At 37.5% G+C, this 42,508-nt stretch carries 43 protein-coding genes, 2 tRNA genes and 1 pseudogene; 23 read left to right on the top strand and 23 right to left on the bottom strand.

Going from position 1 to position 42,508, the window contains the following annotated elements; all coding sequences use genetic code 11:
• Nucleotides 1-253 precede the first annotated feature (253 nt).
• The 5 genes from IQ237_RS21900 (at nt 254) to IQ237_RS21880 (ending at nt 7,436) form a co-directional block, all read left to right on the top strand.
• On the top strand, nt 254-2,395 hold the full coding sequence (locus tag IQ237_RS21900; RefSeq protein ID WP_194059014.1) for a M48 family metalloprotease: 2,142 nt from the start codon (nt 254-256) through the stop codon (nt 2,393-2,395).
• A gap of 608 nt (nt 2,396-3,003) precedes the next feature.
• The gene (locus tag IQ237_RS21895) at nt 3,004-3,777 is read left to right on the top strand and encodes a hypothetical protein (RefSeq protein WP_228020581.1); all 774 of its coding nucleotides are present in this window, start codon (nt 3,004-3,006) and stop codon (nt 3,775-3,777) included.
• Between the two features lie 287 nt (nt 3,778-4,064).
• Complete coding sequence (locus IQ237_RS21890; RefSeq protein ID WP_194059010.1) at nt 4,065-4,550, top strand: RNA-binding protein; 486 nt, start codon at nt 4,065-4,067, stop codon at nt 4,548-4,550.
• A 1,057-nt stretch (nt 4,551-5,607) separates the two neighbouring features.
• Nucleotides 5,608-6,879, top strand: a complete 1,272-nt coding sequence (locus IQ237_RS21885) for a glycosyltransferase family 1 protein (RefSeq protein WP_194059008.1) — start codon at nt 5,608-5,610, stop codon at nt 6,877-6,879.
• A 296-nt stretch (nt 6,880-7,175) separates the two neighbouring features.
• Entirely contained in the window at nt 7,176-7,436 is a 261-nt protein-coding gene (locus IQ237_RS21880) for a UPF0175 family protein (protein WP_246605615.1), read from the top strand.
• Between the two features lies 1 nt (nt 7,437).
• Here IQ237_RS21880 and IQ237_RS21875 read toward each other — a convergent pair whose 3' ends face one another.
• Nucleotides 7,438-7,620 carry a hypothetical protein gene (locus IQ237_RS21875; protein ID WP_220608606.1) on the bottom strand — a complete coding sequence of 61 codons (183 nt, stop codon included), beginning with the start codon at nt 7,618-7,620 and terminating at the stop codon, nt 7,438-7,440.
• A 223-nt stretch (nt 7,621-7,843) separates the two neighbouring features.
• Here IQ237_RS21875 and IQ237_RS21870 point away from each other — a divergent pair, with 223 nt between their 5' ends.
• Together IQ237_RS21870 and IQ237_RS21865 are read left to right on the top strand one after the other, a co-directional pair.
• Nucleotides 7,844-8,116, top strand: coding sequence for a hypothetical protein (locus IQ237_RS21870; RefSeq protein ID WP_194059006.1), 273 nt, complete (start codon nt 7,844-7,846; stop codon nt 8,114-8,116).
• Between the two features lie 349 nt (nt 8,117-8,465).
• The gene (locus IQ237_RS21865; RefSeq protein WP_194059004.1) at nt 8,466-10,196 is read left to right on the top strand and encodes an NFACT family protein; all 1,731 of its coding nucleotides are present in this window, start codon (nt 8,466-8,468) and stop codon (nt 10,194-10,196) included.
• A gap of 404 nt (nt 10,197-10,600) precedes the next feature.
• On the opposite strand, the gene IQ237_RS21860 is transcribed toward IQ237_RS21865, so the two are convergent.
• Entirely contained in the window at nt 10,601-12,154 is a 1,554-nt protein-coding gene (locus IQ237_RS21860; RefSeq protein WP_194059002.1) for an iron uptake porin, read from the bottom strand.
• Between the two features lie 335 nt (nt 12,155-12,489).
• Between IQ237_RS21860 and IQ237_RS21855 the strand changes: the two genes are divergently transcribed.
• The 4 genes from IQ237_RS21855 (at nt 12,490) to IQ237_RS21840 (ending at nt 15,715) form a co-directional block, all read left to right on the top strand.
• Complete coding sequence (locus IQ237_RS21855) at nt 12,490-13,506, top strand: metal ABC transporter substrate-binding protein (protein WP_194059000.1); 1,017 nt, start codon at nt 12,490-12,492, stop codon at nt 13,504-13,506.
• A gap of 60 nt (nt 13,507-13,566) precedes the next feature.
• Nucleotides 13,567-14,373: a metal ABC transporter ATP-binding protein gene (locus IQ237_RS21850; RefSeq protein ID WP_194058998.1), complete on the top strand. Its 807-nt coding sequence runs from the start codon at nt 13,567-13,569 to the stop codon at nt 14,371-14,373.
• 231 nt (nt 14,374-14,604) lie between these two features.
• Nucleotides 14,605-15,489 carry a metal ABC transporter permease gene (locus IQ237_RS21845; protein ID WP_194058996.1) on the top strand — a complete coding sequence of 295 codons (885 nt, stop codon included), beginning with the start codon at nt 14,605-14,607 and terminating at the stop codon, nt 15,487-15,489.
• A gap of 153 nt (nt 15,490-15,642) precedes the next feature.
• Nucleotides 15,643-15,715: transfer RNA gene (locus tag IQ237_RS21840), tRNA-Phe, on the top strand.
• 175 nt (nt 15,716-15,890) lie between these two features.
• Here IQ237_RS21840 and IQ237_RS21835 read toward each other — a convergent pair.
• Both IQ237_RS21835 and IQ237_RS21830 read right to left on the bottom strand, forming a co-directional pair.
• Nucleotides 15,891-15,963, bottom strand: a tRNA-Arg gene (locus IQ237_RS21835).
• 569 nt (nt 15,964-16,532) lie between these two features.
• Nucleotides 16,533-16,649: pseudogene (locus IQ237_RS21830) on the bottom strand (M23 family metallopeptidase); the annotation flags it as partial.
• A gap of 169 nt (nt 16,650-16,818) precedes the next feature.
• On the opposite strand from IQ237_RS21830, the gene IQ237_RS26935 reads away from it, so the two are divergent.
• On the top strand, nt 16,819-17,283 hold the full coding sequence (locus tag IQ237_RS26935) for a hypothetical protein (protein WP_309225798.1): 465 nt from the start codon (nt 16,819-16,821) through the stop codon (nt 17,281-17,283).
• A 154-nt stretch (nt 17,284-17,437) separates the two neighbouring features.
• Here the strand turns inward: IQ237_RS26935 and trmFO are convergent, their stop codons facing one another.
• The 9 genes from trmFO to IQ237_RS21780 all read right to left on the bottom strand — a co-directional run bounded on the left by trmFO (nt 17,438) and on the right by IQ237_RS21780 (nt 24,660).
• Nucleotides 17,438-18,757 carry an FADH(2)-oxidizing methylenetetrahydrofolate--tRNA-(uracil(54)-C(5))-methyltransferase TrmFO gene (gene trmFO, locus IQ237_RS21820; RefSeq protein WP_194058994.1) on the bottom strand — a complete coding sequence of 440 codons (1,320 nt, stop codon included), beginning with the start codon at nt 18,755-18,757 and terminating at the stop codon, nt 17,438-17,440.
• A gap of 83 nt (nt 18,758-18,840) precedes the next feature.
• The gene (locus IQ237_RS21815) at nt 18,841-19,191 is read right to left on the bottom strand and encodes a DUF5615 family PIN-like protein (protein ID WP_246605387.1); all 351 of its coding nucleotides are present in this window, start codon (nt 19,189-19,191) and stop codon (nt 18,841-18,843) included.
• Complete coding sequence (locus IQ237_RS21810) at nt 19,188-19,517, bottom strand: DUF433 domain-containing protein (RefSeq protein WP_194058992.1); 330 nt, start codon at nt 19,515-19,517, stop codon at nt 19,188-19,190. The genes IQ237_RS21815 and IQ237_RS21810 overlap by 4 nt, the downstream gene beginning before the upstream one ends.
• 84 nt (nt 19,518-19,601) lie before the next feature.
• Nucleotides 19,602-20,195, bottom strand: a complete 594-nt coding sequence (locus IQ237_RS21805) for an element excision factor XisH family protein (protein WP_194058990.1) — start codon at nt 20,193-20,195, stop codon at nt 19,602-19,604.
• Between the two features lie 635 nt (nt 20,196-20,830).
• Complete coding sequence (locus IQ237_RS21800) at nt 20,831-21,043, bottom strand: hypothetical protein (RefSeq protein ID WP_194058988.1); 213 nt, start codon at nt 21,041-21,043, stop codon at nt 20,831-20,833.
• A gap of 43 nt (nt 21,044-21,086) precedes the next feature.
• On the bottom strand, nt 21,087-21,650 hold the full coding sequence (locus IQ237_RS21795) for a Uma2 family endonuclease (RefSeq protein WP_194058986.1): 564 nt from the start codon (nt 21,648-21,650) through the stop codon (nt 21,087-21,089).
• 251 nt (nt 21,651-21,901) lie between these two features.
• Nucleotides 21,902-22,831 carry an alpha/beta fold hydrolase gene (locus tag IQ237_RS21790; protein WP_375539917.1) on the bottom strand — a complete coding sequence of 310 codons (930 nt, stop codon included), beginning with the start codon at nt 22,829-22,831 and terminating at the stop codon, nt 21,902-21,904.
• 21 nt (nt 22,832-22,852) lie between these two features.
• Nucleotides 22,853-23,677: an SDR family oxidoreductase gene (locus IQ237_RS21785; RefSeq protein WP_194058984.1), complete on the bottom strand. Its 825-nt coding sequence runs from the start codon at nt 23,675-23,677 to the stop codon at nt 22,853-22,855.
• A 314-nt stretch (nt 23,678-23,991) separates the two neighbouring features.
• Nucleotides 23,992-24,660, bottom strand: a complete 669-nt coding sequence (locus IQ237_RS21780; protein ID WP_194059021.1) for a pentapeptide repeat-containing protein — start codon at nt 24,658-24,660, stop codon at nt 23,992-23,994.
• A gap of 178 nt (nt 24,661-24,838) precedes the next feature.
• On the opposite strand from IQ237_RS21780, the gene IQ237_RS21775 reads away from it, so the two are divergent.
• Entirely contained in the window at nt 24,839-25,489 is a 651-nt protein-coding gene (locus tag IQ237_RS21775; RefSeq protein WP_194058982.1) for an IS607 family transposase, read from the top strand.
• Between the two features lie 40 nt (nt 25,490-25,529).
• Here IQ237_RS21775 and IQ237_RS21770 read toward each other — a convergent pair whose 3' ends face one another.
• The gene (locus IQ237_RS21770) at nt 25,530-26,027 is read right to left on the bottom strand and encodes a hypothetical protein (protein ID WP_194059019.1); all 498 of its coding nucleotides are present in this window, start codon (nt 26,025-26,027) and stop codon (nt 25,530-25,532) included.
• Nucleotides 26,028-26,378: 351 nt separating this feature from the next.
• On the opposite strand from IQ237_RS21770, the gene IQ237_RS21765 reads away from it, so the two are divergent.
• The 6 genes from IQ237_RS21765 to IQ237_RS21740 all read left to right on the top strand — a co-directional run bounded on the left by IQ237_RS21765 (nt 26,379) and on the right by IQ237_RS21740 (nt 32,006).
• Complete coding sequence (locus tag IQ237_RS21765; protein ID WP_194058980.1) at nt 26,379-27,011, top strand: type I restriction enzyme HsdR N-terminal domain-containing protein; 633 nt, start codon at nt 26,379-26,381, stop codon at nt 27,009-27,011.
• 146 nt (nt 27,012-27,157) lie between these two features.
• Nucleotides 27,158-27,715, top strand: coding sequence for a Uma2 family endonuclease (locus IQ237_RS21760; protein WP_194058978.1), 558 nt, complete (start codon nt 27,158-27,160; stop codon nt 27,713-27,715).
• 195 nt (nt 27,716-27,910) lie between these two features.
• The gene (locus IQ237_RS21755) at nt 27,911-30,484 is read left to right on the top strand and encodes a hypothetical protein (protein WP_228020579.1); all 2,574 of its coding nucleotides are present in this window, start codon (nt 27,911-27,913) and stop codon (nt 30,482-30,484) included.
• Between the two features lie 97 nt (nt 30,485-30,581).
• Nucleotides 30,582-30,722 (top strand): photosystem I reaction center subunit VIII, encoded by a 141-nt coding sequence (gene psaI, locus IQ237_RS21750; RefSeq protein WP_096565957.1) that lies wholly within the window; start codon nt 30,582-30,584, stop codon nt 30,720-30,722.
• Nucleotides 30,723-30,836: 114 nt separating this feature from the next.
• Nucleotides 30,837-31,298 (top strand): DUF6636 domain-containing protein, encoded by a 462-nt coding sequence (locus tag IQ237_RS21745; RefSeq protein ID WP_194058976.1) that lies wholly within the window; start codon nt 30,837-30,839, stop codon nt 31,296-31,298.
• Between the two features lie 75 nt (nt 31,299-31,373).
• The gene (locus tag IQ237_RS21740; protein ID WP_194058974.1) at nt 31,374-32,006 is read left to right on the top strand and encodes a bifunctional 4-hydroxy-2-oxoglutarate aldolase/2-dehydro-3-deoxy-phosphogluconate aldolase; all 633 of its coding nucleotides are present in this window, start codon (nt 31,374-31,376) and stop codon (nt 32,004-32,006) included.
• Nucleotides 32,007-32,213: 207 nt separating this feature from the next.
• Here IQ237_RS21740 and IQ237_RS21735 read toward each other — a convergent pair whose 3' ends face one another.
• The 3 genes from IQ237_RS21735 to IQ237_RS21725 are packed head-to-tail and all read right to left on the bottom strand — an operon-like array spanning nt 32,214 to nt 33,833.
• A complete protein-coding gene (locus IQ237_RS21735; protein ID WP_194059016.1) occupies nt 32,214-33,233 on the bottom strand; it encodes an aldo/keto reductase in 1,020 nt (339 codons plus the stop codon).
• A gap of 37 nt (nt 33,234-33,270) precedes the next feature.
• Nucleotides 33,271-33,606 carry a cytochrome c6 PetJ gene (gene petJ / locus IQ237_RS21730; RefSeq protein WP_194058972.1) on the bottom strand — a complete coding sequence of 112 codons (336 nt, stop codon included), beginning with the start codon at nt 33,604-33,606 and terminating at the stop codon, nt 33,271-33,273.
• Nucleotides 33,607-33,608: 2 nt separating this feature from the next.
• Nucleotides 33,609-33,833 (bottom strand): hypothetical protein, encoded by a 225-nt coding sequence (locus IQ237_RS21725; protein ID WP_096565963.1) that lies wholly within the window; start codon nt 33,831-33,833, stop codon nt 33,609-33,611.
• 166 nt (nt 33,834-33,999) lie between these two features.
• On the opposite strand from IQ237_RS21725, the gene IQ237_RS21720 reads away from it, so the two are divergent.
• On the top strand, nt 34,000-34,794 hold the full coding sequence (locus IQ237_RS21720; RefSeq protein WP_194058970.1) for a histidine kinase: 795 nt from the start codon (nt 34,000-34,002) through the stop codon (nt 34,792-34,794).
• 215 nt (nt 34,795-35,009) lie between these two features.
• Here IQ237_RS21720 and IQ237_RS21715 read toward each other — a convergent pair whose 3' ends face one another.
• Complete coding sequence (locus tag IQ237_RS21715; protein ID WP_194058968.1) at nt 35,010-36,665, bottom strand: glycosyltransferase family 39 protein; 1,656 nt, start codon at nt 36,663-36,665, stop codon at nt 35,010-35,012.
• Between the two features lie 153 nt (nt 36,666-36,818).
• Here IQ237_RS21715 and IQ237_RS21710 point away from each other — a divergent pair, with 153 nt between their 5' ends.
• From IQ237_RS21710 to IQ237_RS21700, 3 genes are all read left to right on the top strand, one after another.
• Nucleotides 36,819-37,469, top strand: coding sequence for a class I SAM-dependent methyltransferase (locus IQ237_RS21710; RefSeq protein ID WP_194058966.1), 651 nt, complete (start codon nt 36,819-36,821; stop codon nt 37,467-37,469).
• Nucleotides 37,470-37,588: 119 nt separating this feature from the next.
• Entirely contained in the window at nt 37,589-38,098 is a 510-nt protein-coding gene (locus IQ237_RS21705; RefSeq protein WP_194058964.1) for a hypothetical protein, read from the top strand.
• 78 nt (nt 38,099-38,176) lie between these two features.
• Nucleotides 38,177-39,064, top strand: a complete 888-nt coding sequence (locus IQ237_RS21700; RefSeq protein WP_194058962.1) for a hypothetical protein — start codon at nt 38,177-38,179, stop codon at nt 39,062-39,064.
• A 225-nt stretch (nt 39,065-39,289) separates the two neighbouring features.
• Here IQ237_RS21700 and rpsU read toward each other — a convergent pair whose 3' ends face one another.
• The 5 genes from rpsU to IQ237_RS21675 form a co-directional block, all read right to left on the bottom strand.
• Entirely contained in the window at nt 39,290-39,484 is a 195-nt protein-coding gene (gene rpsU / locus IQ237_RS21695) for a 30S ribosomal protein S21 (RefSeq protein ID WP_013192888.1), read from the bottom strand.
• Between the two features lie 129 nt (nt 39,485-39,613).
• Nucleotides 39,614-39,940: an RNA-binding protein gene (locus tag IQ237_RS21690; RefSeq protein ID WP_194058960.1), complete on the bottom strand. Its 327-nt coding sequence runs from the start codon at nt 39,938-39,940 to the stop codon at nt 39,614-39,616.
• A gap of 323 nt (nt 39,941-40,263) precedes the next feature.
• Nucleotides 40,264-41,118 carry a 3'(2'),5'-bisphosphate nucleotidase CysQ gene (locus IQ237_RS21685; RefSeq protein ID WP_194058958.1) on the bottom strand — a complete coding sequence of 285 codons (855 nt, stop codon included), beginning with the start codon at nt 41,116-41,118 and terminating at the stop codon, nt 40,264-40,266.
• A 207-nt stretch (nt 41,119-41,325) separates the two neighbouring features.
• Nucleotides 41,326-42,066, bottom strand: coding sequence for a dienelactone hydrolase family protein (locus IQ237_RS21680; protein ID WP_194058956.1), 741 nt, complete (start codon nt 42,064-42,066; stop codon nt 41,326-41,328).
• Nucleotides 42,067-42,288: 222 nt separating this feature from the next.
• Nucleotides 42,289-42,508 (bottom strand): zinc ribbon domain-containing protein (locus IQ237_RS21675; protein WP_194058954.1); only part of this gene is annotated, 220 nt, incomplete at its 5' end.

Genomic DNA, 42,508 nt, shown 5'->3' with positions numbered 1-42,508 from the left:
CCTCCCCAGTCTCCTGACTTCTGAATTTTTCAGGAACTCGCATCTATTTGTTGAATTTCTAATTAGATAGCGTGTCTTACCTAGAGCGTCGATTCAGTAATGCTAGGTAATCTCTTAATCTCTTGTTACCTGGTAGGGGCGAAGCATTCGGGTGATAACCTATCGCTGAAACCAGTTGATATTCCGTCCGAATGCTTCGCCCTTACGATTAATGAATCGGTGTTCTAGAAGAAATTGGAGTAAAAACAATTCTATGCTTTCATCTGAAAAATCCTCTTTGGAGGCGGGTTTAGCTGCTCTCAAAGAGGGAAATTACTATGCGGCAATAACTCAATTGTTGCCTATTGCTAACAACCCAGAGGACAGCGATATCCGTTTGCAAGCACTGGTTGGTTTAGTGATGTCTTATGCACATACAGGGGAAATATCAAAGGCGATCGCCTTGTGCAGAAATTTAATTGAAAGTGATAATTCCCAAGTTCAAGAATGGGCAAAAGTTGCACTTGAACATTTAAATAAACGACAAAAAAGACTCAAATCAAAATCACATCATCAATCACAGAATATTGTCAATTCTACTCAAATCACCAAGGCACAAGTCAGCAGATCAAACAATTATACCAATAATATCTATAGTACCACAGAAACAACCAGCATTTATTGGCGACAAGCTAGACGTGCAAAAGTATGGCAACCTCTCCGTAAATATAATTTAATTCCTTCCCGACTATTAGCTTTAGCAACTTTCATGGCTTTGTTGTGGGTATTACGCGCCATGTTAGAGTTGGTAATGACTTTAACAAATCAGATTTTAGATAAACTTCCTTATGTTAGTCCATTGCCATTTTTATATAGTGATTTTACTACATTAATATTAGTCTTATTGTTAGTTCTGTTGGTGCTGTCTCCTTGGTTGTTAGATTGGTTACTAACAGAATTTTATCAGCAACAACCTTTATCTAAAGAAATTTTGTCTACCTATAGTCGGGAAGCAGTGAGGATCACACAACGTACTTGTCAGCTAAAACGTTGGCCTGTTCCCACATTCCAGATTTTACCAATAGCAGCACCGATGATGTTCACCTATGGTAATCTACCTCGTAACGCCAGGATTGTTGTCAGTCAGGGACTGTTGGAAAAACTTACAGATGATGAAATAGCTACTATTTATGCTTTAGGTTTAGGACAAATTAACCGTTGGGATTTTGGGGTGATGTCCTTGTCTTTGCTGGTAACTTTACCGATTTATCAACTTTATCAGCAAGCCTCAACTTTGGCAAATAAAAGTGAGCAGAAAATTTGGTGCTGGACTGCTACAGGTTTGGCTGGTTTGAGTTATGGTATTTGGTGTTTATTGACCGGTACAACTTTACTTAATTCTCGATTTCGGCTTTATGCGAGCGATCGCCAAGCCGCCGAAATTACAGGTAATCCCAATGGGTTAATTCGTGCTTTACTAAAAATGACCATTGGTATTGCTGATGATATCAAAAAACAAGAACATACCAGTTGGCAATTAGAAAGTTTGAATATTTTAGCCCCAGTAGACTTTAAACACAGCCTTTGTTTAGGTAGCCTTGCCGGTCATCTACCGTGGGAATCATTATTAATATGGGAAAATAGCAATCCTTATCGGCAATGGTTTACTATTAATAATAGTCATCCTTTATTGGGCGATCGCCTACAACATTTGTGTAAAATCGCCCGTCATTGGCATTTAGAAACAGAACTGCATTTCATTTATCCAGAGTTATTACAGGTTAAACCGCAATCTTTCTTATTACAAATTGCCCCTTGGTTGGGTATTCCTTTGGGTTTGACATTGGCAGGACTGTTTTGGTTAGCTTGGCAAAGTGCATACACCTTGCATTTATTTAACCTGAAATGGATTTATGATGATTGGTCATTTGTGACAGGATTCTTAATGATAGGCTTTAGCATTGGTACAGTCATGCGGCTAAATGCCTTTTTCCCAGAAATCAAATCTTTGAGCTTAGACAGTGATGAGCAAATTTTGCAGCTATTAACAAACCCCTCGGTTTTGCCACTTGATAGCGTCAGCGTCCGTCTTACTGGTAAACTGTTAGGCCGTCGAGATACTAGCAACTGTCTAGCCCAAGACCTGATTTTACAATCAAACATAGGTTTAGTGAAACTACATCATATTCCTTGGTTAGAACTCAAAACCACACCCCAAGAATTGATAGGTAGGCAAATTATCGTTACAGGTTGGTTAAGAAGAGGGGCAACACCTTGGATCGACATTCAAACCCTAGAAACTCAAAATGGCACAATTATTAATAGTCCCCATCCCATTTTTTCCACTGTTTTAGCCGTCATCGCCCAAGCTTGGGGAGCTTATATTATGCTAACAGCCCAATCTATAGCCGGATAATGGCACTTGCTGCCTTCAAAACCCAGGAAATGTAAACAAACGTTGCAAACTTGAACTCAATAATGTTACATTTGTTCATGAAATTAATAGCAACTGACCTAACTCAGTCATCCAACTTAGTTAGTAATCTTGCTACTGCTAATATTCCATGCCCTTTAATCTTCCCAACACAGCAGGAAAGCGACCAGCCAAAGGCTGGTTTTTGTTTCCAAAAATCCCCTTGTGCAAAAATGTATTGTATCCTACGATGCTATAATGCTATAATGCAATCTGCAAAAATGTGAGTGCTGAACTAGCTACGTAGGCAATACCATGATAATGTTAAGAGATGGTATTTTGTTCTTCGGGTTAAAGCTGGAAAGAATTCATTTACTGTAGTGGACGGTTGACTATTAAATTTGGAATCCTAAGAATTAAGATGGTATTAGCTGGTCATACTAGCGGTTTAGTCTTAAATAAGCATCATCCTCACAAAAAACGGTATTGGAAAATTGCGCCCAATCTATAGAAAAACATGAGCATTAATATTCATAAACTTAGTAGCACATCAGATGGTGCTACAAAATATATTCTTGTGGGTATTAACTTAGTCATGGTAATTAGTTAGTATGTATAAGCATATTGTTAAGATTATTATGCAATTAATTGAGAGGTATATTATTCAAAAAAATTATCCCCATAAACAGGAGATTGATGATTTGTACGTTTTTGCTAAAAACTTCTACAATTATGTTAAATTATATATCCACCAAAGTTGGAGTTTAAAGAATAAATATCTAGATATTGATTTACTAACCAAACAGTTAAAGTATTCTCAAGCTGATCAAGAGTTATCTGCTCAAGGAGCAAAAAAATTCTTATTAGGTTTGCATCACTATTGGTTAAAATTTTTGGCAGTAATTAAAACATACATAGAAAATAAACCAGAATTTTTAGACAGAGACAAATTACTCAAATATCAACACAAAGAAAAGAGCAGACAGTTATTAGTTTATATAGCTCAGATCGTGAGTAAATACAAAATGAAAGCAGACTTGATTCATCTATCACCAAAACATATTTGCGTTCCTACTGTTGTAGCTTATTTCTGTCTGCATCGAGTCAGGAATGTACCCAATATTGACCATGATGTGGTAGAAGTTGTTTATGAAAAAGAGGAGTTAGATTATGACTTAAAACAAGATGCGATTGCAGCGATTAATGTAGGCAGAGATAACCTAGCAGCTTTAACTGCTAACCAACTTAGATTTGTGCAATTTATAATCAAAGGGCAGATTATCAAGTCAATTAATCGTTATTACAATCAACAAAAAGCTAAATTAAAATCTTTACTACCGACTCGTAAACAAACATCTAAATTGTTGATGTTAATGGTAGTTTAATATTTTAATATAAAGTATTCCCGACAGCGTTTAGCCAAGGGATAGGGGCGTTATAGTTCTCCCTGTTGGGGTGATTCCCTAAGAACAAACAACATGATATAAATGTATGTTCATGGTATGTTCATGGTATGTTTATGGTATGTTCATGTAGTTTGAAACTATAGTTTGATAGTTGGCATTAAAAAATTGGTTTATGGCGATTTTTGTTAATAGCATCTATTTAGAAGCCAAAGCCAAGTCAATGTTTTTGTTTTGTCATTTTCATTTTTACACTGGAGGTATAGTTCATGTCAGTTCGCCTATACATAGGTAATTTGCCCAAAGAAGAAATTGATCGTCAAGAATTGCAAGCTGTATTTGCGGCTGAAGGCGATGCTGTCACTACTAAACTGATTAAAGACCGCAAAACAGGTAAATGTCGCGGTTTTGGATTTTTAACGGTGAACAATGACGAACAAGCAGACCAAATTATTGAAAAATATAATGGTCAATTGTTTAAAGATGCTGCCATTAAACTAGAAAAGGCATTACCCCGGACTAAAGGTGATGAAGGTGAAGAACAAGCACCCAAAGCTGCTAGTCAAGGTAGTAGCACTCCTGCACCTAATACCAACAAAGAACGCCGTGAAAAAGGATCTAAAAAATCTCGCCGTGGTGGTGGTGGATCTCGTGAGACAGCTAGTACAGTTGATTCAGATGCGATTCGTCCAGATCCCCGTTGGGCTGATAAGTTAGAACAACTCAAACAAATGTTAGCTGCTGCCGGCTCCTGATCCTCCAGGTCCAGTGCTAAAAATTAAAAATCACAAATATAGCAGGAGTCAGGAGTCAGGAGTCAGGAGTAAAACTCGCTGCTCGTGGGATTTTCATGATTAACTGATATCCTAACTACTTTGTCTACAGCCATATCACAAATGATGGAGATTTTTAATTTTTGGTTGTTCTTTTGTAGCTAAGGCTACTAAATTTCTCTGAAATCACCAGCCCTCGTGGACTGTTTTTTGTGCAAACAACCAACAATAACAGAGGCATTAAGCAGTGTTGAAAGCTAAATCTGGCTTCAGCACTGCTTAATTTTATTAAGGGGACTGGGGAGAAAAATTTTAGATTTTAGTAGGACTTACGCACCACAAGTCACGGAAGAATGAAGCACGAAGGAACGAAGTACACTTTCACCGGAGGTGTTCCCGAAGGGTAGGAAAGAGGGTTTGAGAGATATTTTGCGTAAGTCATGTTTAGATTGGAGTTGACAAAAACAATCCAAAATCCAAAATAAAAAACTCCTGCCGCCTGCCCCCTGCTATAACTTTTTTACAAAACTGTAGCTTATTTAACAAAAAAAAATAATTCATAATAATAGTATAAGTCAATACTGGATTTTAAAAACTGTAGTTTAAAAAAAGTAATTTCACCAAAGAAGATTGTTAGCATGAAAGATGTGTAAACCAAACGAAATTGTCAATTCAATAGTAATTAATAATTGTTTTATGGGGGAAACAAATAATGTCAATCAGTGAATAAAACTATTTAAAATTCACGTATTTTATGCTTTTTAATCGGCGTATTAAGCATTAATTTTGCATTAATTAATGTCCGATATATCATTGATAAAATTTTGTTTATTAGTATCAAAAAAATAGAATGTCATCTATCAAAGGTATTAAATATTAATATACAAAACTATGTGGTTTTGATGAAAATTTACCCCTGAAATCATCATTTATAAATTAAAATAAAGATTAATCAAAGTTTCTAAAGAATTCAGGTAAGCGTGAACAGCGTAAACTTGGAAACCCAAACTACCTTGTGATAATCAGCAACACACAACTTATGAACTCTACCAGTAACAAACGCATTGCTTTAATTTCAGTCCACGGTGATCCGGCGATTGAAATAGGGAGAGAAGAGGCTGGAGGACAAAATGTATATGTCCGTCAAGTGGGTGAAGCACTATCCCAACTAGGATGGCAAGTTGATATGTTTAGCCGGAAAATAAGTGTTGAACAAGAAAATATTGTGCAACATAATTCCCGCTGTCGAACCATTCGGTTAACAGCAGGTCCTGTGGAATTTGTACCACGAGATAACGGCTTTAAATATTTGCCAGAATTTGTAGAACAGTTATTAAAATTTCAAAAAGAAAACGGCTTTAAATATGAGTTGGTTCACACTAACTACTGGTTATCCAGTTGGGTAGGTTTGCAGTTAAAACAAATCCAAGGAAGTAAACAGGTTCATACATATCATTCTTTAGGCATCGTCAAATATAACACAATAGAAAATATTCCTTTAGTTGCTAGTCAACGTCTAGCGGTAGAAAAAGAAGTTTTAGAAACAGCAGAAAGAATTGTGGCTACAAGTCCACAGGAAAAACAACACATGAGAACTTTGGTTTCTCAACAAGGAAATATTGATATTATTCCTTGTGGTACAGATATTCGCCGTTTTGGTTCTGTGGAGAGAGAAGCAGCGAGAGCTAAATTAGGTATTGACAAAGATGCTAAGGTGGTGTTATATGTGGGACGTTTTGATCCACGGAAGGGGATAGAAACTTTGGTGCGTGCGGTGCGGGAGTCGCATTTTTTTGGTGATAAAAACCTGAAGTTAATTATTGGTGGGGGAAGTACACCAGGTAATAGCGATGGTAGAGAACGCGATCGCATTGAAGGAATAGTTAACGAGTTGGGGATGGGTGACTGTACAGTTTTCCCTGGTTTGTTGAAACAGGAAATTCTCCCCACTTATTACGCTGCGGCTGATGTGTGCGTGATTCCTAGCCATTATGAACCTTTTGGACTGGTTGCGGTGGAAGCTATGGCCTGTGGTACACCGGTGATCGCTAGTGATGTGGGTGGACTTCAGTTTAGTGTGGTGAATGAAAATACTGGTTTGTTAGTACCACCTCAAGATGTATCAGCGTTTAGTAATGCTATTGACAGGATTTTAGGTAATTCTGAATGGCGTGCGGAGTTGGGTAAAGCGGGTAATATGCGGGTAATGAGTAAGTTTAGTTGGGATGGTGTGGCGAGTCAGTTGGATTCGCTTTATACTGAACTGCTGCAATCGGTTAAAGAAAAAGAGCCAGCTTTGGTTGCTGGTTAGTTAATTAATAATCTTTTTTGACGGGTTTTTGATATCCTCTGGGTTTTCAGGGGATATTTTTTAGGAATTATGTATCCACTGTCAATAAATCTGTTCTATTTTAGTAGTTTGGGTTGAACAAAGTGAAACCCAACAAATGTCTATAAATGTTGGGTTTCGTTCCTCAACCCAACCTACAGAATTTTATTTTTTGGGCTTAACCGAAAAGTATTGGTTCAGGACTGCTATATTACAATTATATTATTAATTTCAACTACCTAATCATGACAACCATATCTATATAATTACCAGAAAGCATTTTTCACACATTAGGAAAATCCCCTGATGAATTAGCTAGAGACATGAAAATTGCTGCTGCTGTTAAATGGTATGAATTAGGATCGATATCTCAAGGTAAAGCGGCTGAGATAGCAGGTTTAAACAGAATAGAATTTATGGATGTTCTGATTCGTTATCAGGTTTCTCCATTTCAATATACTGCGGTCGAATTAGCCGAGGAAATTTTTTGTTTCCCACGCAAAGACGCAAAGACGCAAAGGAAGGAAAGAGGATATTAATTTACTCAAATAATGAAAGTTGTCCTTCTCTTTTTAGTCTCCAACTGTCTTCTCCTATCCGTTCTCCAATATCTTGTAAAACTGTGAGAATTGTTTGATTTTCTGGTGTTGTGCCGTTTTTTAAAAGTGGTAATAGATGCAATACTATTTCATCAAAGCTGGGGTTTTTTCTTTCTCGTTCCATTCTGCGTTCTCTGCGTCTCTGCGTGAAATCAAAAAATGTATTTTGTTAAATATCCCCAACTTCTTTTTTCATGATCTCAAAAAATAATCAAACTTGGACAGAAGTCGGCTATCTGGTAGGTTTTTCAGCCTTTTTCCCGATCAAGTGCAACAACGGATGAGTATAGCTTTGTTATCTCCCCACCTAAAGGCTAAAGTGGATAGAAAGTAAAGCAGGTACAACGATGGAAGTTCAAGAAATTAAAAAATTCCCCAAACCCAGAAAAATAGACAGTCAACCCACCCCAGCCCAGCACGTCAAGATATTAGACTGTAATCAACCAGTTAGTAGAGTTATATTTGAATGCTGGCATTGTAAACAAGGTATTTTGAGTGAAGTAGATGTCACCTCATCCCAATTTCTAGAAATTACCTGTCCCAGTTGTGGTAAAACAGGTTTAAGGCTGATGGCGGATAAAGTCCTGTCAACAACACCTATTCCTTCACCTTGGCAATAAACAGGTGACAGGTGACAGGTGACAGGTGACAGTTAAGAGGGAATAGGGAAAAATATTTTCCTCCTGTAACTCCTGCCTCCTGACTCCTGTTATATGTTGTTTATTAAATTCATAAACGAACCGCAGAGGCGCAGAGAACACAGAGAAAGAAGAAATTGTTAAACAGTTTGGCGCGGCCTCTTCAAAAAAATGATAATAAATCAAGTAGTAACTAAAAATCTCTCTTAAACCTTCTTCCCTTTGTGTCCTTTGCGTTCTTTGCGGTTCGTTCTTCCGTGATTCCTGCCTAAGTCCTATATCCTATAATATAACCTCAACCTAAAAACCGTATTATTGATAATTAATTATTTTGCAACCCGTAGACTTTACCACCCTCACCGCAACTTGCAGCGAACTCCGCGCTAACTGGCTACCCGCACGCACAGAACAAGTATATCAGCGCGATCGCCATACTATAGCCATAGCTTTACGCACCATGAAAAAGCGTGACTGGCTAGATATATCATGGCATCCCCAAGCGACACGCATTTGTATTGCAGAACCACCACCACGCACACCAGATACTTTCACTTTCAGTCAACAACTCATACATCAGTTGGGTGGTTTAGCTTTAATAGCTATAGATTTTATCGCCCCTTGGGAACGAGTGGTAGACTTTAAATTTGCCCGTCGTCCAGGAGAAGCAGCACTTTATCACCTGTATGTGGAAGTTATGGGTAAATATAGTAATGCTATTCTCACCGATGCTAATAACGAAATTATCACGGCCGCCCATCAAGTTAGTCAACAACAGTCTAGCGTTCGTCCGATCCAAACCGGTCAACCTTACGAAACACCACCCAAACTCACGGGAACTATCCCCAATTTAAACGAATCTCAAACACGCTGGCAAGAACGGGTGAGTTTAGTACCAGGTGCTATTAAAAAGCAACTCCTGAAAAGTTATAGCGGTTTAAGTGCAGCTTTGTTAGATTCTATGTTATTCGCTGCCAATATATCACCAGAAACCAATAGTGATATTTTAACCGCCCATGACTGGGATAGACTATTTAGCAAATGGCAAGAATGGTTACAAAATTTAGAACTTGGTAAATTTCAACCTGCGGTAACTGCCAAGGGTTACACTGTTTTAGGTTGGGGAGGAATAACACCAGCTAAGAATATCCAAGAATTACTCAATCAATATTATAGTGATCAATTAAATCAACAAACATTTTCTCAGCTACGTCATCAGTTAACCCAGAAATTAAGTAATATTTTGGGTAAGTTAAATATTAAAGCCCAAACCTTTAAAGACAGGTTGCAACAGTCAGATCAAGCAGATGAATATAAACAACAAGCGGATCTGTTAATGGCACATCTGCACAACTGGCAACCAGGGATGACTGAAATTATTTTAAATGATTTTGAGACAGGTAAACCAGTGGCGATCGCCCTGCAACCAGACAAAAACGCTGTCCAAAACGCCCAAAAACTTTACAAACAACATCAAAAACTCAAACGCGCCCGTGCAGCAGTCGAACCATTATTATTAGAAGTACAAGCAGAAATAGACTATTTGGAACAAGTAGAAGCCGCCATTTCCCAAATAGAGAACTACCAAAATACAGAAGACTTACAAGCTTTAGAAGAAATACGCGATGAACTCATAGAACAAAAATATTTAGAAGACTTAGAATATCGTCGTCGTAGCAACACCGAAACCGCAAGTACAAACTTTCATCGTTATCGCACCCCTAGCGGTTTTGAAGTCTTGATCGGTCGTAACAACAATCAAAATGATTATCTCACATTTCGGGTAGCTGGAGATTATGATTTATGGTTTCATGCCCAAGAAATACCCGGAAGTCACGTATTATTGAGACTAGAACCCGGCGCAGTTGCCGAAGAAGCAGACTTAGAATACACAGCCAACCTAGCAGCATACTTTAGTCGTGGCCGTGAAAGTGAACAAGTACCAGTTGTTTACACCCAACCCAACCGAGTCTATAAACCCAAAGGTGCAAAACCCGGACTTGTGGTTTATAAACAAGAAACGATAATTTGGGGAAAACCACAAGTAATAGGGAATAGGGAATAGGGAATAGGGAACAGAAAATTCTTTTTTTATCCTCCTGACTCCTGACTCCTGACTCCTGACTCCTGACTCCTGAACTCCTGAACTCCTGTCATAACTTCCTGACTTTTAGACCTTGACGAAACTTCCTCATCTGCCTGTAAATATAAAGACTTCCTTAACTTGGGACATATATTTTTTGAGAATTTTATAGAAAAATCTGTACCGCCTGTTACAATCTTGTTAAGAAAAGTTGCCCGTTGCATTTTGGGAACGTGCAATTTGGTTTTGACTCTACTGAGAAGACAACACGAACAACGTTTTTAAATTTTTTTTGACCAGCCCGTGGGAAGGCTGGTTTTTTATTTAACAACGTAGGGGCAAACCCCCCGTGGTTGCCCCTATTCCCTATTCCCTATTCCCTGTTCCTAGAAACTAAAGGTAGTTCTCAACGCCCCAATTACCACATCATTATTATTATTGTTATGGTCTGGTGCGGTTAACCAAATAACTCCAGGGGTAATGGTGATATTGTCGTTGAGTTTATATTGATAAAATGCTTCGATGTGATATGAGGTGTTTTGGTCTTTGAATTGTGTCAAGTTGGTACTTGTACTGGTAACTTTTGGCTCCATGCCGACGATAATACCAGCTAAGTTACCTTTTTTACCCAAGTCTCGGAAACCAAGGGTGACAGCATAGTTCCAAATATCTACATCTCCTCTTGTACCTGTTAACACATCACTCTTGGTATATCCACCCCAACCACCTAACACAAATTTATCACTAATGCCTATGGATGCTTGCACACCGTAGGAATTACTGGAAAATGAATTGGTTCCAAAAAAGTTAGATGTGGCGTTATTGCTACCTGTAGCTAGTCGTGTATTGTAGGAATTGATGTAAGTTAAACCAAGGGTAATGCGATCGCTTGGTTTTACAGTCAACTGTGCCAAAGCACCATAAGGACCATCAAACAAACCACTTCCACTGGCAGGGTTATTCGCTGAATCTGCTAAATACCCTAAACTTACTCCCACCTTATCGCTAAACTGGTGAGTTACTCCCAAACCCGCACCACCTATTTGGTTATAAATAGGGTTGCGTGTACCAAAGGTAGATAAAGCACCAAAAGCACCATCACCGTCAAAAATGTTCACTGTACTGGTAATGTCGTCTATTGCACCACCGGCGGCGATCGCTATTGCTTGGGTTTTCTCACCAAGAGGGAATCTATACGATAGTGTTCCCAGTACAGACGTGGTAGTACCACTAGCTTCAAAAGCCAAATTTCCTTCCTCTGTTAGCAAGTTAGGAGTGTCGATATTATTACTCTCAATTCTGGTAAACAGTGTATCTTTACCCGTAAAACTGCTGACAAATTCAATTCTTGCTCGCGCCCCAAGAGTAGTATTTTTATCTGTAATAGGTGTTCCGTTAACTTGATCACCTGATAAAACATCACTAACAACGGCTACAACTTGACCTTGCAGTTTAGTAGTGGTCGAAAACTGATTTGCTTCTAACTCAGAAGTCTTTGCTTCCAAAGCATCCACACGCCCCCGTAAGGTTGCTAGTTCCGCAGAAAATTCTTCTTGCAGTTTTTGGATAGTTGCTAAGTCTTGTTTTGTGACTCCATCAGCAGTTGCAGTAGCAATTAATTCATTCACCCGATCCAAACAAGCATTCAAACCTGCTGCAAATTCATACCTGGTTAATGCGCGATTTCCCCGATAAGTTCCGTTAGGATAACCTGCAATACAACCATAACGTTCTACTAAAGACTGTAATGCTTGAAATGCCCAGTCTCCTGGTTGTACATCTGACAACTGAGATACTGAAGTAACTTGTGATATTAACTCTTGCTGAGAATAATTTGTTTCTGTTTTCCCTGCTGGTTCACTTGCGAAAACAGATGTATTTGCACATAGTATAATGCTGCAAATAGCTGGACTGGTAAGATGATTCCACTTTTTAGCCATATTTCCACACACCCATTGATATTTCACAACTGTACCGAGAAGTCTATTTGCTACGTTTTTTGACAAAGCTGAGTAAAGTAATTTTTAAAACTATGTAGCTAAAAATCTCTCAGCACTTAAAAAACGTAATCTTAAAGCAGTCTTCCCGAAAAAAATGTAATCTACATTACTTAAATTACAGCATCTTGCAAATAGTGCATAGTTTTTTTGACAATAATTTTTTTGACAGTATTATGTGAAAATGATAATGGTTCTTATATTAATGTATAATGAGTATAATTTTCAATGGAAAGTTGACCTAAAATCAAAAATTATTCTCAAGAAAGGAAAAGCAAATGACAGTGAATATTATAAAACAAGAGATAAAAAGCTATAAACAGAGAATTTATCTGATATTTACTCTATTTTGCTGTTTAATTGCCTCTGGTTGTCAGCAAACACAGAATAATACAGCGGAAAATGGTGTACAGTCCTCACCATCACCTGTACAAAAGGTACAAAACTCAGAGAAACCCAAAGTAGTAACTACGTTTTTACCCGTGTATTTATTTACGAAAGCTGTAGTTGGAGATGTAGCAGATGTAGAGATTTTAATTCCACCAGGTACAGATGTGCATGAATATCAGGCTACACCGGATGATGTAAAGGCGATCGCCACAGCCAGAATTTTAGTAAAAAATGGCTTAGGTATGGAAGAATTTCTTAGCAATACCATCAAAAATGCAGAAAATTCCAAATTAATAGAAATTGATGCCAGTAAAGGTATTAAAGTAGTAGATGACATATCACCAGTAGAGGAAGTAAAAGGTCACAATCACGATCATGATCACAAACATGAACACGCAGAGGGAAACCCTCATGTTTGGTTAGATCCAGTTTTTGCGAAACAGCAAGTTATTAATATTAGAGATGGTTTAATTAAAGCTGATCCAGCCAACAAAGAAGTTTATCAAAAAAATGCTGCCGCTTATATTCAAGAATTAGACAAATTAAATAATGAATTTCAGCAGACTTTAAGCAAAACACCCAACTGTACTTTTATCACCTTTCATGATGCCTTTCCTTATCTAGCCCAAAGATACAACCTCAAGCAAGTTGCAGTTGTGAAAATTCCCGAAGATCAACTTTCACCAGCAGACGTAAAAAAAGCCGTCAATGCAGTGAAAAAGTACCAAGTAAAAGCTTTATTTAGTGAACCAGGAGTAGACAATAAATTACTGAATAGCCTTTCTCAAGATTTGAACTTAACTTTGTATCCTCTTAGTTCTTTAGAAACTGGAGAAACCAACCCACAATATTATTTTCAGGCAATGAGAAATAATTTACAGAGTTTAGCAACAGGATGTAAATAATTGATAATTGATAATTGATAATTCACAATCAAAAATTAAAAATCCAAAATCTAAAATCGAATGACTGACGAACAAAAATCTAAAACATTATTACCAATATTAAAAGTAGAAGGTTTAACCGTCTATCAAGGAAGCTATTTAGCTATACGGGATGTTTCCTTTGCATTATTTCCCGGAACAGATACAGCAATAGTGGGACCAAATGGCGCTGGTAAAAGTACCTTGGTTAAAGCTATTTTAGATTTAATTCCTCGACGTAATGGAACCATAGAAATTTTTGGTCGCCCCATTTCTCGGTTAGGAAATTTGCGTAAAGAATTGGCATATATGCCACAAAACTTTATTTTTGATCGCAGTTTTCCTATTTCTGTAAGTGAGTTAGTAGAACTGGGAATAGGTGACAGGGAAAAGGTAAAAGGTCAAAATCAACATCTATTTTTATCCAAGTTTTGGCAAAACAAACAAGAAAAATCAGCCGCAGTCAAAGCAGCTTTACAACGTACAGATGCTTATCATTTAAGAAATCAAGCTATTGGTACTCTAAGTGGTGGTCAACTAAAAAGAGTATTGTTAGCTTATTGTTTGGTAAGTCCGCGCAAATTGTTGGTACTGGATGAAGCTTTTGCTGGGGTAGATATGCAAGGTGCGGCTGATTTTTATGCCTTGCTAAATGAGTTAAAACGGGAGGAAAATTGGACAGTGTTACAGGTTTCCCATGATATTGATATGGTAAACCGTCATTGCGATCGCGTGCTTTGTCTGAATCAAACTTTAGTGTGTTCTGGCCATCCAGAAATTGCCCTTTCACCACAAAATCTCTTAGCAACTTATGGACCAGGTTTTAGTCGTTATCAACACCATCATTAAATAATAGGGAATAGAAGTTTTAACATTTAACTTTATTTTCACCAATCACCAATCACCACTAAAGTAAGGGATGAAGGAATTTGAATCATGGTTTTTTAAATCAATTTATTTATAGGTAAAACGAAAAAATCGTCATCACAAAAGTTTTTCTAGAATTGGATTTTTAGTGATGAAATGAAAGATAATCTATTTATCTCTAGGATAGATTAAAATCATCGTAAAATCAAAGATATGAATTTATTGATTTATGTTCAAAGCAACTGGTTTTTGTTTGGTATTAATAATTTTTCTGAGTTGGTAAACTTATTACAATTCCCGTTCATGCAACGTGCCATTATCGGTGCTGTATTAATGGGAATACTGGGCGGTTTATTGGGTAGCTTTGTGACTTTGCGCCAGTTATCTTTTTTTAGTCATGCTGTTGGTCATGCTGCCTTGGTAGGGGTAGCATTAGGAGTGTTACTAAATACAAATCCTCATTGGATGTTGTTGCCATTTACTTTAATTTTTGGTGTAGTTGTACTCTATTTAATTGACAAAACAGATTTAGCTAGTGATAGTGTTCTGAGTATAGTCCTATCCGGGTCATTAGCTATTGGTGTGATCCTCAGCAGCATGATTGAGGGATATCGTGGTAATTTGATGGCGGTATTATTTGGCGATATTCTGTCCATTGATAGGACGGATTTAATTTTGACGTTGCTGGTGCTGTTGGGTAGCAGCGTTTTTTTGTTGTCAACTTTGCGATCGCAAATTTTGTTAACCCTTAACCCTGATGTTGCCCAAGTCCAAGGCGTTCCTGTTCAATTATATCGCTATGGGTTTGTCATTTTACTATCTTTAGCCGTCGCGGTGGCAATTAAAGCTGTTGGGGTTTTATTGGTAAATGCTTTTTTAGTCATTCCCGCTGCTACAGCCAAACTTATCAGTCACCATTTTAGCCGCTTTCTTATTCTATCGGTGATAGTTGGTTCTTGTAGTAGCATCGCTGGAATGATGGTTTCTGGAGTGTTTAACCTGGCCTCTGGTCCGAGTATCGTTCTAGTGCAGTTCCTGGTGTTCGTCTTTGTTTTCGCTGGGGTGAAGTTCGGGAAGCAGGTAATAGGGAACAGGTGACAAGTGATGGGGGTGAAAGTCTTTTTATATATCGGTTTGATTATCTTGGCGGTTGCTATCAAAAATAAATAAAATTTTTTTTGATAAACCCCTTGACTAATCCTTTTTCCTCTGCTACATTTAGTAATCGTGGCGAACATAAAAAAAGCCCGCGCCGGGATAGCTCAGTCGGTAGAGCAGAGGACTGAAAATCCTCGTGTCACCAGTTCAAGTCTGGTTCCTGGCATTTGAATTAAATAGCTAGAAAACCCTGAAGATAAGGGTTTTCATGACTATCATGCTAGAAACAATCAAGTTTATAGTGAATCGAGTTTATGGTGGGAGCTTTTTACACAGGTGAAGTGAGAGAAAATTGATATAAAACCAACCTTAAGTTTTGCAGTTAGTCTTGTAAAAACAAACGAGCGCGGAGGGATTTGAACCCCCGACCCACAGAACCGGAATCTGTTGCTCTATCCACTGAGCCACGCGCCCTTACATATACATTTGGAATTATAACATAGTTACTAAAATATAGTCAAATATTTCTAGCTTGCTAAGGTTCTACACCTTAGAGGGCTAACTACAAGCCACAATGTTCGGTTCCTATCATCAGATAGAGTTCCGAACTACTTTTACCTTTTTTCAGTTCTGATTTGATTAGCTACTCTTGAAAATGTTTTATTTCGTCTAATTTATAGGATTTCCTGGCATACAGGAACTATGGTTAGGTTAATTCTAACTCTCCGCACTCTCAGATCAGGACTTTCACCACTTTTCAAGGATCTACGCTTCTTGAACTCAAGACTAGTATATCACACACGTTCACATTTTGCATCACAGATGCAGACAAAAATTGATCATATTTTTGTACCACAGATGTTAATATTTGACTATATCTGACTATATTGTTGTTATTTAAACCTAATACTTTTTGAGTTTGACCAGAAACCAGAATTAATTTATATAGCCGTGGACAGGGTGGTTAGGACATCAGTTTTACTCCTGACTCCTGACTCCTGACTCCTGACTCCTGACTCCTGACTCCTGACTCCTGACTCCTGCTATAAATAATCTGCGGGGTTAACAGGTGAATCATTGCGACGGACTTCAAAATGCAGGTGTGGTCCTGTAGATAACCCGGTAGAACCGACAGCAGCGATCGCTTGTCCTTTTTGTGCTGATCTGCCTGATAAACTAACTTTAACTGATGACGACGACTGATAAAATCACTTAAATTTCGGCTTTGTAGCAAAACAGCCAAACCTTGGGAAGATTGCGATCGCTGTAAAAATCGTAACCGCATTATGCCCAAACTTTTGCAAAAATTAACACCCATAACTATTACTTATGCAGCTAGGGGAAGAGCAGAAATTGATGAGGTTACTTGATACTGATACACTAACGCATCTACACGCAGGAAACATCAATGTAGTCAAGCAATTAAATTTTGTTGATGATGACATAATTGCTATTACCATTATTACTAAAATAGAGGTGTTGAGAGGAATAAAGCTAATTATGAAGAAACGCCCAGGAATTTTATTACTTACTTTAGTTATCCCTGGTTTTTCGGTAGTATTAATATCGCTGTATTTTTTTGTTTTAGACTATTCTGCACTGATCAAAGCTGAAAACTATGTAGAACAATTAGCAAAAGATAAAACTGCTAATGAAAGAAGTCTACAATTTGCTTATCATCGAGCTTTAGCCCATCGAATTAATGTTTTTGCAGATGCTACTTGGGGATTATTAGGTGGTGTAATTACCGCCATAGGTATTCATGGTTTAGTAATATTAAAAGAGAAAGAATAAATATCTAAATCTGGGTAGTTTACATTCAATGAAAATCCTGTAAATCTTCAAATCCTGGACATCCTGATTCTGAAAAATATAAAGTTGAGATCCCCGACTTCTATGATTAATATATCATTAATTGACAATATCAAAAAAAATCGAGGATCTGAATTTATCCTAAGTTTGCAGTTTTCCAACTTGCTAAATCTGCTAAGGATCTATCTCGATAACGTCCATATTTTTCTGGTTTAATTTTTATTTTCACACCCAAATCTGGTACAATACCAAAATTAGGTGGCATGGGTTGAAAATGCTTAGGTGCAGCGGAACTAATAAACTCAAATAATGCCCCCATCATGGTAGTATTCGGTAACATTAAAGGTTCTTTTCCTAAAGCGATTCTCGCTGCATTTGTTCCCGCTAACCAACCACCAGCAGATGCAGCAGTATAACCTTCTGTTCCTATTAATTGTCCTGCTGCTAATAAAGTATGACATTGTTTAAATTGCAAAGTTGGTAACATTAATTGGGGTGCATTTAAAAAAGTATTGCGGTGCATAACTCCCAATCTGACAAACTCAGCATTTTCTAAACCAGGAATCATTCTAAAAACTCGTTTTTGTTCACCCCAACGTAAGTTAGTTTGAAAACCCACCATATTCCAAAGTTGACCGGCTTTATCTTCTTGACGCAACTGCACCACAGCATAGTTACGATCTCCGGTTCTACTATCAGATAAACCCACTGGTTTCAGGGGACCATATCTCATAGTATCTTCCCCTCTTTGTGCCATTTCTTCTATTGGTAAACAAGCTTCAAAAAATTTCGCAGTTTCTCTTTCAAAGTCCTTTAATTCTGTTTGTTCAGCTTCACAAAGTGCCTGTCGAAATTGTAAATACTGCTCTTTATTCATGGGACAATTGAGATAAGCTGCTTCACCTTTGTCATAGCGGGAAGCCATAAAAGCAATATCTTTATTAATAGAATCACCGCTAATTATGGGGCTGGCTGCATCAAAGAAATTGAGATATTCCATCCCCGTAAACCGCTGTAAATCTGCGGATAAATCGGGACTGGTTAAAGGTCCAGAAGCTAACACTACAATACCTTCAGGAATTTCTTTAACTTCTCCTCTGCGGAAATCAATTAAAGGATGATTTGCTAAAGTTTGGGTTAAGTCTTCCCCAAATTGTCCTCTATCAACTGCTAAAGCACCACCAGCAGGAACAGCGTGTTCATCAGCTTTAGAGATGATAATAGAACCGAGTTGACGGAGTTCTTCGTGTAATAAACCGGCTGCGCGATCGCTGGCCATTGCTCCAAAGGAGTTACTACATACCAACTCGGCTAAATTTTCGGTATGATGGGCAGGACTGAAGCGTTTAGGGCGCATTTCATGAAGGATAACAGGAACGCCGGCTTGGGCTATTTGCCATGCTGCTTCTGTTCCTGCAAGTCCACCGCCTATTACTTGTATGGGTTGTTGTGTCATAGTTGTTTTTTTAATTACTTGGTTTGGTTAAATATATTTGAAAATTGTTGAACAAGCCGCTGCATCGGCATTTTTAGCTTACCTCAAAGGGGTAATTTTGCAATCCGATTAAGCCACTCCTCTGCACTGGATACTGCCCAAATCAGCAATAGTTCGTCAATAATGACTTCAAGTGGTAACTTCCGAGAAACAATGATAACGCCTGTACTTTGCTTGTTGGTAATGAATTGTGCAAACTCTGATGGCATTGTTTTACGATCATGGCTGACAAGGATACGCCCCTGCTGTGCAGCCATTCCTAATACTTCTGAATCTTTTACACCTTCTAAGCCAGCAACAAAGGCAGTTTGAAAATCAATGCTGGGTTCTCGTCGCAGAACTCCCGTTACAATAGATTGATTCAAATCAGCATCGGCTTGATAGCGAATATTCACAATCTCACCTGCTGTCTTGCTTTTTTCGCTGCCTTGAGTTTGTCATATAAAATAGGATCACTGGTTTCTAGTGGTTGAGGCATAGTATCAAAAGCCGCTTCCTCATCTGCTAAGTAAGTATCAATCTCAGCGCGGTTAGCTAGATAAAACGTGATTCCTCCATAAACCTGTTCTAAGGTTAGCAGAGGAAAAGATTGAACGATACTTTCAGGTGATAAGCCTTTTCGGAAAGCATAGACAATCGAATCTAGAGAAATCCGTGTTCCTTCCACCCAATATCCATCGTTCCGATACTCTACGTAAGTTTTAGCTGCAATAACTGACATAAATTTACTCGCTGGTCTAGCTATTTATAATCATAATATGATTTGTTTTCTTAAACTTTCAGGAATATAAGTAGACACAATAATTTAAGGATTTAGTAAACTATATCCACGCCAACGCAGTAAAACAGCAGCTTGGGCTTTACGTAACATAAACAAATCCGCTTCATGTCTGAGGGATATTAAATTTAATCTTTCGTTTTCTGCTAATGTACCGCTAGAATTTTTGTCAAGTAAGGTATTATATTCTTCCATATCTGTTGCTGTTTTATGACTATGGAAAATTTGCCAGAGAGTATGATCATCTAATTTATCTAAAGCGGCAATTTCCGCTTGAAATTCCTCTGGTACATCATCCCATGCAGGTGGACTACCTACTTGTAAAGCACGTAGTATGATTTCTTCTAAAGGACGTTGAGTGGCATGGGCGGTATTGACTAATCTTTGATAAATAATTTCGGGTACATAAAAATCTGTAATTTTGGAAGCTCTGAGAAAGCTTTTAACTTCTACTGCGATTTTTTGATTTTCTTTCTCTGCACCAATCAAATATTCAGCGCCTAAATCAATCTGAATATTTAAGTTACCTATACTTAAATATAGAGGATCATCAGAGATAATCCAACCCTCTTGGGTAAGAGCTTGTTTAACTAAATCATGGAAGATATCTTTTCTGGACATTTCATCATGCGTCCACTTTTACATTCATGCTGATGTCGCAACCTAAGCTATTTACTTATTTAATTTTTGATCAAAAGCTGAAAAATATACGGTGGCTACTATGTTTGATGCCATGAGTTCACCGTATATTTCTTAACTACTAATTATAAACAGTTAAATAGCAAACGTCAATATCTATTTTTTTCAAAATAGCACCAAAAACTAAATAATAACTTTTCTCAGTGATTAAGTATCTTTTTATTCACGAGTATTGAGAAATTTTATGGGATATACACGGTGCGCTGAAAATTTGATGCCATGAGTTCACCGTGTATTTTAAACACTTACAAACTTGTAAGTTTTAGTGCAGTCTCTATGTACATACTAAAGTTTATGTTTAGCAGTTATAAATTAGCTTACTCCCGGATACCCGTTCATGCACTGTATTTTTCCCATCCTTACGGTAAGGTTAACTAATTACATAGAGAATAAGCATCTTCCCAAGAAGAAATAGAATTAGCTTTAATAATCCAAAGTTCAATGATTTTTTTATCTCCAGACGTTACTCCCAGAAATTCAGAAATTGCATCTTTATCTTTTGCCAGCCATTTATCAAAATTATCTTTTTTCCTGGGATTTGGTGTATCTAGTTTATATTATATATTTTCTCTCTCCAAAACCTCACCTTCCCATTTTCCCGCAGTTTTATCAAAAAAATCAGCAGGATATCCTAATTCTTCTGGTGTTGGTAGTTTATCTTCAGAAACACCACTAATAATAATGACTAATTCTTGATTAGCGAAATGTTGAGGAAGTTGTAACAACAATTTACCATCAGCATCAACTTTTGATTTCAGTGTAAGTTTCATAAAATTACCTTATTAACATCTGTAATTATTATATTTTAGACCTTCACTCTAACAACCACCCAAACAACTCACCAACCGTCAATTGTAAATCACTAGCAAAAGAAGGTACAGGAATCAACATATCTAATTCATCAAATACTTCAATTTGCTGATTTGCGTGATAAACAAAAACAGTCCGTTCACCTGGATCAATTAACCAACCCATTTGAGTACCATATTTTAAACAATGCAAAATATTTTTAGTTACCTTGGTCTGATTTTGATCAGGTGATAAAATTTCAATTGTCCAATCTGGATAGGTGAGAAATGTATTAGCAACTTCTCCATTTTCGTCACGGGGAATTCTATCCCAAACAAAAACCGCAATATCCGGTACTATTGAACGTCCACCAAATGTACAACGTAACTCAGGAAATGCACGAGCGATTTTTTGAGGTTTGACGACAACATTAATTGCAGGTACAAGTTCACCTTGAAGTATACTATGTTTTCCCTGTGGCATCGGTTTCTGAATAATTTGACCTTCAATATACTCACTAGCTGGTTTCGTTTCTGGTAGTTGCAGAAACTCTTCCAATGTGAGAGTTTTTTGTATTGCGTGTACCATTTTGATGACTTTGAGAAATTTAAACCTATTTTACTACTATCTACATCATAGATAAAGGCCAGACTAAAAGCCTGACCTAACTAGGGTTTGCTGAAAAAGTCTTTCCGTTGAGGCAGGAGGCAAGAGGAAATTTCAAAATTTCTTTTTCATCTCTCGAACTCGACAAAAGTTGCAAGGTTTTTGAGACATAAGACAAAAACAAAGTCCACGCAGGTGGACTCATGAAAATCTTATTTATTGTTGCATGAATATCAACTACTTAATCCTTGAATAAATGGCGATATTGCCGCTACAAAATCAACAGTTGATTCATAAGGTAACACATTTCTCCCCTTAATTTTCATCCCTCTTCCTTGGGGTAAACAAGAAAGATAACTGGCTAAATTATCTTCTGCTGTATCTGTTTTTCCTTCTTTACTAATAGCTGATGCTTGCTCTCCAAAAACTACTAATGTTGGTTTTTGCATAGCTGCAATATCATGACTATAATCCCGTTGCCAAAATCTCGCTAAAAAGGAAAATACAGCATAGCGTCCACCCATATTTTGAGCATCTGCTATTAAAGTATTTAACCATTCTTCATCAACAGAATCACCTGATGCAAACAGTCTTTCTGTGGAAAAAGAAACTAAAAATTTGCGAGTACGTGCATAACGGAAAAACGCATTTCCTATGGGTGAATCAAAAATAGCCCACAGCAATTTTTGCCGCCATTGAGGAGCATTTTTAGTGATGATACTCCAAGATGTTGGTCCAGAAAGTACCAGTCCAGTAATTAAATTAGGTTCTAATTTCACTAATTCAATTGCTACTGGAAATAAAGCACCCTGCACTATTAAAATTACAGGTTTTTGGACGATATTTTGTAAAAAATGCTGTAATTGTTTTGCCCAATCAATTGGTGTATAAGCTTTTCTGGGTGTATCACTTTCACCACATCCCAATAAATCCGGTTGGTAAATGATATTGCCCTGATTTGTATTATACCACTCACAGCAAAAACGCTGCCAAAAATGCCGTGATAAACCTACACCAATAGGATGAATTAATAATAAAGGCACACCTGAAACTTCAGAATTTATCGGTTGATGTACTTCATAAGCACAACGATAATTTCCCAAATTGTAAAATTGGGTAGGAGATGCGGAAATGGTAGAGGAATTAGCTAACATTGGCGGCATAATTATCAACTTCAATAGTTGCTAAAAAATGATGTGGGGATGAATAAACTCGTATCCTGCATCCTTTAGCTTTTGATTAGACACCCAGGTATTATATTGACGGTTACTCTTGTTTGTTGCATCCCATATCACATTCGGTAAATTATGTTTTGTCAGGACATTATCAATTAATTCTCGACTGGTGAGATGGCTATCATCGACCAAATTATAAATACCTTGTAAGCGGTGTAGACGAGCAAATTCTATAGCCCTAACAATATCATCTAAATGCACCCAATTTGTGATTTCTTCACCGTTACCGGGACGAGTTGTACCAGCAACCCTGCCAAAGATTTTCACCAGTTCTCTACCCTGTCCATAAATTCCCCCTAACCTCAAAATACAAACCCGCAGACTTTCATTTTCTGCTGATAGTAACACATCTTCAGTTTTGCGGAGAATTTGAGCATTAAAATTAGGGGGTGCTGGTGGTGTTTCTTCATCTACCCAAACACCATTTCTATCACCATAAATAGAATAACTACTTGTATATATCAAGTGGTGAATATTGGGAGAATGCTTGAGGATAGAAACTACAGTTTTTGCAGTTTCCAAATAAGTTTCTTCATAGGTAGTTCCACTTTTTGCGCCTACGCTTAACAAGACGACATCTTGATTTTTTAAGACAGAATTGAGAGATTCATAATCATTGCCTTTAGTGACTACTACTTTTTGAGCTACTGTTTGTAGTCCAGGGACTCGCTCAGGAGTTGTTGTAGTTGCAGTGATAATAAAATTTTTATTTTGCTGCCAATATTGAGAAACTGCACAACCAACATAACCACATCCAATTATTGCTATATTCATGACTATCTAAATACGAAAAATTAAATTACTTGTCCAATTCAATTTGTCACAATCGTTAATTACAAGAGTTTCTAAGTAATAACTGTCGCTAATTTTTCAGTAACTTTTTCCTGAAAATTTAAACAGCAAAACCTAAATACCTTTTGAGACAAAATATCAACCCCCTCAAGTAGCTTCAATCAGAACATTTGAAAATTTCTGTAACATAAGATACTCTTTTTCATAAATTCATGGGATCAGGAATACTACTAAGTTTCCCATATTGCAGGAAGGTTAACTTAGTTCTTCATCTTTTGTCATTAACTCAGGGTATTTCAGCGATGAATTGCGCCATCAGGCATAATAGCCCCAGTTAAGTTAGCACCGATTAATTTCACCAGCAAGCGATCGCCTGAACGAATCCTTGCACCTGTTAAGTCAGCACCCCGCAAGTCAGCACCACTGAGATCCGCACCAATCAAATTAGCCGAGCGTAAATTTGCTTCTCTCAAATCTGCTAACAACAAGTTAGCTCTAAATAAATTGGATTCCGACAAATCCGCACCTCTAAGATTAACTTTGTGCATAAAAGTATCACTGAGATTAGAACCGCTTAAATTTGCATAACTCAAATTTCTGCCAGATAAGTCTTTATTACTCAAATTAGCGCGACTAAAATCTTTCCCGCTCAAGTCAGGATTTTGATTTGGTGCTTGGTAATTTGTTTGTGTGGGTTGATAATAACTCGAAGATGGTTTTTTCGGTTGAGTAGGTCTAGAATAATTTGCAGTTTGAGGTTGATCTTTTAGGGAACGTAATTTTTCACGAGCCTCATTCAAAGCTTTTATCTTGTCTTGAGCTTTTTCTTGCAAGCGGTGGTTATCTTTAGGTAAGCGATCAGGATGCCAAACAAACACTAAATCTTTGTAAGCCTGGTTAATCTCTTCTAGTGTTGCTCCAGGCTCTAAATCTAAAACTCTATAATACCGCTCCAGTTCGCTCATCATGATGTAAAGGTGAAAACTTAAATAATAATTACATTATGCGAGATGTCGTTGTCTTAGGTACAGGTGATTGGTGATTGGTGATTGGTGACTGGGGACTGGGAAGAGCTTGTCCTACCTAAGTTGACAATTTAATAAACAAACCTGTACACTCATAGACAAACCTATGAGTGACTTTATGTTTAAACCTCATGAATTTGCTAAAAAAATCGGAGTTTCAGTCAAGACCTTGCAAAGATGGGATGTTGAAGGAAGACTTCCAGCCAAAAGAACATTGTCGGGGCATCGTTTTTATACTGAAGATGATTTACTGATTACCCAGGGATTAAAACCTGTAGACTCAAAACGAAAAGTAGTTGTTTATTGTAGAGTTTCTTCGAGTAGCCAAAAACCCGAACTCAGAAACCAAGTATCCGCGATGGAAACATTTTGTTTGAGTCGTGGGTTAGCTGTTGATGATTGGGTTTCAGAGATTGGAAGCGGATTAAACTTTAAAAGAAAAAAGTTTTTATCAATTATGTTATCAATGCTTAAAGGCGAAATATCGACAATTGTTGTGGCGCACAAAGACAGAATGTGTCGGTTTGCTTTTGACTTTATTATGGAATTAGCAAGTTCCGTGAGGTGTCAGATCATAGTTGCAAATCAGGAATCTTTATCACCTCAACAAGAATTAGTGGAAGACCTAATGGCAATTATCCACTGCTTTTCTTGTCGATTGTACGGATTGAGGAATTACTCCAAAGAAATCAAGGATCATCTCAAAAATGCTATTGACAACCCTATACAAGATATGTCAGATTTAGACAGCACAGAAATACAGTGTTGAGGTCGAGCAATGCTTTTATCTATCAAATCCGAAGGAAATATTACGAATTACGAATTATGCCATTTGTCCACTGAGTGATCCCACGCCAATATGCCCTAATGGGAATTTGATAAACTTCAATAAAAATCCAAACTATAATTGCTGAATGTGACAAAAATGTTAGTAATGTCCAAACATAAGGTATCCAAGAAAGAGGAACATCTGGTTTGGGTGGTAAATAATAAGCGCCAATGCCAATTAAAGTAGTCGGGAAAATCACAAAAGCAATTGCAGCTAACACATAACCCCATGCTAATTCCACACCTTCTAACTGGGCTTGATTCCACTTAAAGCCATTCCACCGCCAAACCAGGGGCGGTTGTCTAGAAGGCATTTTAATTTGTTGTGTTTCCAAATTGACAGTAAAAATTTCGTGACAAAAGTCACAAGACATAGCCTCCATTAACGGCATAGAGGAAATTTTACCAACACGACACACAGGACAAGGGTAATCTTCTTGAAAATTTAAAGAGGTAGAAAAAATTTTGGGATTGGTCATAATCAAACAGGTACTTCTAAAAAATGGTTCATCAGTACATACAGCAGTTTTCATGTCTTTAGACCACAGTCAGGGCGAAGCATTCGGATGATAGTCTTAGGTAAAAACCGATAATTAATTGTCCGAATGCTTCGCCCCTACATTGTTGACGCGAAACCTAAATCAAAATGTGGTTTATTTACCTGAAAATAGCTGTAATATTGGTAACTAATAATGTGAGAGAGTGTAGCAGAATTGATGGGTTAAAGTTTGAAGATTGGGAAGTTAGTTAAATGGGTAAGTATCAGGAGAGTGGCTTAATAGGTTTTTCTATACACTTGAGCCTAAAATTTCGTCAGGAGAAATATCAAGATGGTTCAGTCTATTGCGTCCAAGGATGTAACACTACGGGAATTAAAGCAAAATTTTGGCATTCAAATCGTTCAAGATGCTACCTTTTTTCCTGAGTGGTTGGATGGGCTTGAGGCTTTGAAAGAGGAAGAGCAACATTTATTAGATCGGGTGAAGGCTAATTTTTTAGAATTGATGGATGATCCGCCAATGCTAGAAAATACGGTGAAGATGGTGGTACTTGCGCCCTTGTTAGATTTAGCTGGTTTTTATCATAAGCCATTTAGGATTGAAACAGAAACGAGTGTGGCTTTAGAAATGGAGGATGAAGGAACGATTATTCGGGGGCGAATTGATGTTTTGGTGTTAAAAAATCGGCTTTGGTTGTTGGTAATTGAATCAAAACGGAGTGATTTTGCAGTGACACGCGCAATTCCTCAAGCTTTGGCTTATATGTTGAGTAATGAGGAAACTGTGCTACCAACCTTTGGCATGATTAGCAATGGTAATGAGTTTTTATTTTTAAAGGTATTGGAACATAAATATGCTAACTCGCGGCTGTTTTCTTTGGTAAATCCTGATAATGAGCTTTATAGTGTATTGCAGGTAATAAAGCGTTTGGGGATGGAGGTGATAGCGTTCAGCGCAACATAGGAATCGCTCTTTGGGAAAAACTTTTTGGTTTACTGATTAACCCCAATTTTCGTAATCTTTATATATTACAAAATGAAGTGCAAAATGTGGGAAACCGCTGTTAAAATTGCTGTTAAAATTAAAGAGGTTTGAGAGGGCATAAAGCTATGACTATTGCAGCAATTCAACCGACAAATATAGAAGAATTTTTGCAATTGCCAGAAACAGAACCAGCTTCTGAATTTATTCATGGACAAATTATACAGAAACCAATGCCTCAAGGGGAACATAGCCAACTTCAAATTGATCTATGCGAAACTATTAATCAAATTACTAAACCTCAGAAAATTGCCAAAGCTTTTCCAGAACTACGCTGTATTTTTGGTGGATTAGCAATTGTGCCAGATATAGCGGTATTTCGTTGGGAGCGAATCCCTCGGTTGCCATCAGGACGCATCGCCAATCGGTTTGAACTCCATCCAGATTGGGTAATTGAAATTCTCTCTCCCGAACAGAAATATAAACAAGTTCTTAGCAAATTACTACACTGTGCGGAGTATGGAACTGAGTTAGGTTGGTTGGTTGATAGTGACGATGAAAGTATTTTGGTAGTAGATAGCGATCGCCGAGTTAAGGAACTTAAAAATAGCGATTACTTGCCAGTTCTCACAGGGATTGAATTAAATATTACTGTTCAAGAAGTCTTTAGCTGGTTGAGTTTATAACCCACATTTCGCACCCTGGGATGTCACAATCTTGTGCTGTAAAACATCCCGTGACGTGGCGAAAATAACTATCCAGTGAAAAATCCAGTGAAAAAAGTAGAAAAAGTTAATAAAGCTTACTTTCTTACCTCGTACTGAGTTAAACTGACAAACAAGTTAATACAAAAAATTAATCGGCTGATCCTGGGCTTGGGCATGACTCCAATGGAACACTGGCAATTTCTGATACAGAAGCAGGGCGATCGCAATTGGCAACCCCTGGAATCGCCAAATTTAAGCATTTTCGCAGGTAAGTACAGAGTTTTAGCTCGTTCTCACCTTGCTAATACATCTGTAGAAGTGCGGGTAATTCACTCCTCAATTCAGGAAGTTCCACCCAAACGCCGCATTTTTAAACGTTTGCGTCGTACCAATGCAGAGGGGCTGATGGCAGTAATTCCCTTTACTGACCTCAAACCGGGAATTTGGGAATTACGTTGCTCTGCCGACTTAATGACGAATATACTGGGAAAATCCTGGCAATATAGCCTCATCCTTAAAGTTTTGCCCCTAGAGTTAAATGAGCAACCATTGTTAGGTAGTGGTGATCAATTTAACGAAGAGTCCCAGGTGACACCCACTCAGGAAGATGAATTTGCAGTTGCTTCACCCAGCAACCTGAACATCAATCCTTTGTCTACAGCAACCGCAGAAGATACAATCATCAATCAGCCGGTTAGCCCAGTATTATTCAAAGGGGAAACAGCCGAACAAATTTTACAAAGCGTTCTCGATTTAGCTTTACCCAGTTCTGAATCTTGGGATGAAGAACAACCAGATGAGGATATTTCACCAGTCGTATCCCCACCCTCACCACTCCATTTATCTCTAGAACGGGATACCTATATTGCTCGTTGGGGAAAAACTTTGACAGTAAATGGATATGTGGAACTGGCAGAAATTGACAATTTGGCAAATGAAATATTATCTACAACTAATATTAATCATTGTTTTCAACTGCAACTAATTAGTCAACTGCGATCGCCTTTAGAATCCAATATCTTAGCTCAATTCACACAGCCTTTAACAGATCAAATCTTACCTTTTACATTTAGCAGCATTATTGAAATTCCCAAAGACTGTGAATCTAAGTTGATTTTGGCAAATATTAGTTTATATGGCACTCTAACCACAGGTGACGAAGTCATACTGTTAGCCAGCCATCCTTTCATAATTACAGCAGATGTGACTGAATTACTGACCGTTACCTCAGCAAAATCTAGAGAAAAATCTAGTCCACCAGACTTGTTACCTGATGATAACTTACCAGCAACTGAGGATGTAGCAACCAAACCAGAACGACCTCATCGTGTAAGTTTAGAACTATTCAATATCGTCAAAACTCCCAAATTAGCACAGTTTCATATTTTAAAACCAGCAGCTAACAAACCTCTACCCCCAAGAATAAAACCATTGGTTTTTTTGGATGGAAGTTCACCCACACTGCCAAAATTACCCCGGATTCACAAAAATGCGATCGCTGGCAATTCTGCCAATGCAGACTCCAGCTTATCAGAAGGAACTGTCAACAATCCTAGTCAGATACCACCCATAAATCTGGACAAACTGGTGATAAAACAGGTTAAAACTTCTTTCCCATACTTGAAACGTTTAAAACCTGCAACAGAACCAAATTCAAAAACAAAAAACAATCTGCCAAAACTGATTGAAATTCAATTATCAAAGCCAGAAAATACACCAGAATTACTACCCAGCAAGGAACATGAAGAAACTTTTGCGGTGGAATTGATAGAAAATGAATTGATAGAAAATGAATTGATAGAAAATGAATTGATAGAAAATGAATTGATAGAAAATACAATTCCTCAAGTTCCTATTCTCGATATCGAGGAATTAAATACACCAGAAATCACACCACAAGAAACCACAGTCAACACAACAGAAATCACTCCAGAAACATCTGCTCTGATTCAAAAATGGATCAAGAGTCAAGGATACTTATTAGATGAAGGTATCGAGTTGGTATATCAAGAGGATAATACTAATGAAGATGTTGATACTCAGGACGCTAATAATACTGATGATACCAGTGAATCAACAGATGAGCCTCCTGTAATTCTGAATGATGAAAATCCTGCTGTTCCACCCGCTTTTACAGATGAATTACTTCTCAATTTAAATTTAGATGCAGAAATAGAAATGGAAGAAGTTATAGATTTGCCAGAACACATGATTCTAGGCACAAGTGAACCAACCCCCGAACCAGAATCATCTCCCAACATATCTCAATTGTTGTCTCAAGAAATAGTGCTAGATGATACATATATGCCCTTGAGCAATGAAGACAGCAATCAACCATCTGAACCACAGGAACAACTGCTGGATGTATCTCCTCCGGTACTAACATCTTTACCCACACCCCAACTGTTTTTACCCAATGGTGAATTACTTGCTGGCTCATCTATAAAAGTGCGCTTAGAACTGTCCCAAGCATCATCAACAGTTGTATTAAAGTTATGGGTGGAAGATTACCAAACTCGTGGGTTGCTAGACGGACCTCATCTGATCCAAGATTTGCGGACTACCCCTTGGGGAAATTGGGAAGCGATCGCTCAATTAATTGTACCTTTAGGTTGTCTAGAAGTGTTAGTAGGGGCGATCGCTCTCGATACAAGTACCCAACAGGAAAGCCACAAAGTTACAATAGTTAAAACTGTCATACCTCCTAACTTACCGACAATGGAACTCGATGAGGTACTGGGAATGTAAACGGTTTTGTTAAAAATCTTGAGAATTTCCAAAAAGAGGCGGAATTTTGCAGTAAGCTCCTAAGTGAATTGTAGTGTGACTTCCAAGGACTCTTACTATGTCAACTTCATTTTTGCCTTCAATTCTGGCTTATTCTTCATTTTTGCCTTCCATTTTCGTTCCTTTGACTGGTTTGGTTTTCCCAGCAGTCGCTTTCGCGTTTATGTTTTTATATATTGAACGCGAAGATATTGCTTAATTTTTAAGTCATAGGTAATGGGTAATCGGTAATTAACTGCTGTGTTTTTTACCAATTACCCGTACCTATAGCCAGCCGATTTAATTTCATTACTAAGTGATAAAAGTGATAAATATGTATAAACAACTGAAAGAAATAAGTATTTTATCTGTTACAGTTACAATCATAAGTTTATCAATATCACAGGTAAGTATTGCTGCGCCGAAAGGGTTTAAGACCCCCAGTGGTAATATTTTCTGTGAGTTAATGGAAGGTGAAGATATTAATACCAACAGTTTGCGCTGTGAAATTGCTAGTTCCCTGAAACCCCAACCACCTCAACCTTACCGTGGATATTGTGAATTTGACTGGGGACGTGGTTTGATGTTACCTGCAACCAGTAAACCGGAAATTCTTTGTATTAGTGATACCATTGCTGACCCTAATAAATCTGTTCTTGGTTATGGTCAAACTTGGAATCATGGCGGGTTTAAGTGTGTTTCCCAAAGAAACGGACTAACTTGTACTAATAGTAATGGTATTGGGTTCTTCCTGAGTCGGGAAAAATGGCGGGTATTTGGAATGTCACAACCTTAGTGGAACTAATTCCACTGTTGCCTGATGGAAAATTAAGGCATATTTCCAGGGTAATAATAGCAACGCCTATTTTTTATGTCTAATCAAGTTTGGTTGTCACAATTACAGAAACATCGAGCGATCGCAGTTATTCGCGCACCGAAAATTGACTGGGGTGAAAAAATGGCTTTAGCGGTAGCATCTGGGGGAATGCAGTTAATAGAAATTACCTGGAATAGCGATCGCCCTGGGGAATTAATTTCTCAATTACGTAGTCAATTACCTGATTGTATAATTGGTACTGGTACACTGTTTAATGTACAACAATTACAAGATGCGATCGCTGCTGGGGCGCAGTTTCTCTTCACTCCCCATACTGACCCAGAAATGATCAAAGTTGCAGTATCTCAAGATGTTCCTATTATTCCTGGCGCACTTACACCTACAGAAATTGTTACCGCCTGGACTCAGGGCGCAAGTTGTGTCAAAGTATTTCCTGTACAATCAGTGGGAGGTGCAAGTTATATCCACAGTTTACAAGCACCTCTTGGTCATATTCCCTTAATTCCTACCGGTGGTGTGACTTTAGAAAATGCTAAAGATTTTTTACAAGTTGGGGCGGTGGCCGTGGGTTTAAGTGGGGAATTATTCCCGAAAAATTGGGTTTTAGAAGGAAATTGGCACAAAATCACCGACCAAGCCAAAAATCTTACACAGAGGTTAAATTAGTTCCTGACTCCTTGATAGCGAAGCGTGGCGTTAGCCATACTCCTGACCCCTCACAGATAACTTTTTCAGCAAACCCTAACTAAAAAAATAACTATTTGTTGATTTATTCAGTGATCAATTATCAGTTTTCAGTTGTCAGTTTTCAGTTTCAAGCTTTGATTCACGAAGAATAAATGAGGGGTTAGTTATTCCCCAACCCCTGCTTAACTACCTTCGATATTCATCCCCACAGTCACCAATTAACTGATATAAATCCCGCGACTGCTGGGAAATTGCATCTATCTTTTCCACATCTTCCCCATCCAAACTAAACCCAAACACCCGCGCATTATCGGCAATATGTTCCGCAATTCCTAACCTTGCACCGACAATTACACCCCCAACTGCTGGCTGATTTAAAATGTAATTCACAGCCACATTAGCAATACTCACTTGATGTTTATCGGCAATTTGTTTCAGGGTGGAAAGCAATTCTTGAAATAATCTCCAACCACCCCAAGCATCAATCATATTTTTGTATTTCTTTAAGCTGGTTGTATTCAAATCAAAACCCCGTGGTTCTGGTTGATTTAAATATTTTTCTGATAACAAACCACCGCACACACTACCATAAGTAAACAATTTAATATCATGTTCTTCACACAATTTAGCCATGTTTACCTGTGGTCTTCTGTCAACCAAAGAATACTGCACCTGGTTAGAAACAATCTTAATTCCTGCGTCGGTGATAATTTGCAAATGTTCCGTATCAAAATTAGTCAAAGCTAAATGTTTAATTTTGCCCTCGGTTTGCAATTCTGCCATATATTTGAGAGCATCTAAATAATTAGGGTCACGATATTCCCACCAGTGAAACTGCATTAAATCTAATGATTTCACATCCATTCTACGCAGAGAAATATTAATATTTTCCTCTACTATTTGTTTCGTCATCTTCCCAGGACGGGGGACCCATTTTGTAAAAGCTTGAATATTATTAACCGCTTCTTCTCCACGAGTTGCGATTAACTGACGACGAAATTCACCAATAAAATCTTCTGCAGGTCCATAATGATCTGCTAAGTCCCAAGTCGTAAAACCAGCATCCACATATTGAAACATGGACTCAATAGCAGCTTTCTGGTTTATCCTTCCATGTCCTCCAGAAACTTGCCACATTCCATTTAAAAGTCGGCAAATCTTTAAATCAGAGGTAAATTGTAAATAACTTGTTTGCGGTAACATGATATTTTTGATGTTATTGTTTGTGTTATTGTTGATCTGATTATTTCCAGTTGTTTTCTGCTTGTTCCAAAACATAAGCTGCGACATTTTTAATTTCTTCCGTTGTCAACCTTTCTTTATAAGCTGACATATTACTTTTACCATTAGTAACTATGTTTGTAATCGCCTCTAAAGAATCCATACCATATTTTTTCAGAGCATTCTTTTTTAAATTCTTACCTCTTCTAATAATGTTACCACCATTGATATGACATCCAACACAATGCACGCTAAAAACTTCTGCCCCATTTTGGGTATTTAAAGCGTTAGCGGGTAAAGTAAAATTGATTATCCACAAACAGAAAGTGAATAATAACAAAGGTATGAGTTTTTTCATGGTTATAATGATTCAAAATCAGATGTAAACCCTGGAAAATTAGCGCATTTTTCTTGAAACTCCTCAGCATCACTGACATCTTCAATTTTATAAGCCATGATGCGAGTACCATCGGGCAGTTTTTTAGAAGATATCACTTCACCTCGATAATTTTGCGCCATTGTTTTAAACTCAGCACCATGAATTTTCCAAGCATCTCCCGAACAAGTGATATTTACACGCCACATAGTTAATTTCCAGAATTTCAACCCTGATTATTTATCATCTCATAATTGGTGACTTTGCACAAATCTAACTTTTGATTCGCTGTTTTCTATCTCCAGGATGTGTGTAGACAAAAAAATCATGAGTCATAATGACTATGTAGCATTATGATTATTATCAGGATGAACAATGACTAACAACATTAAAGAAAAAATCCAAGCAGATTTACAAGAAGCCAAAGCCACGGGACAATTAAGAACAGAAAACATTAGAGAAATTGTCAGAACCGCAGTTTCTCAAGTTTCTGCTGAAGTCAAAGAAGGTTCTAGTGACTTACGCACTTTAGTTAAAGATGCTGTTTCTACAGTAATTGAAAATCTCCAAGATAAAGGTAGCGAAATTAAAGAAGAAGTCACAGCTTCTATTGAAGGTGCTTTAGAAGGGGTGAATAGCAAAAGACATGAAGCGATTGTGAAAACCCAAACAGAACTCAAACAAATTCAGGCGAAATTAGATAACGAAGAAGAACAACTGCAACAAGAAGTTGAAGGAATGTTAGCAGAAATTCAGAATACAAGTCAAGAAAAATCAGATAGTATTAAAAATGCGATCGCCTCAGCAGTTAATACTATCCAAAATAGTGAAGAAGTCGCTTTATTAAAGAAACGCTACGCTCAATTACAAGCACAATTAGCCATTATTCGCGCTAATTTAGCCGCACGTTATGGCGGACGTTCTGTAGAAGTCAAAGAATATTTAGACGATGCCAAAACCTGGTATGATCAAGCTCGTCCCCAAGCGGAAAATGTGACTACACAAGTAAAAGAAAAACATTCACAACTGGAAAATAAACTCAGTGAAGCAGGTGCAGCAATAGCGAAAAAAGAACGTCAATTAAAACAAAATTTGAGAGAGTTATTATTAGCAGCGGCTGATTTATTCAAAGATAAAGACTCTCATCAACAAAAAGCTAATGTCAAATAAAGTTGGTTCGTAGTAAGCGATTTATCGCTTTCTCAAGAGCTAAAGCAAAGACTCTCATCAACCAGAAGCTAATGTCAAATAAAGTTGGTTCGTAGTAAGCGATTTATCGCTTTCTCAAGGGCTAAAGCAAAGACTCTCATCAACCAGAAGCTAATGTCAAATAAAGTTGGTTCGTAGTAAGCGATTTATCGCTTTCTCAAGGGCTAAAGCCCTTACTACGAACTTTTATTTTCAACTGGTAAAACTTGAATTAATTGATAATTTTTAATACTATCAATGACGCGATAATTTTTATTATTTAACTTATCATATTTTGGTGTATAAATCCAAGCATAATTCAAAGCTGGTAATTGAGAAATTGACTCTACTTTTTGACCATGAATAGGAGTATAAAAATTAATCAAAACCGAATATTTATCATCGGATTTGACAAAAGCTACCGGATGATTTTGGAGAATTGACGCAATAGATTCTTGCTGAAAAAACATTCTAAATTCAGGGTTAAAATCTCCTAATAAACCTAAACTCCCAGCCGTAGCTAAAGATAACCAACTGGCAATTAACCAACCACCAACCCAGTAACGAGAAGTGAGAAATTTTTGCTGAAAATGATAACATCCAATCCAAATAAAAGGTACAATTAAACAACCTAAACCAGAAATTACCGCCAAAATTGCATACTTTTGAATATCAACAAAACCTGCAAATAAAACCACTACACCAGCTAAAATAAAGATAATTCCTAAAATACCAAATACATAACTAATATTTCGGTTAAGAGATGCTTTAACTTTAATAAAGTTACTAACTGTACTCGATTTTCTTTGTTGGTAATTTTTTCCCAACCAGTCTAAACCCACAGCGGAAAACATAGCAATAAAAGGATAAAGACAAAGACTATAATGAGAAAATCGAGTCAAAAATAAACTGATTTCTAAAAATAAAACAACAGGAAAACCTACTAATAATAATTGATAGCGAGGGATAGGTTTACGAATTACTAAAGCTAAACCTAAAAGGCTAAAAAAGAACCAAGGAAAAGATTTTAAAGGAATATTCCAGAAATAGAAAAATATATTATTTCCATGTTGTTCACGACTACCCAGGCGCACGACAAAATCCCACAACTGGCCAAAACTATCACCACCATAATGCTGCCAGCTAAACCATAACCAAACTAAAGTAGGAATAAACCCAATTAAAAATCCTACATATAACATCGGGTTGGTAAGATGACGATGACGGCGATTTTCTCCAATTAAATAAGGTAATAAAGCCACCATCGGCAAAAAAATCATAAAGCTTCTGATCAAGAATCCTAAACCAAAACATAAACCAACAATCAAACCATAAATCCATCTATATTTTGGATATAATTCAGAATTTAATAAACATAAAATACCTAAACACACTAATAGAATTGTAGGTACATCAGGTGCAGCTAAACGACAATATTGTAGCCAGAGAAATTCTACACTCAAGATAGCCGTCGATAGGTAAGCTAACTTTTTACCCAGCAATATTTTAGCTATTTCATATATCACAAATGTACAGACAATTCCCGCAATCATAGCAGGTATTCTGGCAGTGGTATCACTGACACCAAATAACTTATAAAAAACAGCAATTAACCAATAAAAACCAGGGGTTTTATGATGGGCATTTTCCCAAGGTGCTATCCAGTCACCAGAATCAAACATCAAACGCGCTCTTGTTGCATAAAGAGCTTCGTCATGTGCCATCAGGCTAGTTTCACCAGAAGTAAATAGCAATAAAGGTAGTAACCAAATTAACAAAAGAGCATAGTGTGATTTTGTCAATAAACGAATTTGCAGCCAGACATCTGTCAATAAAGGTGATTTATAGAACATTTAATTAATGATAATCATCAGTTGATCAGTAGATTGTGTAACAGTTTTGTTTTAAAATTAGTTCGGTTAGTATACACAATTCAAAATCAAAATACTCACCAAATTGACACAAATCAGGCAATTTTTTCTCACACAAACTCTCAAACAAATTTTATGCTGTTGCGACCAGAACAACGTCTCAAGTTAGATGACACCGATGATAAATTGTTTTATGACTACCCACGCTTTGTTACCCATGTTGATGAAGGCTTTATTCAACAATTAACCGATTTATATCGTCAGCGACTCCAACCGAACACGCGCATTTTTGATATGATGAGCAGTTGGGTGTCTCATCTACCAGAAGAAATAGAATTTGCTCATGTGGAGGGACATGGACTCAACGCCGAGGAACTATCACGCAATCCTCGACTGAACCATTATTTTGTGCAAAATCTCAACTCACAACCTCAGCTACCTTTGCCAGATCAAGATTTTGATGTTGTTGTCAATTGTGTTTCTGTCCAGTACATTCAATATCCAGAGGCTGTATTTTCCGAGATTCATCGCATTCTCAAACCTGGTGGTGTGGCTATTATCAGCTTTTCTAACCGGATGTTTTATCAAAAGGCGATTCAAATCTGGCGGGATGCCTCAGAAGCGTATAGAGTTGAGCTAGTTAAGCGTTATTTTGCTTCAGTACCAGGGTTTTCTACTCCTGAAGTAGTTGTCAATAAATCAACAGCGCCGAATTTTTTACAATGGTTAGGTTTACCAGGAGGAGATCCCTTCTATGCGGTGATAGCTTATCGCGTGGAATCATAAATCTATCAAAAAATTAGTCATCCTCAATACCAATCATGATCAAATAGTAAATTTTTGACCGGAAAGACTAGACTAAGCAGATAATTACCTCAACCCTCAAGCATGGAAGGAGCAAAAACGTGATTTTATCTCGTGGGCGCAGGATTTTAGCCAGTTTATTACTATGTGTTTTATTGCTGACTACCGCTTGTGCGGAAAAAGCACCCAATCGTTTTGATCAGGTACAACAGGAAAGCACAAAACAAAAAAGCGGTCAGGCAGTTGTTAAAAATGCCACTCAGGGTAGTAAATTAAATGCTTTCTTTCCTGAAAGTGATGATGATTACGACCGAGTTTATACCCAAGAGAAAAAAGGCTTTTCAGAAGCGAATTTGAAAAAAGACGGTAAAGTTGTAGCGCAGTTAGCTATTTCTGACACCACCAGCACGCCCACAGTAGCATCAAAATATGCCAACAGTACCAAGAAAATTGAAGGTTATCCTGCTGTAGAAACGGGTAAAACTCAAACTTCTATTTTGGTGGGTAAGTATCAAGTCAAAGTGATTTCTAAAGATCCATTATTTAACGCTAGTGACAGGGAAGATTGGATTGAAAAATTTGATCTTGATGGTTTAGCTAAGTTGAAATGACGGCTAAATTTTCCATCTAGCTGATTAATAATTACTGACTGCTGACAGCTATAAAAAAATATCAATCAGGAGATTTTTGTGAGTAAACCAATTTTTGAGTTAGTTGATGAATTACCAACCAGCGGTTTAACTGTTTCTATGTTAAATGCTTTGGATTTTATTGCTCCCGGTGAATGGCAAAATACTGTCGGTTTTGTCAATACTATTAAAACCGTCACTGGTGAAGATGATGAGGATCTAATTCAACAAATTGGTGAACGGGCAATTTATCTTTTTAATGATAAATCCCAAGGTTATCAAACTGCTTTATGGCTATATCAAACTGTTGATGGTACTGATAAAGCTTTAGGTGCAGCAGCTTTGGCTAATAAAGTTGGTGCAACCATACCCCTATTTGGTTTTTTAAACTCCTTAACTCCCAAAGCAGATAAAGCTCAAACTATTGATTTGACATTAAAAGTAGTCGCTGAATTAGTCGCTTTTTGTCAAATTAATGGTATTCCTGGTGATAGTATTGGCGATTTTGTTGGTGCTTTAGGTGAATATAGTGGCGAATCAATGATCCGCATGGCAGCATTGGTTGCTGTTGATGGTATCCTACCTTTGGGTCCTGATTTTATCCAAAAATCATTAACTTTTCTCAGTCAAATGAATCCCCAAGAGTTGGATCAAAATTCTACTTTTAGAACCATGAGAGATGCAATTCCTGGGAGTAACACTGGTAGTAAACTAAACTTTATTGGTGAAAGTTTTGATTCTGTTAAAGGTTGGATGAATGGCCTAGTTTCTGCTAATGCTTTAACAGCGCAGAAAGTTCTTAGGAACTTGAGCGGTTTTCTCGATTTTGCTGATGATAAATTAGACTATGTAGCGGCGTTTCTAGATGTGTCCACTAATTACTATGAACATACAGGAACTCAAACGTTAGCTCGACGTTTGATTGAACGCGCATTTGCAGAAATTTAACTAATTTTTGAGCCTAAATACAACTTGTAGTAGTGCCGAAAATCAATAAATGCAGCACTACTACAAACAGGTTTTCTATTAGTTTCTACTAATTACTTGTGGCTGTTATCATATATAACCACAAAAAACAGAAGTTTAGCGGAATGGGGAATAATGAAGGGATGCTAACTGGTTTTTACAGTTGCAGAGATCATTACTGTCACCTGTCACCTGTCACCTACTATCTTACTTGAAGCGAGAACGCTGTTGACGACGTTGTTTGTGTCTAGCTATTGCTTTACGTTTCTCTTTTTCTAAAGGTGTTTCAAAATGGCGATTCTTCCGCATATCTTGGAAAATTCCGGCTTTTGAAACTTCACGTTTAAATCTCCGCAAAGCTGATTCAATACCTTCATTTTCCCCTAAAACTACTTGTGTCATTCCTATTCCTCCTTTTTTGGTTTAACACATACAAACTAGAGTATAAAAATATCTCAGCAGAGTCAAACCCTGGGCTTTATCTGCTGGAGACTCTAGATTTAAAAGATTTAAAATTTCTTCAGAACAGGATTAATAACGGCGATCGCCTCCACGACCTCCACCAGAACGGCCACCGCCACCCCAGTTTCCACCTCCACGAGAAGGACCTCTTTCCTCACGGGGTTTAGCCTTGTTCACTTTTAAATCTCTCCCCATCCACTCAGCACCATCAAGTGCTTCAATAGCTGCTGTTTCCTCAGCTTCAGACGACATTTCCACGAAGGCAAAACCACGTGGACGGCTTGTTTCCCTATCAACTGGTAGCTGCACATTGCTAACTGTACCGTACTCAGCAAAAGCCAGTTTCAAATCTTCTGCTGTCACCTGATAGGACAAATTTCCAACGTAAATCGACATAGATGGTCTCCCAAACCAGAGAGTGTAGAGAGTTAGATTCGGAGAGACGCATTTAAAACAAATTAAAACGACTTACTCAACCGAAAATAATCCTTATATCCGCGAGTATAGCACAGCCTTTGAATATGAACTCACATTGAGTAACATTTCTTCAGCCACCTATGGACTAGCTCCAACTGAATAGCAGACTAGCTACTGATGGAAGGCTGAAAGCTAAAAAATCATTAAGGATTTTAGGAATTATCACTCTCATTTAGCGTGGTTTCTAATTATAGCATAACTCACGTCTACATGGAAAATAATTTATCTTTTGTGTCGGGACTTCATTTAGCCGCAAACTCAGTTAATGTTAGTTCTGCTTTCTGACACAATATTTCGTGATCTTGAGAACTACTAGCCAACAAACCGCCCCATTGGTTGATGTCACCAGTGTTATACTCTAATGCTCTGCCGTCAAAGTGAGTAAATTTACCACCAGCTTCTGTTAAAATTAATTCCGGTGCTGCCATATCCCAATCTTTAGGGGCTGACTTTCCAGACAGGGAAATATAAACATCTGCCTGTTTTTCCACAATAGCAGCCACTTTACAACCTACGCTGCCAATGGCTTTTTGTTTTTGACAAGGTAAATTTTTGAGTAAATATTCTAACCTTTCATTGCGATGGGAACGACTAACAAGCAAGATTAAATCTTCCATTGGCTTATCAGCAGCCACTTTTAAGGGATGAGAACCATTAACAGTTTCCACAAAAGTACCACCACCTTTAGTAGCATAATATATCTTTTCCGCTTCCGGTATTGCTACCACCGCTAAAATTGGCCTTGTGTTTTGCACTAAAGCAATATGTATTGCATATTCCCCAGTTTTATTAATAAAATCTCTTGTACCATCTAAAGGATCAATAATCCAAACTAACTCCCCAGGATATTTACCTTGTTGAGATTTATAAGTTTCTTCGCTGATATAACCAAAATTTTCATCAACAAATGCTGCCTGTAGGTGAGATAGGATATACTCACTGACAGCCTTATCAGCAATGGTTATGGGTTCATTTTGCTTGTATTCTATTTCTAGATTAGCGTTGTTAACAGTTCCTTGATAATAGGAGCGCAGTAACTTAGCTGCACCCCAACCCACTTGACGGGTAATTTTAAGTATTTCTTGTAAGTTTGTCATTTGTTAGTTGAAACATGAAAAGCTTGAGGTGATAAATTCACCAAACATAACATAACATGAGTTCGACTAAGTAGGTAGGCGTTGAAATTTATCCTTATGGCAAGGCAATAAATAGGCAATAGGGAAGAAACTTTCAGCGATTTTATATTTTTTTGGGTAGGGGTTTAGCACTGCTAAACCCTTAACTAAGTTGTTTTAAATTATAAATTACCCTTTAAATTTACTTTCCAAAAAAGCAATTATTTCTCGCCATGCAGATGTCGCTGCTTCCGCATCATAACGATAACCGTCATCCCTCATAAAAGTATGTTCCGCTTCATAACAGAAATATTGATGAGGTATTTTCGCAGTTTCTAAACCATTAATAATAGTATGTCTATCTTGTTCAGGAATATGGGGATCTTGAGTACCAAAAATTAACAACATTTCGCCTTTAATTTCTGCAAACCTGTGAATAGTATCCGCCACACCTTTACCTAATTTACCGATAGGAATACCTGTAGGATAACAAGAAACACAAGCTTTGATTTCACTTTCAAAAGCTGCCCTAAATGCTAAATGTCCACCAATACAAAAACCCAAAGTTCCAATTTTTTCACTAATAACTGATTTCTCATTTTTTAGCCAATTAATGACAGCGCGGGTATCATTGTCATATTCAGAAATTAATGTTTTGCGTGCGTTATCATTACCGCGCATTCTCCCAAGATCATCAGGTTCAATAACAGCACCTATGGGTTCAATACGGTGAAAAATTTCCGGTGCGGCGACAACATAACCAAAACCAGCTAAATAATTAACTAAGCGAATTATGGCATCACCTAATTGATAAATATCACTGTAAAAAACAATTCCCGGATATTTACCTTCTGCTTTAGGAGATGCGACATAAACCCGCATTAAACTATCATCAACTCTTAATTCGATATTGCGTTTAACGATTTGCATTTTTTGATTTTTTGCTAATGTGTTAATTTGTAATTCTTCAGGTTTAATAATAATCAGTAAATTTTTCAGATCCCCTAATTCTTCAAAAAGTCCAGGATCTAAAACCGATTTGGAGAGGTCTATTCTAAAAATGCTACAAAACTCTTAACTCCTCCTCCTCTCTGCGTCTGGAGCGTGACATAAAAAAATCTGTAACATCCGATACAAAAAAGCTAACTAATGCTAACAAGAGCCAGCTTTTTCTTCCTGCTTCACCCTAGAAGTGTCGGCACTATCTAGTCCACAGGCTAACACGGTCAATCTGACCGCTTCTTTTTGTAAATTCATCGCAGCGTTTAAATCTCTGTCACTCTCAAAGCCACAACTATCACATTTAAACACTCTTTGAGACAATGATAGTGATGGTTTTTTCGCACCACATTTAGAGCAGGTTTTACTACTG

The organism is Sphaerospermopsis sp. LEGE 08334, assembly GCF_015207205.1.
Taxonomy (GTDB): domain Bacteria; phylum Cyanobacteriota; class Cyanobacteriia; order Cyanobacteriales; family Nostocaceae; genus Sphaerospermopsis.
Note: the sequence above shows the minus strand (reverse complement) of the source record. Positions and strands in the feature narration are given on the sequence as shown.

Coding starts and splice junctions, on each gene's coding strand:
- IQ237_RS21895 (WP_228020581.1), top strand. CDS start 3,004: ATGTATAAGCATATTGTTAAGATTATTATGCAATTAATTGAGAGGTAT.
- IQ237_RS26935 (WP_309225798.1), top strand. CDS start 16,819: ATGCAGCTAGGGGAAGAGCAGAAATTGATGAGGTTACTTGATACTGAT.
- IQ237_RS21740 (WP_194058974.1), top strand. CDS start 31,374: ATGTCTAATCAAGTTTGGTTGTCACAATTACAGAAACATCGAGCGATC.
- IQ237_RS21770 (WP_194059019.1), bottom strand. CDS start 26,027: ATGACCAATCCCAAAATTTTTTCTACCTCTTTAAATTTTCAAGAAGAT.
- IQ237_RS21690 (WP_194058960.1), bottom strand. CDS start 39,940: ATGTCGATTTACGTTGGAAATTTGTCCTATCAGGTGACAGCAGAAGAT.
- IQ237_RS21685 (WP_194058958.1), bottom strand. CDS start 41,118: ATGACAAACTTACAAGAAATACTTAAAATTACCCGTCAAGTGGGTTGG.
- petJ (WP_194058972.1), bottom strand. CDS start 33,606: ATGAAAAAACTCATACCTTTGTTATTATTCACTTTCTGTTTGTGGATA.
- IQ237_RS21680 (WP_194058956.1), bottom strand. CDS start 42,066: ATGCAAATCGTTAAACGCAATATCGAATTAAGAGTTGATGATAGTTTA.
- IQ237_RS21765 (WP_194058980.1), top strand. CDS start 26,379: ATGGTTCAGTCTATTGCGTCCAAGGATGTAACACTACGGGAATTAAAG.
- trmFO (WP_194058994.1), bottom strand. CDS start 18,757: ATGACACAACAACCCATACAAGTAATAGGCGGTGGACTTGCAGGAACA.
- IQ237_RS21780 (WP_194059021.1), bottom strand. CDS start 24,660: ATGAGCGAACTGGAGCGGTATTATAGAGTTTTAGATTTAGAGCCTGGA.
- rpsU (WP_013192888.1), bottom strand. CDS start 39,484: ATGACACAAGTAGTTTTAGGGGAAAATGAAGGTATTGAATCAGCTTTG.
- IQ237_RS21850 (WP_194058998.1), top strand. CDS start 13,567: ATGACTGACGAACAAAAATCTAAAACATTATTACCAATATTAAAAGTA.
- IQ237_RS21710 (WP_194058966.1), top strand. CDS start 36,819: ATGCTGTTGCGACCAGAACAACGTCTCAAGTTAGATGACACCGATGAT.
- IQ237_RS21795 (WP_194058986.1), bottom strand. CDS start 21,650: ATGGTACACGCAATACAAAAAACTCTCACATTGGAAGAGTTTCTGCAA.
- IQ237_RS21805 (WP_194058990.1), bottom strand. CDS start 20,195: ATGTCCAGAAAAGATATCTTCCATGATTTAGTTAAACAAGCTCTTACC.
- IQ237_RS21875 (WP_220608606.1), bottom strand. CDS start 7,620: ATGGAACGAGAAAGAAAAAACCCCAGCTTTGATGAAATAGTATTGCAT.
- IQ237_RS21855 (WP_194059000.1), top strand. CDS start 12,490: ATGACAGTGAATATTATAAAACAAGAGATAAAAAGCTATAAACAGAGA.
- IQ237_RS21860 (WP_194059002.1), bottom strand. CDS start 12,154: ATGGCTAAAAAGTGGAATCATCTTACCAGTCCAGCTATTTGCAGCATT.
- IQ237_RS21720 (WP_194058970.1), top strand. CDS start 34,000: ATGACTAACAACATTAAAGAAAAAATCCAAGCAGATTTACAAGAAGCC.
- IQ237_RS21715 (WP_194058968.1), bottom strand. CDS start 36,665: ATGTTCTATAAATCACCTTTATTGACAGATGTCTGGCTGCAAATTCGT.
- IQ237_RS21885 (WP_194059008.1), top strand. CDS start 5,608: ATGAACTCTACCAGTAACAAACGCATTGCTTTAATTTCAGTCCACGGT.
- IQ237_RS21900 (WP_194059014.1), top strand. CDS start 254: ATGCTTTCATCTGAAAAATCCTCTTTGGAGGCGGGTTTAGCTGCTCTC.
- IQ237_RS21845 (WP_194058996.1), top strand. CDS start 14,605: ATGAATTTATTGATTTATGTTCAAAGCAACTGGTTTTTGTTTGGTATT.
- IQ237_RS21785 (WP_194058984.1), bottom strand. CDS start 23,677: ATGAATATAGCAATAATTGGATGTGGTTATGTTGGTTGTGCAGTTTCT.
- IQ237_RS21755 (WP_228020579.1), top strand. CDS start 27,911: ATGACTCCAATGGAACACTGGCAATTTCTGATACAGAAGCAGGGCGAT.
- IQ237_RS21760 (WP_194058978.1), top strand. CDS start 27,158: ATGACTATTGCAGCAATTCAACCGACAAATATAGAAGAATTTTTGCAA.
- IQ237_RS21725 (WP_096565963.1), bottom strand. CDS start 33,833: ATGTGGCGTGTAAATATCACTTGTTCGGGAGATGCTTGGAAAATTCAT.
- IQ237_RS21870 (WP_194059006.1), top strand. CDS start 7,844: ATGGAAGTTCAAGAAATTAAAAAATTCCCCAAACCCAGAAAAATAGAC.
- IQ237_RS21800 (WP_194058988.1), bottom strand. CDS start 21,043: ATGAAACTTACACTGAAATCAAAAGTTGATGCTGATGGTAAATTGTTG.
- psaI (WP_096565957.1), top strand. CDS start 30,582: ATGTCAACTTCATTTTTGCCTTCAATTCTGGCTTATTCTTCATTTTTG.
- IQ237_RS21745 (WP_194058976.1), top strand. CDS start 30,837: ATGTATAAACAACTGAAAGAAATAAGTATTTTATCTGTTACAGTTACA.
- IQ237_RS21790 (WP_375539917.1), bottom strand. CDS start 22,831: ATGCCGCCAATGTTAGCTAATTCCTCTACCATTTCCGCATCTCCTACC.
- IQ237_RS21775 (WP_194058982.1), top strand. CDS start 24,839: ATGTTTAAACCTCATGAATTTGCTAAAAAAATCGGAGTTTCAGTCAAG.
- IQ237_RS21810 (WP_194058992.1), bottom strand. CDS start 19,517: ATGTCAGTTATTGCAGCTAAAACTTACGTAGAGTATCGGAACGATGGA.
- IQ237_RS21890 (WP_194059010.1), top strand. CDS start 4,065: ATGTCAGTTCGCCTATACATAGGTAATTTGCCCAAAGAAGAAATTGAT.